Annotated in this window: 56 protein-coding genes (2 of these 56 running past the window's edge); 23 read left to right on the top strand and 33 right to left on the bottom strand. The window is 66.5% G+C overall.

Annotated features, from left to right (window positions below):
- The 7 genes from E5673_RS04690 to E5673_RS04655 form a co-directional block, all read right to left on the bottom strand.
- On the bottom strand, window positions 1-714 hold the 5' portion of the coding sequence (locus E5673_RS04690; RefSeq protein ID WP_247599579.1) for an OmpA family protein. The gene continues 90 nt to the left of window position 1, outside the view; only the first 714 of its 804 coding nucleotides appear in the window; it begins with the start codon at window positions 712-714; the stop codon falls past the left edge of the window.
- A gap of 84 nt (window positions 715-798) precedes the next feature.
- Window positions 799-1,986: a DNA replication/repair protein RecF gene (locus E5673_RS04685; RefSeq protein WP_247599578.1), complete on the bottom strand. Its 1,188-nt coding sequence runs from the start codon at window positions 1,984-1,986 to the stop codon at window positions 799-801.
- A gap of 179 nt (window positions 1,987-2,165) precedes the next feature.
- Complete coding sequence (locus tag E5673_RS04675) at window positions 2,166-2,975, bottom strand: Coq4 family protein (protein ID WP_136189123.1); 810 nt, start codon at window positions 2,973-2,975, stop codon at window positions 2,166-2,168.
- 52 nt (window positions 2,976-3,027) lie between these two features.
- Window positions 3,028-3,456: a type II toxin-antitoxin system VapC family toxin gene (locus E5673_RS04670; RefSeq protein WP_281727884.1), complete on the bottom strand. Its 429-nt coding sequence runs from the start codon at window positions 3,454-3,456 to the stop codon at window positions 3,028-3,030.
- Window positions 3,453-3,704: a type II toxin-antitoxin system prevent-host-death family antitoxin gene (locus E5673_RS04665; RefSeq protein WP_136189121.1), complete on the bottom strand. Its 252-nt coding sequence runs from the start codon at window positions 3,702-3,704 to the stop codon at window positions 3,453-3,455. The genes E5673_RS04670 and E5673_RS04665 overlap by 4 nt, the downstream gene beginning before the upstream one ends.
- A 54-nt stretch (window positions 3,705-3,758) precedes the next feature.
- A complete protein-coding gene (gene dnaN, locus E5673_RS04660; protein ID WP_056017955.1) occupies window positions 3,759-4,877 on the bottom strand; it encodes a DNA polymerase III subunit beta in 1,119 nt (372 codons plus the stop codon).
- Window positions 4,878-5,007: 130 nt separating this feature from the next.
- Window positions 5,008-5,661 (bottom strand): outer membrane beta-barrel protein, encoded by a 654-nt coding sequence (locus E5673_RS04655; protein ID WP_136189120.1) that lies wholly within the window; start codon window positions 5,659-5,661, stop codon window positions 5,008-5,010.
- A gap of 140 nt (window positions 5,662-5,801) precedes the next feature.
- Here E5673_RS04655 and E5673_RS04650 point away from each other — a divergent pair, with 140 nt between their 5' ends.
- The 4 genes from E5673_RS04650 (at window position 5,802) to E5673_RS04635 (ending at window position 9,302) form a co-directional block, all read left to right on the top strand.
- A complete protein-coding gene (locus E5673_RS04650) occupies window positions 5,802-6,485 on the top strand; it encodes a histidine phosphatase family protein (protein ID WP_136189119.1) in 684 nt (227 codons plus the stop codon).
- Window positions 6,486-6,670: 185 nt separating this feature from the next.
- Window positions 6,671-7,123: an invasion associated locus B family protein gene (locus E5673_RS04645; RefSeq protein WP_247599577.1), complete on the top strand. Its 453-nt coding sequence runs from the start codon at window positions 6,671-6,673 to the stop codon at window positions 7,121-7,123.
- Window positions 7,124-7,345: 222 nt separating this feature from the next.
- The gene (rlmN, locus tag E5673_RS04640) at window positions 7,346-8,551 is read left to right on the top strand and encodes a 23S rRNA (adenine(2503)-C(2))-methyltransferase RlmN (RefSeq protein WP_056061442.1); all 1,206 of its coding nucleotides are present in this window, start codon (window positions 7,346-7,348) and stop codon (window positions 8,549-8,551) included.
- Complete coding sequence (locus E5673_RS04635; RefSeq protein WP_136189118.1) at window positions 8,544-9,302, top strand: sulfite exporter TauE/SafE family protein; 759 nt, start codon at window positions 8,544-8,546, stop codon at window positions 9,300-9,302. Before rlmN ends, E5673_RS04635 begins: the two co-directional genes overlap by 8 nt.
- Here the strand turns inward: E5673_RS04635 and E5673_RS04630 are convergent.
- Window positions 9,293-10,837: an ABC transporter permease/substrate-binding protein gene (locus tag E5673_RS04630; protein ID WP_136189117.1), complete on the bottom strand. Its 1,545-nt coding sequence runs from the start codon at window positions 10,835-10,837 to the stop codon at window positions 9,293-9,295. The two genes, E5673_RS04635 and E5673_RS04630, sit on opposite strands and share 10 nt — an antisense overlap.
- Before the next feature lie 10 nt (window positions 10,838-10,847).
- Window positions 10,848-11,621 carry an ATP-binding cassette domain-containing protein gene (locus E5673_RS04625; RefSeq protein ID WP_136189116.1) on the bottom strand — a complete coding sequence of 258 codons (774 nt, stop codon included), beginning with the start codon at window positions 11,619-11,621 and terminating at the stop codon, window positions 10,848-10,850.
- A 48-nt stretch (window positions 11,622-11,669) separates the two neighbouring features.
- Here E5673_RS04625 and E5673_RS04620 point away from each other — a divergent pair, with 48 nt between their 5' ends.
- Entirely contained in the window at window positions 11,670-12,461 is a 792-nt protein-coding gene (locus E5673_RS04620) for an SDR family oxidoreductase (protein WP_136189115.1), read from the top strand.
- A gap of 143 nt (window positions 12,462-12,604) precedes the next feature.
- Here the strand turns inward: E5673_RS04620 and E5673_RS04615 are convergent, their stop codons facing one another.
- Window positions 12,605-12,901 carry a 4a-hydroxytetrahydrobiopterin dehydratase gene (locus E5673_RS04615; RefSeq protein WP_055881974.1) on the bottom strand — a complete coding sequence of 99 codons (297 nt, stop codon included), beginning with the start codon at window positions 12,899-12,901 and terminating at the stop codon, window positions 12,605-12,607.
- 48 nt (window positions 12,902-12,949) lie between these two features.
- Here E5673_RS04615 and E5673_RS04610 point away from each other — a divergent pair, with 48 nt between their 5' ends.
- From E5673_RS04610 to E5673_RS04585, 7 genes are all read left to right on the top strand, one after another.
- Window positions 12,950-13,372 carry a metallopeptidase family protein gene (locus E5673_RS04610; RefSeq protein ID WP_247599576.1) on the top strand — a complete coding sequence of 141 codons (423 nt, stop codon included), beginning with the start codon at window positions 12,950-12,952 and terminating at the stop codon, window positions 13,370-13,372.
- Complete coding sequence (gene ccmA / locus E5673_RS04605; protein ID WP_247599575.1) at window positions 13,369-13,941, top strand: heme ABC exporter ATP-binding protein CcmA; 573 nt, start codon at window positions 13,369-13,371, stop codon at window positions 13,939-13,941. Before E5673_RS04610 ends, ccmA begins: the two co-directional genes overlap by 4 nt.
- Window positions 13,938-14,579, top strand: a complete 642-nt coding sequence (locus E5673_RS04600; RefSeq protein WP_136189113.1) for a heme exporter protein CcmB — start codon at window positions 13,938-13,940, stop codon at window positions 14,577-14,579. Before ccmA ends, E5673_RS04600 begins: the two co-directional genes overlap by 4 nt.
- Window positions 14,580-14,589: 10 nt before the next feature.
- Window positions 14,590-15,690: an oxidoreductase gene (locus E5673_RS04595; RefSeq protein ID WP_136189112.1), complete on the top strand. Its 1,101-nt coding sequence runs from the start codon at window positions 14,590-14,592 to the stop codon at window positions 15,688-15,690.
- A gap of 96 nt (window positions 15,691-15,786) precedes the next feature.
- Window positions 15,787-16,212 (top strand): hypothetical protein, encoded by a 426-nt coding sequence (locus E5673_RS04590; RefSeq protein ID WP_120299578.1) that lies wholly within the window; start codon window positions 15,787-15,789, stop codon window positions 16,210-16,212.
- Window positions 16,202-16,498, top strand: a complete 297-nt coding sequence (locus E5673_RS19600; protein ID WP_056061473.1) for a hypothetical protein — start codon at window positions 16,202-16,204, stop codon at window positions 16,496-16,498. Before E5673_RS04590 ends, E5673_RS19600 begins: the two co-directional genes overlap by 11 nt.
- 11 nt (window positions 16,499-16,509) lie before the next feature.
- Window positions 16,510-17,649 carry an acyltransferase gene (locus E5673_RS04585; RefSeq protein ID WP_168711568.1) on the top strand — a complete coding sequence of 380 codons (1,140 nt, stop codon included), beginning with the start codon at window positions 16,510-16,512 and terminating at the stop codon, window positions 17,647-17,649.
- Window positions 17,650-17,651: 2 nt separating this feature from the next.
- Here E5673_RS04585 and E5673_RS04580 read toward each other — a convergent pair whose 3' ends face one another.
- On the bottom strand, window positions 17,652-18,755 hold the full coding sequence (locus E5673_RS04580) for a cell wall hydrolase (protein ID WP_136189110.1): 1,104 nt from the start codon (window positions 18,753-18,755) through the stop codon (window positions 17,652-17,654).
- A gap of 66 nt (window positions 18,756-18,821) precedes the next feature.
- On the opposite strand from E5673_RS04580, the gene E5673_RS04575 reads away from it, so the two are divergent.
- Window positions 18,822-19,271, top strand: a complete 450-nt coding sequence (locus E5673_RS04575) for a Rap1a/Tai family immunity protein (RefSeq protein ID WP_168711567.1) — start codon at window positions 18,822-18,824, stop codon at window positions 19,269-19,271.
- Between the two features lie 43 nt (window positions 19,272-19,314).
- On the opposite strand, the gene E5673_RS04570 is transcribed toward E5673_RS04575, so the two are convergent.
- From E5673_RS04570 to E5673_RS04550, 5 genes are all read right to left on the bottom strand, one after another.
- Window positions 19,315-21,444, bottom strand: a complete 2,130-nt coding sequence (locus E5673_RS04570; protein WP_168711566.1) for a polysaccharide biosynthesis tyrosine autokinase — start codon at window positions 21,442-21,444, stop codon at window positions 19,315-19,317.
- Between the two features lie 125 nt (window positions 21,445-21,569).
- Window positions 21,570-22,271 (bottom strand): polysaccharide biosynthesis/export family protein, encoded by a 702-nt coding sequence (locus E5673_RS04565; RefSeq protein ID WP_082441380.1) that lies wholly within the window; start codon window positions 22,269-22,271, stop codon window positions 21,570-21,572.
- Window positions 22,272-22,364: 93 nt separating this feature from the next.
- A complete protein-coding gene (locus E5673_RS04560) occupies window positions 22,365-24,920 on the bottom strand; it encodes an O-antigen ligase family protein (RefSeq protein ID WP_168711565.1) in 2,556 nt (851 codons plus the stop codon).
- Between the two features lie 539 nt (window positions 24,921-25,459).
- On the bottom strand, window positions 25,460-25,732 hold the full coding sequence (locus E5673_RS04555; RefSeq protein WP_136189106.1) for a hypothetical protein: 273 nt from the start codon (window positions 25,730-25,732) through the stop codon (window positions 25,460-25,462).
- Window positions 25,733-25,910: 178 nt separating this feature from the next.
- A complete protein-coding gene (locus E5673_RS04550) occupies window positions 25,911-26,636 on the bottom strand; it encodes a metallophosphoesterase family protein (RefSeq protein ID WP_136189105.1) in 726 nt (241 codons plus the stop codon).
- Between the two features lie 412 nt (window positions 26,637-27,048).
- On the opposite strand from E5673_RS04550, the gene E5673_RS04545 reads away from it, so the two are divergent.
- The 8 genes from E5673_RS04545 to E5673_RS04510 all read left to right on the top strand — a co-directional run bounded on the left by E5673_RS04545 (window position 27,049) and on the right by E5673_RS04510 (window position 34,353).
- Complete coding sequence (locus tag E5673_RS04545; protein WP_056061499.1) at window positions 27,049-27,495, top strand: hypothetical protein; 447 nt, start codon at window positions 27,049-27,051, stop codon at window positions 27,493-27,495.
- A gap of 38 nt (window positions 27,496-27,533) precedes the next feature.
- Window positions 27,534-28,052, top strand: coding sequence for a glycosyltransferase (locus tag E5673_RS04540; protein WP_247599574.1), 519 nt, complete (start codon window positions 27,534-27,536; stop codon window positions 28,050-28,052).
- A 68-nt stretch (window positions 28,053-28,120) separates the two neighbouring features.
- Complete coding sequence (locus E5673_RS04535) at window positions 28,121-28,708, top strand: polysaccharide biosynthesis/export family protein (RefSeq protein WP_056061505.1); 588 nt, start codon at window positions 28,121-28,123, stop codon at window positions 28,706-28,708.
- A 41-nt stretch (window positions 28,709-28,749) separates the two neighbouring features.
- Window positions 28,750-30,141, top strand: coding sequence for an outer membrane beta-barrel protein (locus E5673_RS04530; protein ID WP_136189103.1), 1,392 nt, complete (start codon window positions 28,750-28,752; stop codon window positions 30,139-30,141).
- 64 nt (window positions 30,142-30,205) lie between these two features.
- On the top strand, window positions 30,206-32,326 hold the full coding sequence (locus E5673_RS04525) for a polysaccharide biosynthesis tyrosine autokinase (RefSeq protein WP_107951807.1): 2,121 nt from the start codon (window positions 30,206-30,208) through the stop codon (window positions 32,324-32,326).
- Window positions 32,327-32,803: 477 nt separating this feature from the next.
- On the top strand, window positions 32,804-33,103 hold the full coding sequence (locus E5673_RS04520) for a hypothetical protein (RefSeq protein ID WP_056061514.1): 300 nt from the start codon (window positions 32,804-32,806) through the stop codon (window positions 33,101-33,103).
- Window positions 33,104-33,214: 111 nt separating this feature from the next.
- On the top strand, window positions 33,215-33,940 hold the full coding sequence (locus tag E5673_RS04515) for a hypothetical protein (RefSeq protein ID WP_136189102.1): 726 nt from the start codon (window positions 33,215-33,217) through the stop codon (window positions 33,938-33,940).
- 89 nt (window positions 33,941-34,029) lie between these two features.
- A complete protein-coding gene (locus E5673_RS04510) occupies window positions 34,030-34,353 on the top strand; it encodes a Rap1a/Tai family immunity protein (RefSeq protein WP_136189101.1) in 324 nt (107 codons plus the stop codon).
- 83 nt (window positions 34,354-34,436) lie between these two features.
- On the opposite strand, the gene E5673_RS04505 is transcribed toward E5673_RS04510, so the two are convergent.
- The 9 genes from E5673_RS04505 to E5673_RS04465 all read right to left on the bottom strand — a co-directional run bounded on the left by E5673_RS04505 (window position 34,437) and on the right by E5673_RS04465 (window position 46,688).
- On the bottom strand, window positions 34,437-36,854 hold the full coding sequence (locus E5673_RS04505) for a sialidase family protein (protein ID WP_136189100.1): 2,418 nt from the start codon (window positions 36,852-36,854) through the stop codon (window positions 34,437-34,439).
- Window positions 36,855-36,891: 37 nt separating this feature from the next.
- Window positions 36,892-37,647, bottom strand: a complete 756-nt coding sequence (locus E5673_RS04500) for a WecB/TagA/CpsF family glycosyltransferase (protein WP_247599573.1) — start codon at window positions 37,645-37,647, stop codon at window positions 36,892-36,894.
- A 181-nt stretch (window positions 37,648-37,828) separates the two neighbouring features.
- Entirely contained in the window at window positions 37,829-39,430 is a 1,602-nt protein-coding gene (locus E5673_RS04495) for a hypothetical protein (protein WP_136189099.1), read from the bottom strand.
- Window positions 39,430-40,800 (bottom strand): O-antigen ligase family protein, encoded by a 1,371-nt coding sequence (locus tag E5673_RS04490; protein WP_136189098.1) that lies wholly within the window; start codon window positions 40,798-40,800, stop codon window positions 39,430-39,432. Before E5673_RS04490 ends, E5673_RS04495 begins: the two co-directional genes overlap by 1 nt.
- A 9-nt stretch (window positions 40,801-40,809) precedes the next feature.
- The gene (locus E5673_RS04485) at window positions 40,810-41,904 is read right to left on the bottom strand and encodes a glycosyltransferase (protein ID WP_168711564.1); all 1,095 of its coding nucleotides are present in this window, start codon (window positions 41,902-41,904) and stop codon (window positions 40,810-40,812) included.
- A 29-nt stretch (window positions 41,905-41,933) separates the two neighbouring features.
- Window positions 41,934-43,103, bottom strand: coding sequence for a glycosyltransferase (locus E5673_RS04480; protein ID WP_136189096.1), 1,170 nt, complete (start codon window positions 43,101-43,103; stop codon window positions 41,934-41,936).
- Window positions 43,100-44,437, bottom strand: a complete 1,338-nt coding sequence (locus tag E5673_RS04475) for an oligosaccharide flippase family protein (RefSeq protein WP_168711563.1) — start codon at window positions 44,435-44,437, stop codon at window positions 43,100-43,102. Before E5673_RS04475 ends, E5673_RS04480 begins: the two co-directional genes overlap by 4 nt.
- Window positions 44,434-45,444 (bottom strand): glycosyltransferase, encoded by a 1,011-nt coding sequence (locus tag E5673_RS04470; protein ID WP_136189094.1) that lies wholly within the window; start codon window positions 45,442-45,444, stop codon window positions 44,434-44,436. Before E5673_RS04470 ends, E5673_RS04475 begins: the two co-directional genes overlap by 4 nt.
- Entirely contained in the window at window positions 45,441-46,688 is a 1,248-nt protein-coding gene (locus E5673_RS04465; RefSeq protein ID WP_136189093.1) for a glycosyltransferase family 4 protein, read from the bottom strand. The genes E5673_RS04470 and E5673_RS04465 overlap by 4 nt, the downstream gene beginning before the upstream one ends.
- A 48-nt stretch (window positions 46,689-46,736) precedes the next feature.
- Here E5673_RS04465 and E5673_RS04460 point away from each other — a divergent pair, with 48 nt between their 5' ends.
- Window positions 46,737-48,677 carry an acyltransferase family protein gene (locus E5673_RS04460; protein ID WP_168711562.1) on the top strand — a complete coding sequence of 647 codons (1,941 nt, stop codon included), beginning with the start codon at window positions 46,737-46,739 and terminating at the stop codon, window positions 48,675-48,677.
- On the opposite strand, the gene E5673_RS04455 is transcribed toward E5673_RS04460, so the two are convergent.
- Window positions 48,661-50,142, bottom strand: a complete 1,482-nt coding sequence (locus E5673_RS04455) for an O-antigen ligase family protein (protein ID WP_136189091.1) — start codon at window positions 50,140-50,142, stop codon at window positions 48,661-48,663. The genes E5673_RS04460 and E5673_RS04455 overlap by 17 nt on opposite strands.
- Window positions 50,143-50,478: 336 nt before the next feature.
- On the opposite strand from E5673_RS04455, the gene E5673_RS04450 reads away from it, so the two are divergent.
- Entirely contained in the window at window positions 50,479-50,982 is a 504-nt protein-coding gene (locus tag E5673_RS04450; protein WP_136189090.1) for a MucR family transcriptional regulator, read from the top strand.
- A gap of 86 nt (window positions 50,983-51,068) precedes the next feature.
- On the opposite strand, the gene E5673_RS04445 is transcribed toward E5673_RS04450, so the two are convergent.
- The 7 genes from E5673_RS04445 to E5673_RS04415 form a co-directional block, all read right to left on the bottom strand.
- Complete coding sequence (locus E5673_RS04445) at window positions 51,069-51,974, bottom strand: flagellar motor protein MotB (protein WP_136189089.1); 906 nt, start codon at window positions 51,972-51,974, stop codon at window positions 51,069-51,071.
- Window positions 51,975-51,978: 4 nt separating this feature from the next.
- On the bottom strand, window positions 51,979-52,842 hold the full coding sequence (gene motA, locus E5673_RS04440) for a flagellar motor stator protein MotA (RefSeq protein ID WP_056061555.1): 864 nt from the start codon (window positions 52,840-52,842) through the stop codon (window positions 51,979-51,981).
- 110 nt (window positions 52,843-52,952) lie between these two features.
- Entirely contained in the window at window positions 52,953-53,873 is a 921-nt protein-coding gene (locus E5673_RS04435) for a flagellin (RefSeq protein ID WP_136189088.1), read from the bottom strand.
- A gap of 5 nt (window positions 53,874-53,878) precedes the next feature.
- On the bottom strand, window positions 53,879-55,225 hold the full coding sequence (gene flgK / locus E5673_RS04430; protein ID WP_136189087.1) for a flagellar hook-associated protein FlgK: 1,347 nt from the start codon (window positions 55,223-55,225) through the stop codon (window positions 53,879-53,881).
- Entirely contained in the window at window positions 55,222-55,551 is a 330-nt protein-coding gene (locus tag E5673_RS04425; protein WP_136189086.1) for a rod-binding protein, read from the bottom strand. Before E5673_RS04425 ends, flgK begins: the two co-directional genes overlap by 4 nt.
- Complete coding sequence (locus E5673_RS04420; protein ID WP_133020857.1) at window positions 55,548-56,642, bottom strand: flagellar basal body P-ring protein FlgI; 1,095 nt, start codon at window positions 56,640-56,642, stop codon at window positions 55,548-55,550. The genes E5673_RS04425 and E5673_RS04420 overlap by 4 nt, the downstream gene beginning before the upstream one ends.
- 131 nt (window positions 56,643-56,773) lie before the next feature.
- On the bottom strand, window positions 56,774-57,358 hold the 3' portion of the coding sequence (locus tag E5673_RS04415; protein WP_136189085.1) for a flagellar basal body L-ring protein FlgH. Its footprint extends 105 nt past the window's final position; 585 of the gene's 690 nt are visible here — the last part of the coding sequence; its start codon lies off the right edge, out of view; the stop codon is at window positions 56,774-56,776.

Raw genomic sequence — 57,358 nt, 5'->3', positions numbered from 1 at the left:
CTGGTTCTCGCCGTGGCCGACGACGCTGAAGCGGGCGCGGACGACGTCCATGTCGTCGAACGCCTGGCGGACGCTGGCCGCGCGACGTTCGGAAAGGTCCTGGTTATGCGCATCGGTGCCGCGCGAGTCCGTGAAGCCGTCGATCGCCACGCGGACGCCGGGGTTGCCGCGCAAATAGCGAGCGAGCGGCCGCAGCTTCTCGATCGCGCCGGGGCGGAGCACGGCGCTGTCGGTGCGGAACAGCACGTCCTCCTGCAGCGTCAGCGTCGCGCCGCGCGGCGTCTGGCGGAAGCCGTAGTTGCGCATTGCGCCGCGGTCCCAGGTGGTCACGGTCTCGACCACCGTGGTGCCGCCGCGGTCGCCGCGATAGCCGCGCGGGTCACGGCCGTATGCATCCCAGTCGAAGCGGTCGCGGCGGGGGCCTGCAATGCGCCCGAATTCGCGGTTGGCGTCGTCGGCCTCCCGCGGGCTGATCCGGCCATCGCCGTTCGCGTCGAAGTTCGGCATCACGAACGCGATGCCGCGCCGCGTATTGCGCAGTTCGGGGAAGAGCACCGGCACGCCTGCACCTTCCAGGCGATAGCCGGGGCGTAACCAGGGGGCACGGCTCATGTCGTAGCGACCATTGTCGCGGGCTTGCGCGAAAACGGGGGCGGTGGTTGCTGCGACCATCAGGACGCCAAGGGCTACGCGCGTGAAATTCCGGGTCATCATCGTCTCTCCGTATCTTCGATAGACGGAGCTTTGCCCGCGCCCGCTTGAACGCGCGGTGAGCCTGCTCGACAGCGCGCGTTCAGCCTAACGCCCGACCGCGATCCGCGTTGCCTGGGGGCCGATCGCGTCGAACAGCGCGTCTTCGGTGCCGGTCATCCACACCTGGCCGCGGCCTGCGAGCCGCGCGAACAGCGCCGCGCGGCGGGATGGGTCGAGATGTGCGGCGACCTCGTCGAGAAGCAGGACGGGGGGCTGGCCGGTGCGTTCGGCGACGAGGTCAGCGTGGGCGAGCACGATGCTGAGGAGGAGCGCCTTCTGCTCGCCGGTCGAGGCGAGCGAGGCCGCTCGCGCCTTGTCGAGGTGGGTGACGATGAGGTCGACTCGGTGGGGGCCGCTGAGCGTGCGCCCGGCAGCGGCATCGCGCGCGCGGCCCTGGGCGAGGTCGGCTTGCAGGCGCGTCGGGTCGCCGGCCCAGCCTTCGAGCGTCAGGCCGGCGCGCGGGAACGGGCCGTCGTCCTGATGCGCAAGCCTCGTCCCGAGCAGGGTGACAGTCTCGCGCCGGGCCGCATCGACGGCGGCGCCATGCTCGGCCATCTGCGCTTCGAGTGCTGAGAGCCAGTCGCCGTCGGGGCGGCCTTCGTCGGCGAGCAGGCGGTTTCGCGCGCGCATCGCGGCGTCGTAGCGGGCGGCGTGGTGGGCGTGGCTCGGGGCGAGCGCTAGCGTGAGGCGGTCGAGAAAGCCGCGACGATCGCCCGCGGGGGCGACGAAGAGGCGGTCCATCGCGGGGGTGAGCCACAGAATCATGAGCCACTCGGCAAGTGCGTTGGCGGTGGTGGTCGCGCCCTGGATGCGGACGATGCGGCGTTCCGGGGCGGAGGCTAGCGTGCCGGTGGCGACGTCGACTTCGCCTGAAGTCTGTATCTGCCCCTGCACTTCTGACTCCCCTTCCACTTGCGGGAGGGGTCGGGGGAGGGGCGCGTTTTCCTCGACGCCGGACGCCAGTACGTACGTCGCGCCCTCCCCTAACCCCTCCCGCAAGCGGGAGGGGAATAAGATGGCTGCTACGCCGAAGCCACCTGCCCCGCCTTGTTGTGCCATCTCGCCTAGTGCAGCCCTCCGCAGCCCGCGGCCGGGGGCGAGCAGCGACACCGCCTCCAGGATATTCGTCTTGCCCGCGCCATTCTCGCCGGTCAGCACGACGAACCCTGGTCCCGGCGTCAGCGTCAGGTCGGCGTGATTGCGAAAATCGGTAAGGACGAGGCGCGACAGCATTGCCTCGGCCTTAGAGCAGTTTCGAAACCGATTGCATCGCCCTTTTCCGTTCGCCCTGAGCGAAGTCGAAGGCGCGGTTTAAGCGCCGGTACTTCGACTTCGCCCAGCACGAACGGGTAAGGGCCCGATCCGATCACATCTGCGCTAGCGACACACCCCATCCGCTATCGAGCAGCGCGTCAGGCGGCGATCCGTTCCGGCACGACTGCGGGTGCGGCCGCCGCGGTCGTCGCCTTCTGCGTGCTGAGATACGACGCGAGCGCCGGTCCCAATTCGCGCTGCGCCCGCAAATACGCGACAGGCGTGACGATCCCGAGCCGTTCACGCGCCGCATCGAGAGGCTCGTGGAGCAGTTCGAGATAATCCTCGCCCGATACCCACTTCGCTTTCCGCCCGTTGCGATAGCCTTCCCAGACCGCCTTCGCGAACAGCTTGCTGCCGGTAACGCGCATGCTCTTCAGCGCCGCCGCCGAGCCGATCAGCGCCCAGCCGAGCCCGCCGACCTGCGCGTAGCTGAACGCGACGAGCGCCGCTTCGCCCATGCTTTCATCCGCCTTGTAGCCGGTCAGCACGTGCCAGATATCGTGCGTGTCGCGCACCCGCCGGCCGAACCACGCATAGGGATGCGCCAGATCGTCCTCGGACGGCACGAGCCGCGAGACCTCGACCAGCCCATCGGCGGAATAGCCCGTCGTCTCGAGGAAATTGCGATACGCCGCACCGACCGTGCCGGGCGCGAAGCTCGCGACGAACGCGGGGTCGGAGAAACGCTGCGCCAGTTCGACCCGGTCATAGGCGATCCGGCCGCCCTGCTCGGAAGCGATCAGCCGCGCGTAGTTCATCGGCGCATTGCCGACGTTCAGCGCGCGCATGATCCGGAACACCTGCGTCGTGTCGTCGCCGTTCGCGAGCAATTTCTTGATCGCATCGAACGCCGTACGCCAATCGCGACGACCGGTCGTACCGGGAAACGGAGGAAGCTTCGGCATCGAGTCGACTCCTTACTGACATTGCTGTTAGTATTGAGCAGCGGGCAAGGAGTCAATCGAGGACGGTGTCTACTTCGACGCGCATCTGCGTCGCCGCTTGCGCAAGGTCGTGATCGAGCGTCGCTAAGGACCAACCGCGCGCGACGACGATCGCGAGGTGGAGGGCGTCTCCGGAGCGCAGCTTCAGATCACCGCGATCAAGCAACGTCGCCGCCAACGCAAAATCGGTTTCGGTGACTGACTCTACGTGAAGTTCCCCGGCGCAAAACCGTTGCCACGCCTTCATCACACCACTCCAGCCAACGGTATCGATGACACCCAATCGCCGTTTCATCGCAAGCGCACCGGAAAACTCGGTTGCGACCCAATGGCTGACCGCCAGAGTATCCGCGCGTCGCGATAGCCACGCGCGTACGTCCTCGCTTTGCGCCTCGGCGGTGAAGGCCGACACTATCACCGCCGTGTCGCAATAGAGGGTCAATATCGCGAGTCGTCGCGCATCTGCCGGACCAGGTCACGTGCAGATGTTGGATCGTAAGGGAGCGACCTCGCCAGCGCCTCTAACGCGTCGACGTCGATGGGCTTGCGGCGCGGGAGCGGCGGGGCCTCGGGCGTTACGCGGGCGAAGGGTTGGCCGTTGCGGGTGATTTGGACGGCTTTGCCAGCTTCGAGCCGGTCGATGAGCGCGCTCAGCTCGTCCTTAAGATCCGCGATATTGATCGAGTCCATGATCCGGCTCCTGCCTGTCGCACCGCCATACCACGACGCGACAGGCAGACCGAATCACACCCGCATCGGCATCAGCACGTAGAGCGCCGGCGACTTGTCGTTCTCGCGGATCAGCGTCGGGGCGGCGGCGTCGGCGAGGTGGACCTCGACCATGTCGCCGTCGATCTGCGCGAGGATGTCCATCAAGTAGCGGCTGTTGAAGCCGATCTCGAACGGGAGCGCGACGTAATCGCCGGGGACTTCCTCCGCGGCGGTGCCGTTTTCGGGCGAGGTCACCGACAGCGTGATCTTGTCGCGGTCGAGCGCCATCTTCACCGCGCGCGTTTTCTCCGTCGCGATCGTCGAGACGCGGTCGACGCCTTCCATGAAGCTCTTCGGGTCGATCTTGAGGATCTTGTCGTTGCCGGTCGGGATCACGCGGCTGTAATCGGGGAAGGTACCGTCGATCAGCTTCGAGGTCAGGATCGCCTGGCCGAGGTCGAAGCGGATCTTGGTCGGCGACAGCGACACGCCGACCGAACCGTCGACCTCGTCGAGCAGTTTGCGGAGCTCACCGATGCATTTGCGCGGCACGATCACGTCGGGCATCGATTCGGCACCTTCCGGACGCGGCAGCGTGACGCGCGCGAGGCGGTGGCCGTCGGTCGCGGCGGCCTTCAGCACCGGGTTCGAGCTATCGCCGTCCGCGACGTGCAGGAAGATGCCGTTGAGATAATAGCGCGTCTCTTCGGTCGAAATCGCGAAGCGCGTCTTGTCGATGATCTGCTTGAGCGTCTCGGCGGGCAGCTCGAACTGGGTCGGCAGTTCGCCCTCGGCGATCACCGGGAAATCATCGCGCGGCAACGTGCCGAGCGAGAAGCGGGCGCGGCCTGCGACGATGCTCATCCGGCCTTCCGACGCGGCGAGCTGGACTTGAGATCCCTCGGGGAGCTTGCGCGCGATGTCGAACAGCGTGTGCGCGGACACGGTGGTCGCGCCGGGCTGGTCGACCGCGGCTGCGATCGATTCGTTGATCTGCAAGTCGAGGTCGGTCGCCATCAGCTTGAGCGTGCCCTCGGCGGTCGCCTCGATCAGCACGTTCGACAGGATGGGGATGGTGTTGCGCCGCTCCACCACGGACTGGACATGGCTCAGCCCCTTGAGGAGCGTTGCGCGTTCGATCGTCGCCTTCATCGTAATTCCCCCCGCCACCGCAGCCGGACTCGGGGCTGGGGGCAATCCGCAGATGGCTTACCCAACAACAAAGGGTCGGAGCAAGCGCCCCGACCCTTCTTTGATCACGGTAAACGTCGCGTTAAAGCGATCAGAAGCGGAAGCCGTAGCTCGCCACGACCTGATGGCGGTCGGTATCGACGTCGAAGCGGCTGCTGGTGGCGCCGGTCGCATAGTCGATGTTGCCGCGCTCATAGTTCGAATAGCGGTATTCGAGCTTGGCGTAGCTGTTCGGGCCCATCGCGTGCTCGGCGCCCGCACCGACGCGCCAGCCGTCGAGCTTGAAATTGTTGTCGGTGGTCTGGCTGGTGCTGCCCGCGAGCACCTTGAGCTTCGAGTTGGTGTAGCCGCCCTTGACGTACAGCATCGTCGTCGGTGCGACGACATAGCCCGCGCGCGCGCCGACATAGATGTCGCGGCCCTGCTTGACGCGGCCATAGCCAAAGTCGCTGGTGTAATCGTTGCGGTCGCTCTTCGCGGTCGAACCCGTCAGTTCGGCTTCGGCGCCGAGCACGATGTTGTCCGAGGTCGCGATGTCGTAGCCGATGCCGCCGCCGTACAGCAGGCCGTCGATCTTCTGGTCGTCGCGCCCGTTATTGTTGGACACGCTGCTGCCGGCGCCGGTGTGGTCGTAGCCGAGCGTGGCCTCGACGCGGGGGCCGGTGAAGGTCGGGTTGGTCTGCGCGAGGGCGGGTGCGGCCACTGCGGTGGTGGCGAGCAGCGAGACGGCGATGAGCGTACGCATTGAGGTTACTCCTTACTGATCTGGCACCCCATTACGCGGGGCGGACCGCTCCAATGGACCAACCGCGCGGGCGTTGCATGAACCCCAGATAAACGCGGAAATCCGTTGCTTTTGCGCCACAGGGGGTTGAAACGCGGGCCATGATTCCAAGCCAACGGCAGGGTGAACGCGACGCCCGATCAACCGATATTCCGGCCCTACGGAAAGGTCGAGATTTCGTCGCGCGGCACGGCGAAACCGTGTTCAACGCGGCGCACCGGTTGCAGGGGGATGCGGCGCATACGCCGTTGACGCGCGCTGGGTTCGCGCAGGCGGACGAGCTTGGGCGGGCGTTGCGTGAGGTGCTGGGGGCGAAGCCGGCGCTGACGCTCTGGTCCTCCCCGACCGGGCGAGCTTTGCAGACGTTGGCGGTGATCTGCGAGCACCTGGAACTGGACTGGCATGACGCGCGGACCGATCCGCGGCTCATCGAGATCGACATGGGGTCGTGGGGCGGGCGCTATTATGCGGACGTTATCGACGAGGTCGGGCCGGTGATGCTGCCGGGGGGCACGTTGAAACCTTCGCCGGACGGCGAGACCTATGCGGAGATCGCGGCACGCGTTGGCGGCTGGCTGGCGGATACGGCGGAGGATCCGGGCGACCGGCTGGTGATCATGCACGGGATTTCGAGTCGGGTGATGCTCGGCGTGATGACCGGTGCGGCGATCGATCCTGTGCTCGGCGCGCCGGTTGCGAAGGGGTTGCCGCAGGGGTCGGTTACGCTGGTCGAGAATGGACGCGCGACGGTGCCGCATCTGGGTACGGGATTTGCTCCGGCGTGAAATTCGCGTGGGTCGAAGGTCTCAAACCCGAGTTGTCTACTTCTGCCCCCCTCCCTGGAAGGGAGGCGTTGGGGGTGGGTCGGTTTCCCCGTGTTCGAACCGCTGGGGCTCGATCGGGCCTACCCACCCCCTGCCCCTCCCTTCCAGGGAGGGGGGTTCTGTGGCGTTTGGTTTTGGCGGTGGGGGTGTTTGCGATTGCTGCTCCGGTAGCGGCGCGTGACACCATCGGCGTCTACCAAGGGTGGGGTGCGTTCCGGGACGCTACGCCAGCGCGGTGTTACGCGATTGCGCGGCCGGTGATGGCGGGGGGGCGTGCTTCGGGGTTTGCCAGCGTTGCGACGTGGCCGAAGCGGGGTTTGCGCGCGTCCTTGCATGTGCGGCTCAGTCGCGAGCGGGATCGGTCGGCGGGGGTGACGCTGACGGTCGGCGAGCGGCGATTCGCGTTGGTGGCGAATGGGCTGGATGCTTGGGCTGGGGATGCGCCTAGCGATCGCGCGATCGTGGCGGCGATGCGGTCGGGGCGGAGTATGAGTGTCGAGGCGGTCGGTGTTGGGGGGCGACCGTTTGTCGATGTCTATGCGCTGTCGGGGGCGGCGACGGCGGTCGATGCGGCTGTGTTGGCGTGCAGCGGGGGGTAACGTTGCGGAGTGTACCCCAATCCGATGGCACCACCCCGGCGGAGGCCGGGGCCCAGTTGGAAAGGTGGTCGTAATTACGGGCTGAGCGTCACCATCTTCGTCCCCCAACTGGGCCCCGGCCTTCGCCGGGGTGGCGCCTGTCTCTTGGGTGACAGCAGAGCGATTCCCCCCCCATCCCGCAGCCAGTAGAAAAATCACGAAAATTCCGCTACGGGCTCGCGCATGCAGACCGCCGCGAACCTCATGCCCATTCCGGGGCACATCGATCCCGTGCCCGTTCCCCGCAGCTTCGTGCCGCGCAGCGATGGACGGATCGACCTGCTCGGGCTGTCGCTCGCCGATCTGCGGATGGCGCTGGAGACCTCGCAGCTCGAGGAGAAGCAGGCCAAGCTGCGCGCCAAGCAGCTATGGCACTGGATCTACAATCGCGGCGCGACCGAGTTCTCGGCGATGACCGATATCTCTAAGACGATGCACCCGTGGCTGGAGCAGCGCTTCGTCATCAGCCGGCCCAACGTGGTCGAGGCGCAGGTGTCGACCGACGGGACGCGGAAATGGCTGCTGCGGTCGGACGATGCGCAGGATTACGAGATGGTGTTCATTCCGGACGCGGATCGCGGCACGCTGTGCGTGTCGAGCCAGGTCGGCTGCACGCTCAACTGCACGTTCTGCCACACCGGTACGATGCGGTTGGTGCGCAACCTGACGCCAGCCGAGATCGTCGGGCAGGTGATGCTCGCGCGCGACTCGTTGGGCGAATGGCCGAGCCAGCCCGAGGGCCGCATGCTCACCAACATCGTGATGATGGGCATGGGCGAGCCGCTGTATAATTTCGAGAACGTCCGCGACGCGTTGAAGCTGGTGATGGACGGCGCGGGGCTCGCGCTCAGCCGACGGCGGATCACTCTGTCGACGTCTGGCGTGGTGCCGATGATGGCGCGCGCGGGGGCCGAGATCGGCGTGAACCTCGCCGTGTCGCTGCACGCGGTGACGAAGGAAGTGCGCGACGAGATCGTGCCGCTCAACCGCAAATACGGGATCGAAGAGCTGCTCCAGGCATGCGCGGACTATCCGGGCACCAACAACGCGCGACGGATCACGTTCGAATATGTGATGCTGAAGGACAAGAACGACTCCGACGACGACGCGCGCGAGCTGGTGCGGTTGCTGCGGAAGTACGAGCTGCCGGCGAAGGTGAACCTCATTCCGTTCAATCCGTGGCCGGGCGCGCAATACGAGTGCTCGACGCCCGAGCGGATCAAGTCGTTCTCCAGCATCGTATTCGGCGCTGGAATCTCTGCACCGGTGCGGACGCCGCGCGGGCGCGATATCGATGCAGCGTGCGGACAGCTGAAGACCGCGTCGGAGAAGAAGAGCCGCGCGCAGATCGATCGCGAGGCCGCCGCCGAGTCCGACGCTTTTGCTTGAGTGGACTGCGGTCGCGCTGGCGGCAGGGGCTGGGGTTCTCGGCGGGGCGATGAACGCGCTCGCGGGTGGCGGCAGCTTCGCGACGATGCCGACGCTGATCGGGCTCGGCGTGCCGTCGACCTTCGCCAATGCCACGAGCAACGTCTCGCTTCAGCCGGGCGCGATGGCGAGTGCGTGGGCGTATCGTCACGGGCTCCAGCCGATCTCCGGCGTCAGCATGAAGACGATGGCGGGGATCACCTTCGTCGGCGGGCTGGTCGGCAGCCTGTTGCTGGTGGCGACGTCGGCGCGCGCGTTCGACCTGATCGTGCCCTGGTTGCTGCTGTTCGCGACGCTGGCGATCGCGTTCGGGACACGCGCGTCGCTGTGGCTCCGGTCGCGGGTCGAGATCGGGCCGAAGTCGCTGGTCGCGGTGCAGGCGCTGCTGGGGGTCTATGGTGGCTATTTCGGCGGCGGCGTCGGGCTGATGCTGACCGCCGCCTGGGGGCTGCTGTCGGGCGCGACGCCCGCGACGCTCGCGCCGCCGCGGACGCTGATGCTGGCGGTCGCGAACCTCGCCGCGACGATCATCTTCATCGCGACCGGGATGGTGGTGTGGGCACTCTGCGTGCCGATGCTGATCGGTGGGATCGTCGGCGGGCATTTCGGCGCGAAACTCGGGCTGTTGCTTTCGCCGCAGGTGATCCGCGTGTGGACGCTGCTGGTGACGATCGCGACGACGATCGTGTTCTTCTGGCGCGCCTATTCCTGAAGGCCGACTTTCGCGGCGAGCCATTTCGCCGCGGCCTCGGGCGTCTCCTTGTCGGTATCGCGGTCGACCCGGTAGTTCGCGGCGCGCATCGCCTCGACCGGTATGCGGCCGACCATCGGCTTCAGCGCGGCGAGGAACTTGGCGTCCCCTGCCCGCTTCGGCGCGACCATCAGGATCGCGTCGTAGCCGGGAATCGCACGCCGCGGGTCGGTCAGCACGGTCAGACCGTCCGCCGCGATCCGGCCATCCGACGAGAAGGCGGAGATGACGTCGACATTGCCACTCTCCAGCGCGCGGTACATGAAGGTCGGGCTGTACGGCGTCGTCTTGGCGAAGCGGAGCGGATAGGCGCGCTTCACCGCGGCCCATTCGGGGCGCTCGAGAAATTCGAGATCGCTGCCGAGCGTCATGCCCGGTGCGGCCTTCACCAGATCGTCGAGGCTGGCGATGCGCTTGGACTTCGTCGCGTCGCCCTTCATCGCGAAGGCGTAGGCGTTCTCGAACCCGAGCGACCCGACCAGGCCGACATGATGCTCGCGCCTCGCCCAATCGGCGATCGCGGCGACCATCGCCGGGCGTTCGGGGACGTCGTTGCGCCTCATCTCGTTCGCCCAGATCGTCCCGGCATAATCGACATAGACATCGATATCCCCGCCGGAGAGCGCCCCGAAGACCACCGCCGAGCCGAGGCCATCGCGATATTCGACGGTGTAGCCGGCCTGTTCGAGCCGGTCGCCGATCAGCCGCGCGAGGATGTACTGCTCGGAAAAATTCTTGGCACCGACCACGACGGTGCGGTCTGCGCCGCCCTTCGGCCAGAGCGGGGCGGTCGCTGCCGCAGTGCCCAAGACCAACACCACCGCGCTCGCGATCCAGAGCCAGCGGCGGCGCGCACGGATGCCGTATTCGATCGCCCCGATCAGCGCGTCCACCGCCAGCGCGAGCGCGGCCGCCGACACGCAACCGGCGAGCACCAGCGCCCAGTTCTGCGTCTGGAGTCCGGCAAAGATCATGTCGCCGAGGCTCGGCTGGCCGACCGTCGTCGACAGCGTCGCGGCACCGATCGTCCAGACCGCCGCGGTGCGGATGCCGGCGATCAGCACGGGCGCGACCAGAGGTGCCTCGACCAGCCGCAGTTTCTGCGCAGGCGTCATGCCGACCGCGTCCGCCGCCTGGATCATTGCGGGATCGATGCCGTGCAGCCCTGCCACCGCATTCCGCAGGATCGGCAGCAGCGCGTACAGAGTCAGCGCGATCAGCGACGGGAGGAAGCCCAATGCGGGGATGCCGCCGCCGACCAGCGCGGAGAGGCTAAGCAGCAGCGGATAGAACAAGGCGAGCAGCGCGAGGCTCGGGATCGTCTGGACGAGGCTCGCGAAACCGAGCGATACGCGTGCCACCGTCGCGTTGCGCGCGGACCAGATGCCAAGCGGCAAGCTGATCGCGATGCCGAGCAGCAGTGCCGCCGCGGAGAGCAGGACGTGGTTGGCGAGCAGTGGCGGCACGCGGCCGAGCGCGTCGAGGAACGCGCTCATGCGACCCCCCTCATGCGACTAGCGCCTGGAGGCGTTCGGCCTGCGCGCGCGGCACCTGCACCAGTGCCTGCGCGTCCTCGCCACCCTTACCAGCAACGAGGTCGGCGGGCGTGGCGTCGGCGACGATCCGCCCCGCCTTCATCACCAGCACGCGGTCGGCGAGCAACAGCGCCTCCGCCATGTCGTGCGTGACGAGGATCGTGGTCAGCCCGAGCCGGTCGTGGAGTTCGCGGATCCGCGTGCCGAGCGCATCGCGCGTGACCGGGTCGAGCGCGCCGAACGCCTCGTCGAGCAACAGCAGTTTCGCGCCGGGTGCGAGCGCACGGGCGATGCCGACGCGCTGGCGCTGGCCGCCCGAGAGCGCGTCGGGCATGCGGCTCGCGATGTCGCGGGGCAGGTCGACGAGGTCGAGCAGCTCGCCGACCTTCGCCTCGTCCGTGCGACCGGCGATGCGCAGGCCGATCGCGATGTTCTCGGCGATCGTCATGTGCGGGAACAAGCCGATATTCTGGAACACGTAGCCGATCCGGCGGCGCAGTTCGGGCGCGGGCTCGGCAGCGACGTCGGCACCGTCGATCGTCACGCGGCCTTCGCTCGGCTCGACCAGGCGGTTGAGCGTCTTCAGCAGCGTCGACTTGCCCGAACCGGACGTGCCGACGAGCGCGACGAAACTGCCGCGCGCGATCTCCAGCGAGACCGCGTCGACGGCGATCGTCGTGCCCCCAGAACCAGGGTACCGCTTGGTGACGCGTTCGAAAGCGAGCGCTGGGGAATTGTCTGGCATCTGCCCGCAGGATGCGGGAAACATACCGGAAAATCAAATGGAGAGGGTATGAGCCAGCAGGGCATTTTCATCACCGGCGGCGGATCGGGGATCGGCCGCGCGACCGCGATATTGTTCGCGCAGAAAGGCTGGCGGGTCGGGCTCGCCGACGTCAATTTCGCAGGGCTTGCCGAGACTGCCGCGCTGCTGCCCGCGGGGATGGTCAGCACCTATCAGATGGACGTGCGCGACCGCGATGCGTGGGTGGCGTCGCTCGATGCGTTCGTCGCGACCACCGGCGGGCGGCTCGACGTGCTGTTCAACAATGCCGGGATCGGATCGGGCGGACCGCTCGCGGAGACCGACTTCGCCGAGATCGACCGGGTGATCGCGATCAACCTCGTCGGCGCGCTGAACGGGGCGCGGATCGGCCATGCGTATCTGAAGCGGACGCCGGGATCGTGCCTGCTCAACACCGCGTCGGCGTCGGCGGTCTATGGCTCGGCGGGGCTCGCGCCCTATTCCGCGACCAAGTTCGGGGTGCGCGCGATCACCGAGGCGCTCGATGGCGAATGGGCGGCGGACGGCATCAAGGTGCGCTCGATCGTGCCGAGCTTCATCGACACGCCGCTGCTCGATTCCGCGGCGGGGAACACGAACCACTCGATCCGCGAGACGGTGACGGGTGCCGGGCTGGAGCTGACCGGCGTGGACAAGGTCGCGGAGGCCGCCTGGGCCGCGGTTCACGGCGACAAGGTGCACACGTTCGTGGGGAAGACCGCGCACCGCATGGCGTTCGCCGCGCGGTGGATGCCGGGTGCGCTACGCAAGCGGATGCGGCGGGATATGCGGAAGGGCTGAACCCGCTTTAATCCTCCCCCGCCAGGGGGAGGTGGCTGGCACTTGTCAGACGGAGGGGGAGGAAAGGGTCACGTCTGTTTCGTGTCCTCCCCCTCCGTCACCTTCGGTGCCACCTCCCCCTGGTGGGGGAGGATCGTTTTAGCTCAGGCGTCGCCGACGATCGCGTCGATCGCTTCGGCCATCTCGATATCGCGCGGTGACAGGCCGCCGGCGTCATGCGTGGTCAGCAGGATTTCGACGCGGTTCCAGACGTTCTTCCACTCCGGATGGTGGTTCGCGCGTTCGGCGATCAGCGCGACCTGCGTCATGAAGCCGAACGCCTCGACGAAATCGGCGAACACGATCGTCCGCGTGATCGCGTCGCGCGCATCGTCGTAGTCCCACTCGTCGAGCCCATCGAGCGCCTCGGCCCGCTCGGTATCGTTCAGCGCTTCGATCATCGGGCTCTCCCTTGCCGCAACAGTTCGCCGACGCGTATGGCTGGCGGCATGAGCGGGCAAGCGACAATATCCGGGGAGGCCCCCGACGCCGATGCGATCGAGGCCATCGCGCGAGCGACGATCGCCAGGCTGCCGCAGCAGTTCGCGGAGCATCTCGGCGACATCGTCTTCGCGGTCGAGGAGTTTGCCGACGACGAGACGCTGGCGGCGCTGGGCATCGAACATCCGCTCGACCTGTCGGGTCTGTATCACGGCCGCCCGCTCGGCGAAAAATCGTCGATGGACGTCGCGCCGATGCCTGATCGCATCGTCCTGTACCGCCGCGCGATCCTGGAGGAATGGATCGAGACCGGGCCGCGCCTAGACGACCTCGTCGCGCATGTGACGATCCACGAGATCGGCCACCATTTCGGCCTGAGCGACGACGACATGCATGCGCTGGAAGACTCCGCCGAAGATCGGGCCACGTGAGTCTCACGTTTCGCGACGTGGCGTGCGTGCGGGGCGGAAGATTGCTGTTCTCGGGCGTGTCGTTCGACCTCGGGCCGGGCGATGCGGCGATCGTCATCGGTCCCAATGGCGTCGGCAAATCGAGCCTGATCCGTATCGCCGCCGGCCTGCTCGCGCCGTTCGAGGGCAATGTGGCGTGCGATACGCCGCAGGCGTTGCTGACCGAAGCGAGCGCGCTCGACGCGGATCGCAAGCTGGCCGCGGCACTCTGTTTCTGGGCCGCGCTGGACAATGCACCCGCCCCCGATACCCGGATCGCGCACGCGCTGTCCGCCCTCGATCTGGATGCGCTCGCGGACATTCCGGTCCGCTTGCTGTCGACCGGGCAACGCCGCCGCGCGGCGATCGCGCGCGTTGCCGCCAGCGGGGCGCCTGTGTGGCTGCTCGACGAACCCGCCAACGGGCTCGACACGGTGTCGGTCGCTCGACTGGAAACGCTGATCGCCGAGCACCGCGCCACCGGCGGCATTGCGTTGGTTGCCACGCACCTGTCGCTAGCGATCCCTGCCGCGCGGGAGATCGCGTTGTGATCGCGCTGATTCGCCGCGATCTGCATCGCAGCGTGTCAAGCGGCGGCGCGACGCTGGTGGTCGCGTTCTTCCTGCTGGTCGCGACGCTGTTCCCGTTCGCGATCGGCCCCGACGCGGCGTTGCTCGCGCGGATCGGCGGCGGGGTGATCTGGACGGCAGCGCTGCTTGCCGCCTTGCTGCCGGTCGAGCGCCTCGTCGGTCCCGATCTGGAGGCGGGGGTGTTCGACCAGTTCGTCGTCCGCGGGATGTCGCTCGCGCTGGTCGCCTTCGCGAAGACGATCGCGCACTGGCTGAGCTTCGGCCCCCCCCTGATGCTCGCTGCGATGATCGCCGCCGGCCTGCTCAACCTGTCGGCCGACACGCTGCTCCGCGTCGAGATCGGCTTGCTGATCGGCACGCCCGGCCTCGCCGCACTCGCGGTCGCGACGAGTACGCTGGTCGCGGGCGTGCGTGGCGGCGGGGCGGTGACGGGCCTCGTGATGCTGCCGCTCGCGGTACCATTGCTGATCTTCGGCGCGGGGTCGCTTGATCCGGCCGGCGGTGCGGGCGCGGTGAAGCTGCTCGCCGCGGTCAGCCTCGTGCTCGTCGCGGGTGCGCCGTTCCTTGCGGCGGCGGCGATCCGCGCGGGCATGGACTGAGGCGATGAGCATGACGGACGAGCGAGCCTGCCCCGTGCGCGTCGGGCTGATCGGATACGGGTTCTCGGGCAAGACCTTCCATGCCCCGTTGATAGCATCGGTCGCGGGGCTCGAACTTCGCGCGGTGTCGTCCAGCGATGCCGGGAAAGTGCAGGCGGACTTTCCGGGGATGGCGGTCCACGCCGATCCGCACGCGCTGATCGCGGCCGAGGACATCGACCTCGTCGTGATCGCCACGCCGAACGAAACGCATGCACCGCTCGCGCAGGCAGCGATCGCGACGGGGAAGCACGTCGTGATCGACAAGCCGTTCACGCTCGACCTCGACGAAGCGCGCGGGCTTGTCGCGCTGGCGGAAGATCGGGGCGTGCTGTTGTCCGTCTTCCACAACCGGCGCTGGGACAGCGATTTCCTCACCGTTCGCGCCGCGATCGACGCAGGCATCGTCGGCGACGTCACGCATTTCGAATCGCATTTCGACCGGTTCCGGCCGGACGTCCGCGACCGCTGGCGCGAGCGGTCGGGCCCGGGCAGCGGCGTCTGGTACGATCTCGGTCCGCATCTGGTCCATCAGGCATTGCTCCTGTTCGGCCTGCCGGACACGGTCCAGGCATCGATCGCGACGCAGCGGCCGGGCGCGATGACGGACGATTGGGCGCACGTCGTCCTGTCCTATGGCCATCGCCGCGTGATCCTCCAGGCGAGCATGCTTGTCGCGGGCGGCGTCGACCGGTTCACCGTGCACGGCACCGCCGGCAGCATGACGAAGCACTGCGCCGACCGCCAGGAGGCGCAACTTCTAAGCGGAATGCGGCCGGGCGACGCGAACTGGGGCGAGGATCCCGATCCGCTCGTGATCCACGTCGCCAACGGGCAACGCGAACAGCGCGCGATACCCGGCGACCAGCGCCATTATTATCGGGGCATCGCGGCGGCGGTTCGGGGAGCCGCGAGAAATCCGGTCGCGCCGATCGAAGCGTTGGCGGTGATGGCCGTCGTCGAGGCGGCGTTCCTGTCCGCAAAGACCGGCGCGACGACGGCATTGGCGCTGACCGATCGCGAGCGGGACGCCGCAGCCCGCGCGTTATCGTCCGCGACTGTACAAATCTGAACGATCCGTCCCGGCGCCGCGCGGGTATCGAATGCGTCGCTTGCGAAGCACCTCCGATCGGTTGCCGATCCGGATCTTCTCTGACAGGATTGCGGCGTGCCCGACCCTCTTCACCATGGCCTCAACCAATCGCGGTGGCCCAAGCGGATCGGTCGGCTCATCGATGCGATCTGCCTGGTGGCGCTGATCGTGGTGATCGTCACGGTCATCTATGGCTTCTGGCTGCGTGCGATCTGGGCACATGGCTATTACCTGGCGGTCGCGGTCGCGGTGCTGGGCGCGTTCGTCATCCTGATCGGACTCGCGCAACAGGCGATCGCCGCGCGCGACGTGGCGACTTGGCGCGACATGGCCGAATGGCAGATCCGCGCGGCGCGGGCGGCGGCTGGACAGGCCGGCGCGACGCAGGCGGACGCCGACGACGAGATCGAGGCGAATGCCGCCGCCTATTACGAGATCCTGATCGGGACGCTGGTCGCGCATGCCGAACAGGACGAACGGAGCATCGTCGATGAGCGGTGATCCGCATCTCGAACTCGGCGAAAGCCTGCCGCGGTTCCTGTCGCACTGGCTGGCGGCGTGCTTCGGGCATTTCCTGATGGTGCTGCTGCCGCTGATCACCGACTGGGCGCATGTGAAGAACGCGACCTGGCCGAGCTGGTGGTCGCTGCTGCTGTTCGCCGCGTCGACCTCGCTGGTCGCGGCGATCATCAACGCCAATTTGCCGGTGACGCCGCGCGAGATGATCAAGAGCGTCGCGCTGGGGTTCGCGCTGAACGCGACCATCGTCATGCTGCGGCTGGCGTGATTGGCGCGCGCGTGCCGCTGGCTTCGCGGCTGTTCTCGCGCGATGCGGCGCTGGACCGAGACCAGATCGCGCCGCTCCAGCTGCTGCGCGGACTGGCGGCATCGGGCGTCGTCGTCGAGCATTTGCTCGAGCGCTATGTCCGGCGCGGTGCGATTACCCACGACCTCCCCGATTTCACGACCCGCCTCGGCCAGACCGGAGTCGCCACCTTCTTCGCGATCAGCGGCTTCATCATGGTCTATATCGCGCTGCGGGAGGAGCGGCCGACGCCATCGGGCTGGTCGTTCCTGCGCAACCGGTTCCTGCGGGTCGCACCACTTTATTATCTGACGACGCTGATGATCGTCGCGTTCGGCTGGCTGGCGCAGGCGATGGGCGCACGGACCATTGTCGCGGCGCGCCTGCCGAACGTGACCGAATTCCTTTTGTCGTTCGCGTTCATCCCCCACCGCGGCGCCAACGGTTTGATCCAGCCGATCTACGAGCTGGGGTGGACGCTGCATTACGAGATGTTCTTCTACCTGCTGTTCGCGGCGGGCCTCGCAGTGCTGGCGCGGCGCGGCGCGTTCCTCGTGGTGGCGGTGCTGGGGCTGCTGGTTGCGGCCGGAACCGGGATCGATGCGCCACCTGACCGGGTCGGCGTGTCGATCGCCGCCTATGTCTTCACGCGGCCGATCATGGGCTATTTCGCGATTGGGATCATGATCGCGCTTGTCCGCCACCGGATCGGCGACCGCCTGCCGGTGCTGCCGATGTCGGTGATCGCGGTCGTCGCCGTAGCCGCGCTGGGAGTCGCCACTATCTACCCGAGCCAGCTCGTCGCAATGGCTGCAATCGCAGGAGCGGTGGCCGTAACCGTGCTCACGACGCCCGCGACGACGCGGCGGTCGGACGGGTTCGCGGTCTTCTCGCGTGCGTTCGGCAATGCGTCCTACAGCATCTATCTCACGCACAGCTTCGTGCTGGGCGCATTCGCGTCGGCGACGGTGTCGATCGTTGCATCCGGCCTGCCGGCGCTGGTCGCGATGGCGGCACTCGCCTGCATCGTGTGCTTCGGCGTGGGGTGGCTGTCCTGGCGGTTGATCGAGCTGCCGATCGCGGAGGTGCTGCGTGGACGGCGGCCGTCCAGGGCCGAACTCGTCGCGCCTTGAGGTCAGTTGGCGGTAGGCGATACCGGCAGGACGCGGCGCTCTGGAGTCGGCGCCGAAGCGCTGGTGTCGCCGACTTCGGGACCACGCGGCAGCACCCGCCGTTCGCCAAGGCTGACGGTCGGCACCGGGGAGTCGTCGGGTAGACTGGCGCGATAGCCGCTGAGGACGGGTCGCTCGCTCGGGGCGACCGCGCCGGATGCGGTGGCCACCGTCGCAGTCGCGTCCGTCGCCGTCGGGGTAACGACCGCTGCGGGCAGCGTCATCGCAGGTTCGTTACCCGCATAGACGCCGCGAAACGCGCCGCCGCGTCCGGCCGGACCGTTCCAGCGGTAGAAGATGTGCGCGCCGATTGCCGCGACCTTTTCCAGGCTCGATGCCCAATACGGCACGACGTAGTTGGCGTGATAATGCGTCGCCCAGCCCACCGGCGCGAACACCGCGCCGCCCAATGCCGACGTCGCGACCCGCGAGGCGCGCAGCCAGCCCTTCTGCGACGGTAACCGGCCAAGCGCGCCGTCGCAGACGAAGGTGAACTGGCAGCCGGTTCTGCGTTGTGATCCGTCGAGGACGACGCCGCAGACCGTCTTGGGATAGGCGGGATGGCGCACCCGGTTGAGGATGACCTGCGCCACCGCGCGCTCGCCATCGTCCGATTCGCTGCCAGCCTCGTAATAGACCGCCATCGTCAGGCATTGCAGCGAACGGCTGTAATCCTCCGCCTTGCCGGTCCGCAGCGCGAAGGTGGACGCGGATTCGACGCGCTTCGCCACGGTCGGCGCGGCGGCGTTCCAGGCGACCGCCTGTTCGGGCGTTAATGGACGCATCGTCCTGGGCGCGAACGGTGCCTCGATCCGCGCAGTGCTCGCCCAGCGCGTGCCGCCGGTCGCGTCGAACGTCTTGTCCGGCGGCGTCCCGAGGCTGACGACCGCGACGATGATCGATCCCCCAATCATGATCAGCGCCAGCACTGCAGGCACGATCACGCCCAGGTGAAACCGACGCACCGGCGGCAGCGACGAAACGGTGTTAGGATCGAGGATCAGCGTCGAGGGCGCCGGCTCGTGCGACGCGGGCGCCTGTCGCCGAATAAGGTCGAGAAGAGCCATTGCTTCGTCGGGTGGTAGTGAATTGAAGCGCAGCGCGCCAGCGCGTAACGACGGGCGATCATGGTCATGCCCCTCGTCCTGCTGCTCGCCGCGCCGCTGTTGGTCCAGTCCCAGAAACCGAATGGGCCGGTGCCGCAGGCTTCCGCCCCGCAAGCTTCAACCTCGCAAGTATCCGCCGGGCCGCTTGCCGGGGGGTTGTTCAGCGCTGGGCAGTTGCGGCAGCGCTGTTTGTCCAACGTGCCGGCCGACGCGTCCTATTGCTTCGCCTATATCACCGGCGTGCATGACACGGTCCGCGCGTACGAGGCGTGGCTGAACCAGCGCGAATTCTGCGTGCCCCGGCATGTCCCGCAAGGCGATTTGCGCCAGGCGTTCATCGACTATCTGCGCGACAAACCCTCCGACCTGTCGGGCGAAGCGGCCTCGGTCGTCGTCGTCGCGCTGAAGATCCGCTACGCCTGCGGTAGCGGCGCGCGCGGGATGCCGCCTGCCCCGTCTCGGAGCGGCAAACCCTGACGCGCGCTAGCTGCTCCGGTCCAAACCGGAGCATCGGTTCGGCTTATTTCGACGCGTCGTCGTAGCGATAGCGGTAATAATCGTAGGACTGGCCGAAGCCCGCCTTCTTGGCGTTGTACTTGGTCATGACGCAGCCGATCACGGTGCCACCGGCGCGAAGCAGGCGGGACACGGCGTTGCGTGCCTGCCCGAAATGCGCGCTCGAGGCTTCGGCAACGAACACGGTGGCCTGTGCGGCGGCCGTCAACTGCGCCGCATCGGCGAGTGCCAGGACCGGCGGGCCGTCGACGATCACGACGTCGTAATCCGCCTCCAATGCGGCGAGCAGATCCTGCATCGCCGTCCCCGCGAACAGCGTCGCGGGATCGGGCGGCAGACGTCCGCTCGGCAGGAAGCTGAGCCCGGGGAACGCAGTCGGCAGGATCGACGCGCCGCGTTCGGTCATCCGCGCGAGGACCGACGAAAGGCCGATTTCGGGCAAGGTGATCCCCAGCGTGCGGTGCAGCGACGGACGCCGCAAATCCGCATCGACCAGCAGGACGCGGCGGCCGAGCCCGGCGAAGTCGCGCGCGAGCGCGAACGAGGTGGTCGACTTGCCCTCCGACTTACTGCTGCCGGTGACGAGGATCGACCGCGGCGGACCCTGGTTCGACGACAGCTCGATCGACGTCCGGATCGCGTGATACGCCTCGGCGATCTCCGACTTCGGATTGTTGAGCGCGTCGAGCGGCGAATCGCCCCGCGTGTCGGGCACGACGCCGAGCAGCGGGATGTGCAGCTTCTGCTCGACATCCTGCGGATCGCGGATCGAATCGTCGAGATAGTCGCGACCGAACGCATACAGCATCGCCAGTGCGAGCCCGGCGATCAGCGCGAGCGCGACGTTGAGCAGCGGCCGCGGCGACGTCGGGCGGCGGGGCTGTTCGGCGGTATCGACGCTGGAGACGTTATTGGTCGTGATCCCCGCCTCGGCGCTGACTTCCTTGTAGCGCTGGAGCAGGCCCTCATAGAGCTGGCGGTTGGTATCCACCTCGCGGCGCAGGATATTGTAGCGAACGCTGCGACCCTGTTCGGCGAGCGTGGCGCCTTGGAGCGCGGTAACCTGCTGGATGAGCGCGCGGTTCTGACGCTCGGCGGTAAGATACTGGTTCTCGATCGACTTGCGCGTCACCTCCGCAAGCTGGCGGATCTGCTGGTCGAGCGTGGCGATCTCGGCAAGCGCCTGGATCACGACCGGGTGATCGGGCTTCAGGCGACGGCGGACTTCGCTGAGGCTGGCGATGTCCTCGGCGCGCTTCTGCGACAGGCGCTGGACCGCCTCGTTCGCCTGCACTTCGGGCAGCGACATCAGCGGCGCCCGACGCGCCTGCTCCCACCGCGCACGTGTCCGCAGGCGGTTGGCCTCCGACGTCGCCGAATCGGCGTTGAGCTGGATGAGGTTGGCGGTGACGAGCGAGCGCGGCGCGTTGTCCGCTTCCTGCTGGCGCGCACCGGCGCTGGCGTCGATCAGCCGCGCGGACCGGGCATAGGCGATCAGGTCGCGCTCCGATCCTTCGAGGCGCGTCTTGGCGAGGCCGAGCTGGTTCTGGAGGAACCGGCGGGAATAGGACGATGCGGAGAATTTCCGCTGGATATTCCCCTCGATGAAGTTGGTCGCGTAGCTGTTGGCGATCTCAGCGGCAAGCGCAGGATCCCGGCTGGTGAAGATGATGTGGACGACGCGCGAGTTGCGGCGAAGGTCGATCGTCAGGTTCCTCTGCAGGACGTCGACGACCTGGTCGGCAAGGCTGGCATCGCCCGGCTTGATCTCGATCTGGCGCGCGCCGGTCATCCGCTTGAGGAAGTCGTCGTTCGCACTCAGCGCGAGGCTGTCCGAAACGCGGCGCGCGATCGCCCGGCTGTTGAGCACGTCCGCCTGAGTCTGGAGGAAGCGATCGGCGTCGCTGCCCGCGACCTGCGGCTCCGAATCCTCGGTGCCGAGAACCTTCGCGACCTGCTGGTCGATCTGGATGCTCGACTGCGCCGTATACTTGCGCGGCATCAGCAACGCGGAGGCGATGCCGAGCATCAGCGCGACGCCGACGATCGCGATCATCATGTAGCGATTGCGGAAGATCGTCGCCCATACTGCGCGAAGATCGATCGCCGGTTCGTCCCCCTCGCCCTCAGGCATGGAAAAGTCTTCGCGCTCGGCGAAATTCGACCCGGGAGCCGAACCGAAGTTCCGCCGGTCGTTCGGCGTGAGAGCGCCCTGAGAGACGTCGACACTCCCCATGAGTCAGTTCTCTTCCTGTGGTCTTAGAATTGCGCGAAGACGCCGAAGCCCGCGAGCAACGGTGCCGCGCGCAGAATGTCATGCCAGGCCGACTTGCCCGTCGAATGGCCGACGATGATCGTATCGCGAGCCGCGATCGCGGGATCGGCATCGTCACCGCGGCGGATCCGCTTCAGATCAAACACCGCGCCCATCCGCTTGCCGTCGATGTAGCGGATCACGATCACCTCGCGCAACGACGCGTCCTCGCTCTCGCCCTTGGCGAGCGCGATCGTGTCGAGCAGCGTGGTCGGCCCGGAAATCGGATAGATGCCCGGCTCCTTGACGTCGCCCTGCACGGTGACGCGCTGCGCGACCGAACTGGCGACGGTGACCGTGACTTGCGGATTGACGTAGAACCGCTCGGCCAGCTTTGCGGCGAGCAGGTCGGCGAGCTGCGTGCTGGTGTTGCCGGCGGCCTGGATCCGTCCGATCAACGGCATCGATATGACGCCGGCGGCATCGACGACGACCCCGCGCGTCGAGATGTCGGCTTCCTGGAACACGACGATGTCGAGCGTATCGAGCGCGCCGATACGATAATCCTGCACCCGTGGCGCCCCCACAGGCGCCGGGATCGTCTCATACGCGGCTTCGCCGGTTCGGAGGTTAGGGCCGACATTATCGTCGGCGCACGCGCCGAGCATGGCGCTCAGCGCGACCACCCCTATCAAGGTCGCTCGCATCCGTTGATCTTGCCCCTTTGGAATAACGAACCCTCGCACTACCCAGTGCACTCGGTCAAGCGTCTAACCTGTGTTACCGGCACCTGCACGACGTCACTGCCCCGCCGCGGCGGCAATGCGGACCGAATCAATCCAGAACACGCCGGGCTGGCCACCACGCTCGCGCAGGTTGAGCCCGAGGATCTGCACCGGACAGCCGGTTTCGACCGCGACGACACCAGCCATCTGCCGCCAGCCCGCCCCTCGCCCGTCGAGCGCGATGCCGTCGGTCGTGATCGTCGCCGGTCGACCGGCGCATGTCAGCGAAAGCGTGGCCGGAACGTCGGCACCGCGAACCATGGCGCTCACCCGCCAGCGGCCCGGCGGCAAGGTGAGCGCCTGCGCCAGCGCGGTGCCGCTCGACAGCCCGTCCGAGACGATCTGCAGTGCGTGGCCGCTGCCGTCCGCGCCGCGATCCGCCGGGATCACGCGTACGCCCGGCAAGCTCGGCGCGCCCCAGGCATAGGGGATGACCCCACCCGGCAGTGGTGACGGCAACGCCTCGAACCCGCCATCCGCGACCAGCCCGCGGCCACCGCTCGCGAGCCAGACCTGACGCGCGCCGGCCACGTCGCCCCTGTCACAGAGCTGCCAGCGAATCAGCGTGGTTTCCAGCGGCGTTGCGGCGACGCCCGCCTTCTGCAGCTTGCCAAGAAACTCAAGCGTGCGCGGCACCGATTCGGCAGCGTCCTTGGCGACCAGGTTGAAGAACCCCTGCCGCCATTTGGGCGCATCGCCGAGGCGCGCGACGACCGCATCGATCCCGCCGGGCGACAGATAGGTGCGGCGCATCTGGGGCATCAGCGCGTCGGGCAGTTGCGCACGGCGCAACAGTGCGTCGATGCGCTCCGCGGCGACACCCGTGCTGCCGACTTCCAGCGCGCGCTCCGCCAGCCACAATTGCATCAACGTATCGCGCCAGCCCAGCGCGGCGCCCGCCTGCAGCAACGCGCTGCCGCGCACTGGCTGGTCGAGCGCGAGATCGGCATAGCCGTGCGCGCGGACTGCCCCCGCGTCGATCGGGTCGATCGCCAGCGCACGGGCCGCAGCAGCGCGTGCCGCGGCTGGCTGGCTGGCGAGTTGCTCGGCATTGGCAAGCGCCGACCAGGCGCTGGCCGACCACGGCGAGACCGCCGTCGCGGCCGCGGGCTGGCCGCGCAACGTCAGGAAGCGACCCGCCGCATCGCCACTCGCCGCCAACCCGATAATGGCCGCGACGATCGTCATCGCTATGGTCGAGGGCGTCCAGGCGAAGGACGCGATCGTGCGGGACTGCGGACGACCGACCGCGGCGATCAAGCCAAGCGCGGCGCCGAACAGGCCTGCGATCCCCGCCATGCGCAGCGGATAATCGACCAGTGAGAATAGCAGGATCAGCGCGATCGCCGCCCCGCCCGCGACCAGTGTCGCGCGCTCCTGACGCGTGCCGGCGTGGCGATCGCCGCCCTGCCGGTCGCTCGCGCCGCGATCGCCTGCGCGGCGCCAACCCGATACGAGCGCGACGATCAGCACGATCAGGCCCGCCGCGATCAGGATCGCCGCGGGTAGCCCCCCTTCGAGGATGAGTTCGAGGAAATCATTGTGCGCGTGATTGACGCTCAGCGGCGAGACCTGCCCGAGCGGCTCGACGCTGCGATAGACTCGCTCGAAGCTGCCGAAGCCGGTGCCAAACGGGAATGTCTCGCGGACGATGTAGAGCGAGTTCTCCCAATATTGATAGCGCAGCTCTTCGGCGACGGTGGTGAAGCGGGCGAACAGGCGCTGCACCAGATCGGTGCGCAACAGCAGGAGCCCGCCGACGACATAGAGCGCGGCGGCCGCAGCGACCGACTTGCCGGTGCGCCGGACGTCGCCGACCAGGGCGAATGCGACGATCAGCGAAATCGGCAGCAACAGCAACGCGGTGCGCGAACTGGTCGCGAGAATGCCGAGCGACAGGAAGCCGATGACGCCAAGCATCCCGAGCCGACGCGCCGCCCCCGTGCCCATCACGCCCGGCACCGCGGCGAAGACGATCGACACCAGCAGGAACGTCGCCTGATGATTGCGGTTGACGAAGAAGCCGACGCCGAATCCGCGATGCGCGGTGTCGTAGAGGACCGGCGCGCTGCCGCCGGCCGCGACCTGCAATGCGGCGAGCACCGTCGAGATCACCGCGGCGATGACGATCAGCCTCAGCATCGTCACGCGCGACTGGAGCGGAAGCGCCGCCACCGTCAGCATCGCGGCCAGCGGCACGAGCAACGTGAGCAAAGCGGTAAACGTCGTGTCGGGCGTCATGCTGAACGCGTGCCACCGCGTCGTCCAGCCGAGCAGCGTGTAGATCTGCACCGCCGTCTCGCGCACCGGCAGGCCGTGCCACCATTCCGCGGGCAACGGCACCAGTTGCGCCACCAGCAGGAGCGCCGCAGCGGCGAACACCAGCAGGAAGCGGCTCAGTGCGACCGATCTCGTAGCGGTCGTCGCGGACGCAAGCGTGTTGATTTCGGAGGATGCCGGACGCGCGGCGCGGACGATCAGGACAAGCGCCAGAATTTGCGCGGTGAGTTCGATCAGCGGATAGCCAGCGCCCGCGCCCCCGCCGAACAGCAGGACGATCAGGAACGCCACCAACGGCGCATGGCTCCGCCATGGCGCCGACAAACCGAACCTATGAGTGCGAGACCGTCCGCTCCACCGCCCGCCGGACCGGCCACTCTCTCTTCGAGAGCCGCGACGCTCGTTCATGCCGCTCATGCGGAACGCCCCCACGGACTGTAGCGATGATGTTCGCTGCGGCACGGCATGACGATGGCGTCCACCGGGTCATGCGATCCCGCGCCTGCCGTCAGCGATCGTACGTTACGTAAAGCCATCGATGGACCGCTTCGATAAGGACTGGGACAGGCAGGTGAGCCAGCCAGGCGATCGATCGTCGCGTTCGGCCGGACGATCGTGCCGATTCGTCGATCAACAGCAATTGGCGAAGATCACGCCCCACAGTCGGTAAGTCATCCCTGACTACACCCGGACGCACTTGACGTTACCGAACGCGACCGTGGATCAAAAACCGCTGAAAGGCACAAAAAAGACAAAGGCGAAGCACTCGTTCGAATGCTTCGCCTCAATAACTCTCGCGATCGCGTGCCTAGAGAGGCAGCGTCAGCCGATCAGTTCGGGCTGGAGTCGTCGTCACCACCGCTGGCAACAACCGCAACCACTGCAACCAGGGCAACGACACCGAGCAGCGGCAGCAGGAATGGCGCGCCAGCAAGATCATTCTTGCGCTTGGCCGACGTTCCGATGCGCATCGGCGAACCGGCAGCGTCGACCATCTTTACGCTGTCGAAGCTAACTGCTTGCGGACGCGCCGGTGCTGCATACGCGGTACCGATGAAAGCCTGGCTAGCGAGCGCCGCTCCAAGAATGATCTTTTTGAACATGATTTCCGACCCCTGAATACGGCGTTTCCGCGCCTATACTTCAGTTACTCACGTGCTGGCCGAAGAGTCAAGTACAGGGATCGCACCACTAACCTGGATCAATTGCCCAAACTGCACCTTCCTTACAATAGGCCCGTTTGTTTTTTACAATTTGCTGCAGCTGCTCACTCTCACGAGTTCACATTGGCAACGAGACAGCAAGTATGTCCCTTTTTTCACCTTCCAAGTAGACCGCACTGAGAACGCCTGTTCGATACGCACCGGTATCGATACCAATCCGGTTCTGGCGGACATCGACATCGGGGGTGATGCTGTGTCCGTGGACGACGACCGCGCCGAAGTCGCGTTCGGACCGAAGGAACTCGCCACGGATCCACAGCATGTCGTCGCGTACCTGCCGGGCGAGCGCGACACCGGGACGAACCCCCGCGTGGACGAAGTAATAGTCTCCGGACTGGACGCTGAGTGGCAATTGCCGAAGCCAGGCGAGCAACCGTCGCGGGATCGCCCGACGCGCGCCGTTCATATAGTCACGTGGGTCGTCGTCGGTGCGCAGCGGTGCGATGCCGAAGCTGGCGAGCGTCGCATCGCCGCCCACCGCAAGCCATCGCCGCAATGCGTCCGGATCGCCATCGAGCGCCTGAAGCATCGCCTCTTCATGATTGCCGAGCAGGACGATGACGCGGCTGTTCTGGCGCTGAAGACCATAAAGCATCGCCAGCACCTCGGCGCTTTGCGGCCCGCGATCGACGACGTCTCCGATCAAAACCACATACAACGAGCGGGCCGCCGGCAAGCTTGCAGAATGCTCGCCGATCCGCGCGATCAACATCTGGAGAAGGTCGTATCGGCCGTGGATGTCACCGATGGCATATATTCGGTCACCAGAATCGGTGCTTGGCAACGCAACATCTCCGGTATAGCGTTTCCCGCAAGGTCGTGGGGGAAGCGCGGCGATCTAACTTGAATATGCCATTGCGATCAATTGGTTCGATTGCTGGAATATCAAAGTCTGCGATAGTGGAGCACTGCACATCCCATGGGCTGGCCGATAATTGAAGAGGGCCAGTCACGGACGGTATGCACCAAGTCGAGCATGATCCCGATGGACTGGTGGCGCAAGATGGGGACGCGACAAAGTGGCTGAGGTCGGATCAACGTCAGCCCGTTCCCTGCCCGAGCGGTTCTTCGTGAACCCGGGCAATGACAGCGATACTGCCACATCCGCGGCGGATTCTACGCCGCGGCGAACGAATACACCCGTTGCATCGATCGATCATTTGCGCTTCCCGGTAAATCCGGATAGCGGCACCCCAATGCGCGTCCTGCTTGTCGCCTCGGCCGGTGGGCATTGGATCGAACTTCACCGCCTTCGCGCGGCGTTCGTCGGCGCGGACTGTCAATTCGTCAGCACGTCAAAAGGCATGACGCCCCCGCTTGGCGACCGCGAGGTTCTGGAGATCGCCGACACCGCGCGGGATTCGGCGTGGGCGATGGCACCTACCCTGCTTGGCTTGCTGCGGGTGTTCCGCGCGTTCGACCCAGACCTAGTCGTGTCGACCGGTGCCGCACCGGGCGCGCTGGCGCTGATGATCGCCAAGATGTTCGGCGCACGAACGATCTGGATCGACAGCATCGCCAACAGCGAAACATTGTCGCTGTCGGGGCGCCTCGTGAAGCCGTTCGCCGATCTGCGAATCGCGCAGTGGCAACATCTCGCCGACGAGAACCCGTCGCTGCGTTACCTAGGGCAAATCCTGTGATCCTGGTGTCCGTCGGTACGCAGTTACCTTTCGATCGGTTGATCCGCGCGGTCGACGGGTGGGCGGTCGACCATGGTCGGTCCGATGTAATCGCGCAGGTCGGGCCGACCCGCTATCGCCCGGTCGCCCTGAAGAGCTTTGCGCACGTCGCGTACGACGTCTTCCGCGATCTGCAGAAGGAGTGTCGCGTGATGGTGTGCCATGCGGGCATGGGATCGATCATCACCGCGATGGAATTCGGCAAGCCGATCATCGTGATGCCGCGAAACCACAAGCTGGGCGAACATCGCAACGGCCACCAGTTCGCGACCCTGCGGCAATTTGGCGATCGCCCCGGCATCTACCCCGCGGACACGGAAGTCGAACTGCGCGCGCTACTCGAGCGGGTCGATGACCTGACTGCGTATCCGACGCTCAATACCATCGCCTCGGATGCGTTTGTCGAGCAATTGGCCGAGATCGTTCATCGGCCCGCCAAGACCTCCAAGATCCGACAACTACGGCATTTTCTCTCCGGCAAACGAGCCGGTGAGCCCGACAGCGCCGGTCTCCGATAGATACCGCGATGCAACAAATTACCTTGATGCTTTATTATCGGCATGTTAGCCAAGAACTGACAGTGTAAATGGGGGTTTGCGTGAAAAATAGAGCGGCTTTTGTCTTGCTAGCCGCCTTTGCGCTTGCCGGATGTTCGAAATCCGGCCCGCCCCCTATTTCGAGCGGTGAACGCTATGCCGAGGGCGCAGCTAGCGACGACATCTACAAACTAGGCGCTGGCGACAAGATTCGCGTCATTGTTTACAATGAACCGCAATTGAGCGGTGATTTCTCGGTCAGCAGCGATGGTGAAATCTCGCTGCCGCTGATCGGCAACGTGCAGGTCGCGGGCAAGCCGATCGAGCGTGTCACGCAGGAGGTGCAGGCGCGTCTGTCCGACGGCTATCTGCGCGACCCCCGCGTGAACATGGAAGTGGCGACCTACCGCCCGTTCTTCATCCTCGGCGAAGTCCGCTCGCCCGGCCAATATCCCTATCTGAGCGGGCTGACCGCTTTGAATGCGATCGCCACGGCACAGGGCTATACGCCCCGCGCACGCAAGGCGACCGTCCGCATCCGCCGGTTCGGCGATCAATATGAGCAGGAATATGTCCTGACGCCCAACCTGCGGATCTATCCGGGCGACACGATCCGCCTGACGGAGCGGTTTTTCTGATACCGAGCACGATCCGGTCAGGCCGGTCGATACGCTATCGCTTGTTTTCGACGAGCCGGACCTGGGACGCGAACGATATGACGGGGGTACGCAGCATCACGCAGACGCGCGCCGCGTCGAGGCACCGGACAGCGGCGCTGTGGCTTCGCGGTACATTGATCGCAGCGTCCGCGCTTACCCCCGCCGTTGCCGCCGCGCAGACCAGCAGCCTGTTGCTGCCGCCGGCGACAACCAGCGGTGACGACTATGATCGTGGTCACAATGTCGGTGTCGTCGAGCGTGGGCGGCCCGAATATGACGCGCTGGGCGTCCGGCTCGGCAGTTTCATCGTAAACCCGCAGCTGAACACGTCGATCGGTTACAGCGACAACATCTTCAACGACAACACGAACAAGAAATCCGACGTCTACACGTCGTTCGAACCGTATGTGAACGTCGCGTCCGACTGGTCGGTGCATCAGTTGCGGCTTACCGGCGCCGCGGACATCCGGCGTTTCGCCAAGCAGACCATCCGCAACCAGGATGCGTGGAACGTCCAGGGCAGCGGTCGCATCGACGTGACGCGCGACCTGACGGTGCGGCTCGACGCACAGGCAGACCGGACGTACGAGTCGCCGTTCTCCGCCGACGTCGTCGCGAATCTGATCGAGCCGTCGCGGTATCTGCGAACGTTCCTGGGGACCCGGACGTCGTACGATTCCGGCCGGTCGCGCGTGATCGGGACGATCGATCGCACCTCGTACGAATTTAGCTCGGTGCGCTTTGCCGACGGGTTGATCCGTGACCAGCGGTATCGCGATCGCGTCACCTATGCCGGCACCGGCACCTATGAACTCGGTTTCAGCCCCAGCCTGTCGCTCTACGCGCGGCTCGAGGCCGACCGGAACAACTATGGTCTGGCGCAGGCGTTCGGCGCGCCCAACCGCGATTCGAACGGCTATCGCGGCGTGTTCGGATCGAATTTCGATATCGCCGGCGTCGCGCGCGGCACCGTCGGCATCGGCTATAGTTATCGCAAGTTCGACGCGAGCCAAACCTATCGCACGACGAGCGGCCTGTCGGTCGAGGCACGCGCGGACTGGTTTCCGAGCGAACTCACGACGGTCGGTATTCTCCTGCAACGCCGATTGATCGACGTCGACTTGTCCAACGCGGGCAGTTCCTGGGATAACCGGATTCGAGTCACGGTCGATCACGAACTTCTGTACAATCTGATCGTCACGGTCGGCGGCGAAGTCAGCAAGCGCGAGTATCCGGAGCGGTCGAGTTCCACGCAAGTCTATCGCGCGGAAGTCGGCAGCCGCTACCAGATCACCCGATGGCTCGGTCTCGACGCGAACATCGGCTACGGATCCAACAAACCGAGCGGCGTCGGCCTCGGCAATCCTTTTGACGAGTTGCGTGCACGTTTCTCGATCCGTATCAGACGATAGGACGCAACCATGTCTCAACTGAAGAACAACGGCCTGTCCGCCAGATACTTAGGAAAATCCTGACATGAAGGTCGTGAACGCGGCAGAGCCCGAGACCCGGTTGAGCGATGTGATCCGCACGGTGCGCGACGTCATCCGCCGGCGCATCCTGATCCTCCTGGGCATCACCGCGGTGGTCGCCGCAATCGGCATCATCCTGACGCTGCGGATCACGCCGGTCTATCAGGGCGTGACCCGCATCCAGATCGATCCGAGCCGCAACCCGCTGGCGCGCACCGCCAACGATGCGCAGGCGCAGCTCGCCAGTGAGGCGATCGAGACCGAAGTGTCGGTGATCCGCTCGCTCGACCTGGCGCGCGTCGTCGTCAAGCGACTCAACCTGCTCAACGATCCGGAATTCAGTGGTGGCCCGCCCCCCGAAGGCAAGCCTGCATTGTCGCCGGCGGCCAAGCTCGATGTCGTCGCGCGGTCGGTCAACAGCCACCTCGACGTCGCGCGCGATCGCCTGACCTATATCATGGCGATCCGCTTCAATTCGGAATCCGCCGACAAGGCCGCACGCATCGCCAATGCGTTCGCGACCGGCTATCTCGATACCAAGGTCGGCAACAAGATCGGTACCGCCGAGCGCCAGACGGCGTGGTACCAGAAGCGCATGGACGAACTCGCCGCCGACATCCGCGTCGCCGACGAGCGTGTCGCGCAGTATCAGGCGCAGGCCGGCATCGTCCGCGGTGCCTCGAACCAGACCGGAACGATCGTCGATCAACAGGTCGCACCGCTTTCATTGCAGCTAGCGTCGGCCGAATCCTTTGCCGCCGAAGCGCGTTCGAAGGAGCAGTCGGCTAAACAGCAGGTCCGCCGCGGCGCGCTCGACTCGATTTCCGATGTTCGCCAGTCGGCGACCATCCAGGATCTGCGGAGCAAGCGTGCATCCTTGTCGCAGACGCTTGAAGACGTCCGTGGCCGCTACGGCGAACGTCACCCCGATTTCATCAAGGTTCGCGATCAGGTTGCGGGGATCGACGCCGAACTGAGCAAGGAAATGGGTCGGGTCGTGCGCTCGCTCGATGCCGATGCAGGCGCCGCCGACGCACGGGCGGCCAGCCTGCGCCAATCGATGACCCAGCTCGAACAGAAGCAGGCCGGCAACGCTCGCGCCTCGGTCATCGCGGCCAGTCTCCAGCGTGATGCCGACGGCAAGCACGACGCGTACGAGAAGATCTCGCAGATGGCGCTCGAATCGCGTCAGGCTGCACAGAACTCGATCGCGCAGGCACAGATCATCGACAATGCCGAGCCGCCACAGTCGCCCAGCTGGCCGAACCGCCCGCTGCTGTTCCTGTTGTCGCTCATCGCCGGGTTCGGCGTCGGCATCGCGGTCATCGTGACGCAGGAAATGCTGGTCACCGGCATGCGCAGCATCGACGAAGTCGAAAGCGAGCTGGGCGTACCGTTGATCGCGGCGATCCCGAATATCCGGCAGGATCACCCTGCCGATATCGTGGTGGACAAGCCGACGTCGCAATATTCCGAGGCGTTGCGCAATGCCCGCGCCTCGCTGCTCGGCGTCCGCGGCCAGCCCCGGCCGAAGATCATCGCGCTTACCTCGGCCCTGCCGGGCGAGGGCAAGACCACCACCGCGCTGGCACTGGCGCGCGTGATGGCGATGAACGGCGACAGGACGATCATCGTCGATGCGGACGTCCGACGCGCGCAGTTGCGGATGATCACGCAGACCAAGGCCGATGGCGTCGGCCTGGTCGAACTGCTTCACGGCGACGTGACGCTCGACGAGGCGATCGAGCCGAGCGGGTTGCAGAATCTCGACCAGATCATCATCCACAAGCCATTCTTCTCGTCCGAGAATCTGTTCGGCAACGACCTGATGCCGAAGATCCTCGAGCAGCTGTCCGAGCGCTACGACACGATCATCCTCGATCTGCCACCGCTCGTCGGTCTGGCGGACGGTCGCTTCCTCGCGGCCCTGGCCGATGCGGTCGCTCTCGTGATCCGCTGGAACAACACGCCGAAGCACGCCGTCACCTCGGCCGCCGCATGGCTGAAGTCGGATGGCGCCAACCTGGTCGGCTCGATGTTCACGATGGTCGACACGAGCTCGCAGGCAGTCGGGTCGTATTATTATTATTCGAAGCAATATTCGGAATATTACCAGGAAGCATGATGGCGTCGCGCCGTTGGTGAAGGCGATTGCCGGGCTTCACCAACGGCGTTCTAGCACGGAGCTATTACCGCTACAGGCGGCTCATCGGTGCGCTGCCGATAGGTTTGGCGAGACAGATGCTGACGCAGCGTTCACGACCGCGACATGCAGGTCCGATCGCATTCCAGCGAACAGTCTAAATTCGCCCCTCACGAACACTCTTGCAATCACGCGCTGCGTAGTGAGGAAAACCGTGGGCCGGGCGGCTTACCGATCTCAGTCGTGATGGGCCGCTAGTCTACCATCGCCTTGAAAACGCTTGACTTATCGCAAATTGGCAAACCTGCGAACGTCGCAAAACTGGTCGAACAACGCGCATATCGGCGAAGCCCGGCGCCTGGTTCCCGACGTATTAGCCGCACGTCTCGACTAAAATCGATTGTCGCGCACCGCTGGCGTGGGATGGAAGATGCGATCCACGTTCGGAGAGGTGAGTATATGCGTTCCAATCTTCCTAAATTTACCACGGTCGCACTGATTCTGGTCGGCGCCACGGGCCTTGGCGGTTGCGCCACGAAGGGCTTCGTCCGGGAGCAGATCGCTACCGTGAACACCCGTATCGACGGCATGGACGGGCGCCTGCGCACCGTCGAGGGCACGTCCGGCCAGGCGTTGGCACAGGCTCAGGCTGCTGCCGGTCAGGCGCAGCAGAACGGTCAGCGGATCGACCAGATCAACGGTCGCGTCGATGGCATGGAGCAGCAGATGCAACAGCGGCAGCGCAAGCCACGCGGCTAAGCGCAGCATCGCGCACTCCGGTTGCCTGAAGGGACAAATCTGCTGAACAGGACCGCCGCCGTAGACGGGCCGTGCCGTATCGCCTCGCGTACGGGCATAGCCGCGGCGCTCATGATCGCAGTGCTTGCAGCGCAACCGGGTTTCGCCACGGCCCCCCCGTCGCACGCGACCGACCGCAAGGTCGCGTCGCACACGCGCGACCGCAAAGTCGTGGCGAAACCACATCCGAAAGCCATTCCGGCTGAGGACGTGACCCAAGACCCGGAACCCATGCGATCGGAAGCGGCCAGCCGCATGATCGCATGGGTGACGGCCGCCCACGACAATGGGACCCTGCCCTATGTCGTCATCGACAAGCCGACGGCGACGTTGTTCCTGTTCAATGCCAAGGGCGACTATCAGGGGCAGACGCCTGTCCTGCTCGGCGTCGGCATAGGCGATGATTCGACGCCCGGCGTGGGCGCGAAGAACCTCGCGGAGATCGGTCCGGCCGAACGGACGACGCCCGCGGGCAGGTTCGTCGCGAAATTCGGCAAGGCGCTGGGGCGCCAGCGAGTCCTCTGGGTGGACTATACGAATTCGGTGGCACTGCATGCGGTGATCACCACGCACAAGTCGGAGCATCGCGTCGAACGGCTGCTGTCTCCGACGCCGGACGACAACCGGATCAGCTTCGGCTGCATCAATGTCGGCACCAGTTTCTACACGAAGAAGCTTCGCCCGCTGCTGCAGCGCAAAGGCGGCGTGGTCTATATCCTGCCCGATACCAAGTCGCTCGACGAGGTGTTTCCACGCGTGCGCCTGCTGCCGTATCTGAATAGCGTGGCGAGCGAGTAGGTGCATCCCGGCATGGCCATCGTGGCTTTGCCGATACGCAGGAACAGTGGCGGATCCCGGTCCGGGCGACGTCGAAAGGGACGAAGACGATGATATTGGCGCTTGCCCTGCTTGCTGCCGCGGCAGACCGACCGGTCGTCGTGAGCGCGCTCACCACCGATCAGCTCGTCGAACAGTGTCGCGGCAAGGACAACGATCCCGCGCCGACATTCTGCACCGGCTACATCCTGGCGGCGTTCGACACGCTGTCGCTGGCCCGCCAGATTTGCCCGTCGCCGACGCGCTCTTCCAACATCCAGGTCATGGCGACCGCACGTAAATATCTGCGGACCCGGGGCAAGAAGGCGACCGGCGCACCGTCGTTCGTGGTGCGCGACGCATTGCAGCGCGCGTTCCCGTGCAAGCGGAAGTAGCGCCGGCTCCGATCTCGGACTGACGCTGGCGGGCGGGGAGCGTCAGTCCGCCTGAACCGCTCCCGCACCTGCCGAGCTATCGCTTAGCGAACCAGCGAGCATTGCCGGTCTGCCAACGGACGATAGGCGGCGGGTTTGCACGGAGCAGGCTCGCCCCATATCCAGCTCGAGCCGACATAACCGAGATACACCCGGCCGAAGACGTCGGGATCGGCGCCGACCACGCTGACCTGATCGAGCGTACCAACCGGGAAGTCGGTGAGTTGCTGCCAGCTCGTGGCGTCGTCGACAGAGCGCCAGATGCCGTATTCGCCGGCGACCCGCCCCGACAGGAACAGCGTCGGATAGGTTCTGCCCTTGGCCGCCTTGCCGAACGCGATGTCGTCGACGCGGGTAACACCGGTGACGGTTTGCCAGGTCTTGCCGCCATCGATGCTGCGACGCAGGCCGGTGTCGCTGGTGTGCTCGAAGGCGGAGGTGAAGAACAGGTTGCCGGGGTGGCCGGGCACCGAACGGAGCTTTGCCGCAAGTTCGCTCGACGGTGCGAGTTCGCCGTCGAAGACCTTGTCCCAGCCGACGCCGCCATCAGTCGTCCGCCACAGGCCCTGGAGACCGGCGTTTGCGCCACCGCCGCTATGGTAGAGGTAGAAGGTGCCGGGGACGGCCTTGTCCGCGGTCAGCGTCTTGCGTTGCATCCACTGCGCCTGAAACGATCCGGGCGTGTCGCCACTCGCGCCGGGCAGGCGGACCGGTGTCCAGCTGCGGCCGCCGTCCTTGGTGTAATAGGGTTGGCGGTTGAACGCGGGTGCCCAGATGATGTTCTGCGGATCACCGGACGAGACCGCGATCGTCCCGAACGACATCCGCCAGGGATCGTCGTCCTTGGTGCCCGGGGGGGTCGGCAGCGTCGGGAACTTCGCCCATTTACGGCCGCCGTCGGTGCTGGTGCCTGCCATCACTGCGTTGCCGTCCTCCGAACAGCAGCCCATCCGCGCATCGGACGCGTTGCTGACGACGAAGCCGGGCTTGGCCGGCGTCCAGTCGAGCTGCGGGACGGTCATCAAGGCACGCTCGCCGGGGCCGAACGTGGTCGAATAGGCGTTGAGATCGTCCTTCACGTGGATACCGAAATCCCAGCCGGCAAAGATCGGCGAGCCACCGGTCGGCTGGATCACGTCGTTGGCGACGAGTTCCTCGATCCCGCGAGTCTGGCTGACCCAGTCGAGTGCCCCCGTGCCGGGCGGCACGTCGGCGTAGAACACGCCCATGCCCGCCGCGACCCAGACCCGGTTCGGCACCGCGGGATCGAACATCATGTCCGCTGTCGTGAAGAAGGGTGCGTTGGCGACGCGGAGCCAGGGGGGATCGCCCTCCCCGGCCTTCGCGCTGTGTGATACGCTGTTCCAGGTCGCGCCGCCGTCGGTGCTGGCATAGCCCTGCCCGCCACGATCGACGACGATCACCTGGTCGGCCCGCGGATTGGCGACGACCGCGGCGTATTCGCGTACGGTCAGGCCGAGGTCCGCGGTGAGATCGCGCCAGCGACCGTCGCGGTACGACCAGATCGACTTGGTCAGATCATCGACGCCGAAGAACGTGCCGCGACGATCGAAAGTGCCGCGCTGGAGCGTCATTGGCTGTACCCCGACCGCCGGCAGCGGCCGGAACGTTGCGCCGGCATCGCTCGACACGAACATGCCCGCACCCGATGCGAGCGCGAACAACCGCCCGGTCGGCTTGCCGCCGGCGGGTCGTTCGAACCACAGCATCGTGCCGGGTGTCTGCGCGCCCGCATCGGGCTTGCGATCCTTGCTGACCGGGACCGAGCCGACATGGGCCCACTGCGCGCCGCCATCGGTCGAGCGCCACAGCCCGGTCGCGGGGGTGCCGAGCAGGACGATGTCGGGATTGGTCGGATCGACCGCCATGAACGGGCCGTGCAGGCGGAACTCGCTGTTCGCGTCCCACACCATCGGGAACGGATTGCCGGCGTTGGGCTGGACCCAGTGCCTGCCGGTATCGTCGGAGCGATAGACCCGGCCCTGCAACGCCATGTAGAGGCGTTGCGCGCGCGAGGGGGCGACGACGATCTCGTACGCACCCGCGGCGGCGCCGTTCTGCGTGCGGATGCTGTCGGGCATCGACGCCGCGGTGACGAGCTGGCTCCAGCGGTTCGCCGACGCGTCCCAGATATACGCGCCATAGACGTCGGTGCGCGCGACGAAGGTCTTGCCCGACGCATCGCTCGACAGGCCGGAGATCATGCCGCCGCCGCCGATCGCGACGTGCTTCCACTGATAGGCTTCGGATGCGACCGGGCCACCCGCCTGCGACAAAGCGCGCGGCGCGGCGTGCGCCTGGTGATCGCCCCCGAACCAGAAGGCGGCGATCCCGGCGGCGAGCGCGAGCAGCATCACGACGCCCAGGATCCACGGCCAGCGACGGCGGCGGGGCTGGACGAAATCCTCGTAGCGGACGGTGCGGCGTACATGTGGTTCCATCGAACTCCCTGCCGATCCCGGCCCCGCGCGAGGGCTGTCAATCATGCGTTCTGGTTGCCAGATAGTAGATCGCGACCGGACTTGTCACGAGATAGCGCCAGCCAAGCCGCACCGGTTCGCGTGCGGCACGGTAGAGCCACTCCAGCCCGGTCGCCTGCATCCAGCTCGGCGCGCGCGATACGCCGCCGCCGTAATGATCGAAAAGCCCGCCACAGGTCCGGATCCACGCGACCCCGCCGAGCAGATGCCGGTTGTCGAGCGCGAACCGCTCCTGCGCGGGGCTGCCCATGCCGATCCACAACACGTCGGCGCCGGACGCGCGGACCTTCGCGCAAATATCCGGGATCGCGTCGGGCGAGAAGAACCCGTGGCGCGTGCCGACAACCTTGAGGCCGGGGAAGCGGCTGCGGAGATGTTGCGCGGCACGGGCCGCGACGCCGGGTCGCGAGCCGAGGAAGAAGAAGCGGATGTCATCGCGCGCGGCGATGGTGGCCGCGTCGAGCAGGAAATCGGTGGTGGCGATGCGCTCCTCTAGCGGTTCGCGGCACAAGAGCCGGCTGGCGAATACCAGCGGCATGCCGTCCGCATCGACGATGTCCGCGCCATCGATCAGCCGCCGATACTCTTCGTCGCGATTATACGCGGCGATCACGCTGCCATTGGCCGAGGTGACGATGCGCGGTTCCGCCAGCGTCCCGGCCCGCGCGCGCGCCGTGTCGGCAAGCATCAACGCCGCGAGTTCGTCGCGCCGCAGCCGGGCGATCTTCATGCCGCCGATCGTCGCGGTCCGCACGCGGCCTTTGTCGACAGCGGACGCATCGACGGCATTCGGCGCAGTACTGTGATGATCGCGTTCGAACAGCGGCTCGTCTCCCCGTCCAGATCTTACAAGACCGCAAACGTCTGACCTGTATTGAGGATGCTATGCGCGAGCCCAGCAAGGCATGGCAAGCCCGCGTCCGTAATTGCCGTCGTTACGGTGCCAGTCGATAGACGTCGTATACTTCATCGCCGGACGCGGTCCGCAGCGTCGCGAGCTTGGTGGTTGCCGCGCGAAACTTGGCGATGTCGTCCGGATCGAGGATCAGCGGCCCGAACGTGCCGCGATCGATGACCGTGCGCTGCCCGATATCGTCGAGCGACGCGGAGAGAAGGATCACGATCGGCCTGTGCGTGGCCGCGGCGAGGCGCTTTGCGGTCGCGAGCAGGCGACCCGGGCTCATCGGCGCGGTCTCGGCCAGCGTCATCGGCACGAGCGACGTGAACCGATCGCGGCGCACGGACCAGGTCGGGTTGGCGCCGTAATAGGCGATGCTCTCGATCAGGAAGTCCGGATCTGCGATCACGACCGACCGGGACAGGCCTTTGGTCGCGAGCAGGTCGACCAGCGCTTTTGCCTCGCCTTGCGGTTGAGACTTCGCCCCCTGGACGACGGTGCGCGCGGTCGCGGGAAGCTGGGCGGCTAGCAGCGCGAGGAAGGCGATGCGGCCGATCCGCTCTGCGCGACGGGCGAATACCGTGTCGTACCAGCCGCCGAACCCCTTCGCCGTCAGCCAGTGCAACACGACGAGGAACACGATCAGCAACGCATCGTGGCGATAGTGGCCCGGATAGACGAACACGAACAGCAGTTGCAGCCCAGCCAGCGCCGCGATCGCCGCGATCAGGGCCGCGGGGCGGCGCGCAAAGGCGGCGACGCTGCCGGTAACGAGCACCGCCGCCAGGATCGTGACCGGCAGGCTCGCGTTGAAGTTGCCGAAGATCCGCTGGAACTCGACCCCGGGTATGAGGTGGAGCAGCGTCTGACCGAAACTTCGGTGCACGGCGGCAGGGGCGTCCTCGACGGACGGATAGACCGATACGAACGCGAGCGAGGCCCCAGCGGCGGCGACGATCATTGCTATGAGCCATTGCCGCTTCGCCCGGCTCCAGCCCCAACCCTCCTGCGCGATCAGGTCGCCAAGCCAGAAAATACCGAAGGCGCCGGCCAACACGACCGCATGGACGTTGGCGTTGCAGAGCAGGAACAACAGGCCGCCGAGGATCAGCGGATGATACCGGCCGCGTTCCCGAACTCCCGGATAGGCCCAGGCGACGAGCAACAGCAGCAGCAGCGCGAGCCCGTAGTTCCGAGCCATCACGACATAATCGAACGTCGCGAACCCGCCGAACAGCGTCAGGATCATCAGCGGCAAGGACAGGCGGGCGACGAATACCAGAATCCCCGCCGCAACGATGCCGATCGCCAGCGCGATGCCCGGCAGGACGAGTTTCGTCCCCAGCAGGTCGGCGCCGAACCGCAGCAGCACATGCCAGAGCAGCGGATGACCGTAACCGCGCGCCGCCGCCGGCATGTCGAGGATCGACGCCCCTTGCGTCGCGAGGCTGAGCGCGCGGACCTCGTCGCGCCACATCACGTGATGCGCGACCAGAAACACCACGAGCGCGAGCCATATGACGAAGATCAGGAGGCGTAGCGGCCAATGGCGTGCCGGCGGTCGCGCGGCGCCATCTGCAGCGGGAAACAGCCCGTCCACCAGCCCCCACAATCGCGCCGAACCGATCGCCCCGGTCATCAGCGGCGCGACAGCCGGGCCGGCCTCCGCAACAACCGCGTCATTCGCCCACGCAGCGCATGATGTGCGCCAGGGCTAGCATCGGACTCGCGATAAGTGATCGCGATCGCGATCAACAGGAAGACTTCGACGAGCGACGCGGTGTTCAGCAACGTCGATTCAGCCAGATTATGCCCGGCGCAGAAGATGATGATCGCCACCAGCAGCGATCGCCGCGGCTTGCCGATCGACTGGCTGAGCAACAGCCGCAGCAACGGCCAGACGATCATCACGACGATCGCCAACAGCAGGCCGGGCAGGCCGATCGTGACGAGCAGGTCGAGGAAGCCGTTATGCCCATGCGCGGCATACACCGCGACCCAACCGCTGGTCAGCGTCCAGATCGGACTGTCCGGGCCGATTTGCCAGAACGAACTGAAGCCGGCGCCGGTCCAGAGGTGCTCGCGCGCATATTCGAACAACAGCGGCCAGATCGCGCCCCGGCCGGTCAAGGCACCGGGATCGTTGACGAAATCGCTCAACGCCGTGAGGTTTACGAAGAGGATCTGCAACGCCAGCCCGACGACCATCGCGAGGCAGATCCCGACGGCGAAGCGGTGGCTGGCATCATAGGGCCGGATCGCAAAACCCATCGCCAGCGCAAGGACGAGCGACAATTCCGACGTGCTCGAATGCGTATAATACAGGAAGATCGTCGCCGCCGCGATCACCAGCGCGGAAACGATCCGCGGAAACTGCCGGTTGTCGAACGTGAAGAAGAGCACGGTGAACGCGCACGCTGCCCCAGCGACGTTCTTGTGCGGGATGATCCCGCGCCAGTCGCCGACCACCGACGATTCCTCGCCGAACACTTCCGAATGGATGCCGTACGGCGTCAGGAACACCATCAAATAATTGACGATCAGCACCGCGATCAACACGTAGCGAATGAGCTTCAGTGCACGTTCGGTACCGAGATCGTTGATCTGCCGGAACGTCACCCAGACCACGAGCGCGGTCAGCGAAATACGCCGGAACGAGATGAATGGCGCGATCGCCCAGGTTACCGAAAAGAAGCAATAGGCGAGCAACAGCGCAAGTCCGAGGGGGATGCAGAACAGTTGACGCTTGCTCGGCATACCGCTGCCCGCGAGCAGCATCACGAAGATGACGACGTGCAGCACCTGGTTGGCCGCGTCGCCTTGGCCGATCGCCCCGGAAAACGCCCATTCCTGGAACGCCGACGTGCCGACCAGCACCAGCGCGAGGAACACCACGAAACACGCATTGGCGATGGCGTAGCGCCGACGCGTACGCAGGCGCGTCGCGCGTTGCTGGGGCGTGATCGACCCCGATGCGGGTCGTCGCGCTACGTTGATCGCCGTCGCCATGCCCTGTTCCTATCGTGCCGATGCCGCGGGAGCCAGCACCGCCTCGTACCGATCCAGCATTCGCGCGTTCGACGCCTCGCCGCCGAGCCGCGCGGCAAGATCCGCCCAGTGCGACCGGCGTGCGGGATCATCCTGCAACTCTCGGAGTGCGGTTGCCAGCGCGGCCGGATCCTCGAGCGGCACGACGATCCCGCACCGTGTTCCGTCGCGTGCGGTGATGCCCTCGACCTGCACCGGCACGTTCGACACGACCAGCGGCAGGCCTAGCCGCGCGGCCTCGATCAGCGCGAGGCTGTGCCCCTCGTAGCGGCTGACCTGGACGAAGACGTCGGCGGAGGCGGCTCTGGCGAGCGCGGCGTCGCGCGGGACCAGGCCGGCGAAGGTCACGCGGTCGCCAAGGCCAAGGTCCGCGACGAGCGTGCGTAACGCCGCCTCGTCCTCGCCGCCGCCGACGATCTCCAAATCCGCGCCCGGCACTTGGGCCATCGCGCAAATCAGCATCGGATAGTTCTTCTGGTAGGACAGCCGGCCCAGGGCGACGATGCGCAACCGGTCGCCCCCCGCCTTTGCCCGCGGCAAGGCATCGAGGACCCGTTCGACCCGCTCCGACAGCGCGTTGTGGATCGTGAGCGTCCGCGCGCGATAGGTGGCAGGCTTGTGCGCCAGCGTCGCGCCGACTGCGTCCGACACGCTGATGATCCCGGCGACGCACGGCAAACTGCCGGTCCAGCCGTCGATCCGATCGAGCAGGCGGTTATGCGTATCGGTCGGCGAGTGATGCGACAGGAACACGCAGGTGCGCACGCGCGCGATCGTCACCGCGAGCGGCAGGAGTACGTTGGCGGCAGGCATCGCCGACACGACCGCGGCAGGTCGCTCGCGGCGCAGATAGCGGACCAGCGCCGCGAACGTGCGGACCGCGCCTAGCACCGATCGCGGGCGGGCGTCGGCAATGTGGTGCCAGACCGCCATGTCGACGCCTTCGCCCTCCGCGTCGGCCGGCGGATAGAGGACGAAGCGCTTCACCGGATGGCCGCGCGCGATCAGTCCCTCGGCGATGTCGTCCCAGAGTTCGCGCAAGCCGCCGGCCGTCGAATGCGTCATCGTAAAATGGATCGCGCCGGTTCGAGCCGTCATGCCGGCCCGTCCAGTGCCGCGACGGTGTGCGCCGACAGCCAGGCGCGATCCTCGGCATCGTCACGCACCCAGCGATCGATCATCTCGCCCCATTTGACCGGGTTCTGCATCCGGTGCCACGCCGCCGCCGACCCTTGCGACACCCGCGCATACAGCGCCGGATCGGTCATCAGCCGCGCGATCGCATCCGCCAACGCGCGTGGCTTGCCCGCGGCGAACACCAGCGCGCTCTCGCCGTCCTCCAGATGACCGTCGAACATCGGATGATCCGACGCGATCACCGGCGTGCGCGAGGCGAGCCCCTCGAACAGCGTCAATGGCAGGCCTTCGGGGAAATTGTGGCGGCTGGGGACGATCACCGCATCGGCCGCCTGCATCATCGTCGGGATCGCACCGTTCGGGACGAGGCCGAGGAACCGGACGCGGTCGGCGACCCCGAGGCGTGTCGCGAGCGCCGCGAACTTGTCCGTTGCACCCAGGCCCGCGACGTCGAGTCGGACGTCGAGCCGGTCCTTCAGCAGCGCCACCGCGCGAACCATGTCGCCGACGCCCTTCTTCGCGCTGATCGAGCCGACGAACAGCAGCGTGAAGGGCGGTCCCGACGCATGCGCCTTGCAGGCCTGGGCCTCGGGCGTGCGATCGTGCGGGAAATCCCATGCGAGCACTTTGTCCGCGCGCAAACCGATCCCGACCAGTGCACGCGCCGCATTGGCACCATGATTGGCGACCAGCGTCACGCGGGGACCGTTCAGCAGCTTGGGCAGCCGCCGGAACCGAACCCAGCGATAATAGGGATTGGCGAACGAATCGGCCATGATCACGCCCAGCCGGACATCGTGCTCGATCCCCCAGCGGATCAGCGGCAGCATCGGCCCGAACACGATCAGGTGGGTCGGCGCGAACCGCTCGATCAACGCCAGCACCGGTGCGGGATCCTGGTCCGGGTTGGTGTCCGCGCCGATCACCGTCACGCCGCTGTCGAGCGTCTCCCAATAGGAGGGCGCGAGCGAGCAGAGGAACCCGACCGCCTCGTGCTGCGCCTGCCACGCGGCGAGCTGGTCGAGGACATAGCCGTGACCGTAATATGTCTCCCCGCCGGTGGCACGGCGCAGGCGGTCGGCCTCGCGATAGTCGCCGGCATAATGGACGATCAGCAGCCGGGTCATCCGATCCTCCCGAGGCCCGCGAGCGGCGAGCCGAACCCGAGCTGCCAGCGGGCCGCGAGCATCACCGCGAACACCGCGCAGGCCGCCCCGATCGCCAGCGCGTCCTGCCGCCAGAAGCTCATCCGCACGCGGTGCAGGCCGACCGCGATATAGCCATATTGCAGCAGCTCGGTGACCGCGACCGCGACGACCGCGCCGGGAAAGCCCGCGAGCCGGTGACCGGTCGGCAACAACACCGCGAGCGTCGCCAGCCGCATCATGTTGGCGACGCTCGCATAAAAAGGCCGCCCGGCGCTGAGCAGCAACGCCTCGTTGAGGTTGGACAATACCGCGAATACCGCACCGCCGAGCAACACCGACAGCATCCAGCTCGCCGCCTGGTAGCGTGGGTCGTAGATCACCAGGATCAGGCCATCCGCTACCGACGCCGCCAACGCCAGCGCCGCGCAGACGCCGAACGTGAACACCGCGCGCGAGCCCGCGATCGCCGCCATCTGCCCCGCCCGGTCGCCTTCGGAGACGCTGGCGAGTGCGGGGAAGATGATCTGATAGCTCATCCGCCGCGCGAGCGTGGTCGGCAGCTCGGCGATCGCGCGCGCGATGCCGTAGATGCCGAGCAGCGCGAGCGGCGCGACCCGGCCGAGATACAGCCGATCGAGATTGGTGGCGGCGTACATCACCAGTGATGTGATCGCGATCCACTTGCCGAAATGAATGATGCGCCGGACGATTTCGCGGTCGAAGCGGAGGCGCTGGCCGGGGTCGGGCAGCAGATAGCTCAGCGCCGAGCGGATCGCGACCGCGAGGACGAGGCCGATGACCGGCGCCCAGACCGAGCGTAGCCATGCCGCCAGCGCGACCTGCACCGCGAACGCCAGCGCCTCGCACGACAGTTCGAACAGGTTGCGGCGGCGGACCTCCATCTGCTTGACCAGCACGAAGATCGCGGTCGAGTGCGCGCCACCGATCATCGGCGACAGCGCGGCGACCAGGAAGATGCGGACATCGATGCCGTAGGCGTGCGCGAGGAACGGCGCGGCGATCAGGAAGACCAGGCTCAACAGCACGCCGCGCAGCAGTTGCAGCGTCCAGGCGGTGTCGCGGAACTGGCGGTCGAGCCCGTCGCGGTGGTGGATGATGTTCTGCTCGATCCCGACATCGGTGAGCAATTCGACGCCGAGCCGGATCGCGTTGACGACCACCATCACGCCAAGGATCTCCGGCGCGAGGAGATAAGCGAGGACGATGTTGAGCCCGAACTTCAGCCCGGCGGACACGACGAAGGTGCCCGCGGTCCAGACGAACTTGCCGAGATAGCCGGACGCGGTGCTCATCGCCCCGGCGCGGACAGGTCGCGCGCGGCAACGGGCGCACCGGCGGGGCGGCGCACGCGGACGAGGCCCTGAAGCATGCCGATCGCGATCACGTTCCATGTCACCAGCGAGTAGATCCCGACTCGCAAGCTCCGGCGGCGCATCGTCAGGAACGCCAAGGGCAGCAGCAGGATCGCGAGCAAGGCGATCCTCTGGCCCATCGCGAGTGCGACGAGCATCGCCAACCACCAGCCATAGACGATCACGCTGTAGCGCAACTGGGCGAACCCGCGCAGGACCTGCGACCAGTGCGGGCGGCCCCAGGCGGCGCGGATCACTTCGCCCGGCCCTCCGGCATAGCCGGTGCGCAACCGTCGCCACATCAGCTGGTAGCCGCCGGTCGCATGGCCGTGATGCTCGACCGCGGGCACGTCGATCCGCGCCAGTCGCCAGCCGTCAGCGCGCAACCGGGCGCCGAGCTCGTATTCCTCGAACGCGTGGAGGTTGCGGTCGGCGAAATGCCCGACGCGCTGCACCGCGGCGACGCGGTACAGACCGCCGCAATCGAGGCGGTCGACATCGCCCGCCACCGCGCTTCCCTTAACGCGATCGTTGCGCGCACGGAGTTCGAACTCGATGCTGTCGGTGTTGACCTCGCGCACGCGGCCTCCGACCGCGGCGTGGCGGGGGTTCGCCTCGAGGAACGCGATGCCTGCTTCGAGGAAGTGCGGGTCGAGGACCATGTCGCCGTCGAGCAGGTAGAAATACTGGACGCCGGGTGTCTCGGACGCGGCCTGGAATGCGAGCTGTGCCCCCGTGCCGCAGGACCGCTCGGCAGGATCGGCAAGCTGCGCGATCCGCGTGCCGGGATACGCCTGCGCCAGCTCTATCGTCGCGTCGGACGATCCGCTGTCCGCGAGCACGACTAGCCCGCCACCGACGCGGTCGAGCGCCGCGCGCGCGCTGCCGATCGCGGCGTCGATATACGCCTCCTCGTTCAGCGCCTTGATCCCGACTGCGACCGTCACTCTGCCCCCGTATCCCCACGCGAGCGATAGCGTGCCAGATACGCGGACGCCATCGCCTCCGGGCTGAAGCTGTGGGCGAGGTCTGCGCCGTAGCGTGCCGCGGTGACGCGTGCGGTCGCCGGATCGTCGATCACCGCCGCCAGTTGCGCGCCGATTCCCGCGACGTCGTCGACCGCGGCCTTGAACGGATAGTCAGCCGGGATCGCTTCATCGAGGCCTGGAGCGTCGGTCGTCACGAGCGCGACGCCTGCCATCAGCACCTCGAGCGGGAGCAGCGCAAACCCCTCGAACCGTGACGGCAGCAGGACCGCATCATACTCCTGCAGGCGTTCGGAGAGCCGCTCGATCGGCGCGGTCATCCCGACGTCCCAGTCCTCCAGGCCCTCCGCTAATCCTTGCGCCACCGAGTCTCGCATCGCGCCAGAGCCGGCGATCGTCACCACGACGTCACGGCGCGGCGTGCGGGTATGAGCCTCTCGGAGGATAGCAGGCAACAGGTCGGCGCCCTTCTGATGAACGAGCCGCCCCGCGAACAACAGGCGTACCGGGCCCTCTTCCCGCCCGATCGGAGAAGTCGCCGGTGGCGACACGCCGTTATAGATGACGTCGGCGAGCGGTCGGCGCCCGCGCGTGACGATCGCCGCGTCAGCGTTGGCGGCGTTACGCGACACCGCCACCGCGTCGCCCTTGGCCAGCCGTTGCGTCACCCATCGGCCGATGCCGCCCCAGGCGATCCACAACTCGCTATTGTGGACGGTACGCAGCAACGGCTTGCGGCGGACGCGGCGCGAGATCAACCCCGCCACCGCCAGCGTTAGTTCCGGAATCTCGGTATGGACATGGATCAGGTCGGGTCGCTGCTCGGCAACCGCGCGCGCGAGCGACCGCGCCGCGAAGACCACGCCGCCCGACTTGAACCCGCGCTCGGTGCCGAACCGGAACGGCACGTGCCAGCGCGCCAGCCGATCGGCCATGTCCTGCCCGACCTTGCTCAGCGGCGACTGGCGCAGCACCGCGAACAACGAGAACTCGACCCGGTCGCGCAAGGCATCGATCAACCCCAGCGCGACATTCTCGGCGCCGCCCATGTCGAGATGCGTGATGACGTGCATCACCCGAAGGCGCGGCGCACCCGCCGCTTGCGAAGGCTCGTCGTTCGTACCCGTCACCAGATGATCCGCCCCCCGCCGCCGTCTGCGCGTAGCAACGCCCGGCAGGCGCGTCCATGCCGGCCCTAGCAGCATGCCGCCACCCGCTATAGACCGACGGCGCAAGTGGGGGCGTCGGTACAAGTGAGCGAGAGCATAGCGACAGGATCGGCCGCGCACGCAGGCACGCGAACGTCGGCGCCGCAGGACGGACGCGCGCTCCGCTATCGGCCGGATATCGACGGGCTGCGGGCGCTTGCGATCCTGCCCATCCTGCTCCTGCACTGCGGTGTAACCAAGTTGCGGGGCGGGTTCGTCGGGGTCGACATCTTCTTCGTGATCTCCGGCTTCCTCATCACCGCGATCATGGTGCGCGATATCGCCGAGGAACGCTTCTCGATCGCGCGCTTCTATCGCCACCGGATCGTCCGCATCCTGCCTGCGCTGCTCGTGATGATGACCGTCACGCTCGCGATCGGCTGCATGCTCCTGCTGCCCAACCAGTTGCGCGATCTCGGACGCAGCGCGGCGGCGACCAGCGTGTTCGGGTCGAATTTCTATTTCTACCTGACCTCGGACTATTTCGCGGCGGCGTCCGACGCCAAGCCGCTTGTCCATACCTGGTCGCTCGCGGTGGAGGAGCAATTCTACCTGCTCTACCCGGTGTTGTTGTGGTCGCTCCGGAGGCTATCGCGCCAACGTCTCGCGCAAGTGATTGCCGGCCTGGCGCTTGTCTCGTTTGCGGTCGGCGGGTGGGTGGCGACGACCTACCCTTCCGCCGCGTTCTTCCTGCTGCCCGCGCGAATCTGGGAATTGTCGCTTGGCGCGCTGGTCGCGCTTGGCGCCGTACCGACGATCGCGAACCGCTCGATCCGGGCAACCCTGTGCATCCTCGCCATCGCAGTGATCGCCGCGAGCTGCATCGCGATCAGCAGCGGCTGGCCGTTTCCCGTTCCCTTCGCGCTGCCCCCCGCGATCGCGGCCGCGGTGCTGCTGGCGTACGGCGGCGAGGGCCCGACGGCACGACTGCTCGGGGCGTGGCCGCTGCGGACGGTCGGACTGATCTCCTATTCGGTGTATCTCTGGCATCGCCCGATCATCGCCTTCTACCAGATCCGCCACGGCTCGACGCTCGCGCCGGTCGAGACTGTCGGGCTGCTTTGTGCCTCGCTCACTGCGGCATGGCTGAGCTTTGCGCTGATCGAACGTCCGGCAAGCCGGCGCTGGCGCAGCGGATCGGGACTCGTCCCGCACGCCGTCGCGGTCGTGCTGCTCGCGGCAATGGCGATTGCCGGGCTGACGATCGCCGCCAGGGCCGACGACATTCGGCCACTCTCGCCGCGTCAGGCGCTGGCCGCCAGCTATCTCGGCTGGGACTCGACGGAGGCGGGCAAACGGCAATTCAGCACGGATCGCTGCTTCGTCCTGCCGACGGGCCGCGGCTTCTCGCCCGACTGCCTCCGATTGTCGGCGACCAAGCCCAACATCGCGCTGTTCGGCGACAGCCACGGCGCGCATTTCTCGCAAGCGCTGCACACGCTGCTGCCAGGGGCGAACATCATCCAGGTGACTGCGGCGGGCTGTCGGCCGCTGCTGCACGGGAAAGGCCTGCCGACCTGTCGCACGACGATGGACGCCGCGTTCGGCACGCTGGATTTCGCGAGGATCGATACGATCGTGCTCTCCGCACGGTGGCTAGACTTCGAACAGCCGGCGTTGCTCGACACGATCCGCTGGCTGCGGGCGCGTGGCGCGCGGGTCTTGGTGATCGGGCCCTCCGTCGAATACGACGCGGACCTGCCGACCTTGATCGTGCGATCGGACGCGGACGGCGAACCGACGCTCGCGGATCGTTTTCGCCTGCCCGACCGTATCGCGCTAGATCGCGCGATGGCCGGGCCGGTCCGCGCAGCGGGCGCCGACTACGCCTCTGCCATCGACACGGAGTGCAGCGGCACGACCTGCCGCCTGACCACCGCCGATGGCACGCCGCTACACTTCGATCATTCGCACTTCACGCCGGCCGGCGCACAGGCTGCGCTGGCGACGATCCTCGCACGTCACCCGGTCATTCGCCCGCGGTAAGCACCGGGCGATGCTTGCGCTTGCGGCGGCGCAGTTCGCGCATCACGTCGTCGCCCGCCTGCTTCACCGGTGCGGTCCGCTTGTCGTCCATCGTGCAATAATGCGCGAGCGCGACCGCGAAGAAGAAGATCGTGCTGACGATGCCGTCGCGCTCGAACAGGCCGCTCTCGGTGATGTTGTGGCCGATGCAGAACATCAGCATCGCCGAGATCAGCGCGCCCCGCCCCTTCGCGACGTCCGCGCTCGCGAGCAGCCTTCCTAACGGCCATACCGCCATCGCGAAGACCATCAGCAGCACGCCGGGAATACCGACCGTCACGAGCTGGTCGATATACCCCGAATGGCCGACGGTGATCTTGGTGACATAGCCATGGCCGTATTCGAACACCGGGCTGCTGCCCTCGATGTTCCAGAACGACCCGAAGCCTGCGCCGAGCAGGGGATGATCGCCGGCATAGTTCAGCAGCGCCCCCCAGATCTGGCCACGGCCGGTAAATGCCTTTGGCTGGAGGAAGTTGGACTGGACCATGTCGGCATAGGCGCTGGTCAGGAACCAGAAAACCGATCCGACGATCATCAGGATCGGGATGATGTAGCGGCGCAGGCGGATACTGACCGTCTCGAAGACGATGCCGCCGACCGAGGCGAGCACCACCATGCCACCCGACGTCTTCGACTGCGACCGGAACAGGAAATACCCCGCCACCAGGATCGCGAAGATGCGGATCGTCGGCCGGATCCGCTTCGCATCGAACAGGAACATGATGATGCACAACGCACACACCGCGCCGGCGAAGTTCTTGTGCCCGAGAAAGCCGCGCCAATTGCCGATCAGCGCCATCGCCTGCTCTTCGCCCGCAAGATGAATGCCTACCATCGGATCCAGCACGACCACGAAATACGAGATCAGGATCGCGGCGAGCAGCGAATAGCGAAGCAGGTCGACGTTCAGTTGATAGCCGCCGTGCCGGACGAGACTGAACACCATCCACGCGACCAGCGTCGTCAGGAATACACGGCGGAATGCGGTACCCGGGTCGAGCGCCCAGGATACGCTGATCCAGCACCATGCGAGCGCCAGCAGCATCGGCCAGGTGAACGCGACCAGCGACTTCGGACTCGCCGAGGGGCGGATCGCGAAGATCGTGCCGGCCAGGATCGCGAGATAGCCGATCTGTCGTATGGCGCTCCCGTCGCCGCCATTGCCGCCCTCGACATTGGTCATGATCGGACCGAGCATCACCAGGGAAATCAGCGCGATGATAGCGATCCGCAGCGGCATCAGCCGATCGCCGACGCTGCTCAGCATCGGCGCGTCGTCGTCCGCACTGCCCTTGCCGAGCTTGGCGAGCCAGTCGCTGCCCGAATAGGCGTCCGCCTTCGACAGCGCCTTCGCGGTCCCGCCCATGCCGGAGGATCGGTTCGCGCGTTCGGATCGGTTCGCGCCGTCGGGACCTGAAAGCATGCGGAAACTCTCTCGATAGGATGCATCGCAGCTACGACGCGTGCCGAACAGGTTGCGCGATAGCTATCGACGCGGCCGACGATACGCACGCGACCGTCACCCGAGTTCTATCCGCCGCGACGACAGGCGTCCAGCCGTCAGCGCCCGATGATCTCTTCACTGTGCTTGCTTTGTTCATGCTCGGAAACTTGAACTGCGAGCAGTCAAAATGAACCGATCTTCACCCGTTCGCGCTTCCAATGTCGATTTTTACAATTTAATGTGCTGAAAACGTATCTGGATGGTTGAACCCAATGTCGCACGCCGTTACGGCGTCCGCAGACAATGGAGTATACTATGGCCGAAGATACCACCGACCTGAATGCCGTCGAGCTGGCAACAGAATTGACGATCGCATGGCTCGGCAACCCGAATACCCGGAGTTCGGCTGATGACGTTCCCGCGTTTCTCGGCAAGATGCATGAGACCGTCGCGACGTTGCTCGGCACCACGATCGAAGCTGCTCCGGTCGAAGCTGCCGCGGAATACACGCCTGCCGTAACGGCACGCAAATCGCTCGCGTCGAAGGATCACATCATCTCGATGATCGACGGCAAGTCGTACAAGACCTTGCGCCGTCACCTCGCGACGCACGGCATGACGCCGGCCGAGTACCGCGAACGTTATGGCCTGAAGCCCGATTACCCGATGGTCGCCGAGAACTACTCGGAGAGCCGTCGTGCGATGGCGAAGAAGATCGGCCTCGGACGCAAGCCTGGCCCACGCAAGACCGAATCGGCGCCTGCCCAGCAGACGACGACGCGCAAGCGCAAGACGGACACTGCCGCCGCCGCTGAGTAAGCGACACAGCCAGTGACGACAAAAAGGACCGGCGCCTCGCGGCACCGGTCCTTTTTTGTTGCGCGTGCCCTGGGAACACGATGCGGTTACTTGGCGAACAGTCCGCGGCGGTAGAGCAGCGTGATCGCAACGCGACGATTGCGCGGGTCCGCGGGGTCTTTCACGATCAGCGGTTCGCGGTCGGCGACGCCTTCGATCCGCTCGAACCGTTCCTCCGGCGTGCCACCCGACAACAGCCGCCGCCGCGTCGCCTCGGCACGGCCCGAGGACAACATCCAGTTGTTCATCGCGCGCGGGTCGCCATACGGCACGCTGTCGGTGTGACCGCGGATCATGATCGGGTTCTGCATGCCCTGCACCGAGCCTGCGATCATCCCGATCAACGCCGACGCTTCCGGATCGAGCGCGGTCGTGCCGAGCGCGAACATCGAATAGTCCGCGTCGTCGACCAGATCGATCCGCATGCCGTCTTGGGTCGGCACGAAGCGGACATGGTTTTGCAGCCGCGACAGTTTCGCATTGCCCGACATCTCGCCGAGCACGCGCCGACGCAGAGCCTGGAAATTCTTCTGGTCTTCCTTGGTCAGCGCATCGCGGCTCTTCAGCGAACCCTTGGGCCCCGTCCCCGCCGACGGCCCACCAAGCCCGGCATCGGGAATAGCCAGTTGCGCCATGCTGGTCTGACCAGGCTTCGGCCCGATGCGATTCTTGTCGAGGATCGATTCGCCGCCGAACAGCCCCCCGCCGCCAATGCCGAGCGAACGCGTGTTGAGGATGGTCGGCGCAAAGTAATCGGCGATGCCCTTGCGCTGTTTCTCGGTGGTCGCGCCGACGATCCACAGCAACAGGAAGAACGCCATCATCGCGGTCACGAAATCGGCGTACGCGACTTTCCACGCACCGCCGTGATGGCCGCCATGCCCCTCGATATAGATCTTCTTGACGATAACCTTTGGCGGCTGGTTCGTCCCATGAGGCGCGCGCGCGGCCACGACGTTACTTGCCCCTCAGCCCGTCGAAGACTTCGGCGAAGCCTGGCTGGTTCTTGTGCGCGATGCCCGAGCGTGCGGCCTCGATCACCAGCGGCTGCGGGTGGCCGTGCAGGGAAGCGATGATGATCTGCTTCACCACGTCGTAGATCGACGCATCGGCATCAAGCACCTGCTTTAACCGGTTCGCGAGCGGCGCGACGATACCGTAGGCGAGCAGCACGCCCATGAACGTGCCGACCAGCGCCGAGCCGATCATCGCACCCAGGATCGACGGCGGCTTGTCGATCGAGCCCATCGTCTTCACCACGCCGAGCACCGCGGCGACGATGCCGAGCGCCGGCAGCGCGTCGGCGAGGCTCGCGAGCGTCCCGTGCGCGGCCTCCTCCTCGTGATGATGCGTCTTGATCGAGTGGTCCATCACCTCCTCGACCGCATGCACGTCGAGCGTACCGGACGACACCACGACCAGGCGCAGCGTATCGGCGATCAGGTTGACGAGCGCCTTGTCCTTGAGGAGCTTCGGGTATTCCGCGAACACCGCGGAGGACTGCGGATCCTCGACATGCGGTTCGAGCGCGATCGGGCCGTCCATCCGCAGCATCTTCATCAGCTTGCTGACGAGGAAGATGACGTCGAGATAGTCCTGCTTCTTGTACTTCGGACCCTTGAAGACCTTCCCGAGCCCGGCGCCAAGCCCCTTCAGCTCCTTGCCCGAATTGCCGATGATCAGCGCGCCGGCGGCGGCACCGCCGATGATCAGCATCTCGTGCGGGATCGCCTCCATGACGGGGCCGAGCGCGCCGCCGGTGAACGCGAATCCGCCAAACACCATGACGAGCAGGACGACGATGCCGATGACCGGAAACATGGTGTTCGAATTCCCCCAGGGCCGACAGCGGCACTTGCGTCGCCACAGAATTAACCGCCTTTGGTAGCCAACCGGTTACCAAGACGACGTCGCGCGCGATTAAATTCGGATCAGCGCAGATAATCGAACAGCGACAGCGCCGAGAGCTTCGAGAAGCTCGCCTGCGTCGCCGACAAGATCGTCATCGTCTTCTGCAACTCGACCACCGTCGTGGTGATGTCGGTATCTTCCAGCCCCGACCGGGTCGCCTCGCGGTCGGCCGCGACATCGGTCAGACGCGAAGCCTGCAGATCGACACGCGCGGCGCGAGCCCCGAGCGAGGCCTGCACCGTCGACACCTGATCCGACGCCGCGCTGATGTCGGCGAGCGACGTATCGAGCGAACTCGCCTTGAAATCGTCCGACTGCAGCGCACTCGCGATCGCCGAGAGCATCGCCAGCGTATTGGTACCGCCCTCAATGCTGCCATCCGGCTTGGCCTTGCCGCCGACGGTGAAGATACGCGCGGCCGTCTCGTTTGCCTGGACGGTCTGGCCGTCGCCGATCGGGATGCCCGACACCGGCTTCGACGCGAGCGCGTAGGTCCCGCCCGCAGCGACCGCAGGCGCACCGTCGGCGCCGCCGAACAGCGCTTGCCCGCGCGCGTCCTTCGCATTGGCGAGATTGGTCAGCGTCGCGACGAGGCCGGCGATCTGTTCGCCGATCGCCTTGCGGTTCGCCGCGTTCAGCGTGCCGGTCTTCGCCTGCGTCACCAGCTCGGTCGCGCTCTGCAACTGGTCGCTGATCGCGGAGAGGCTGGTGTCGCCCTGCTTCAACACCGATTCGGCGGTGCCGAGATTGGCGGCATACGCCTTGTCGTCGACGGCATCGCGCTTGATCCCGGCGAGCCGCTGATACGCGGCGCTGTCCGACGAGGGCGCCGACAGCTTGGTCCCGGTCGATATCTGGTTCTGCAACGACTCCGCCTTGGCACCGAGCGATGTCATCGACGCCGAAGCGCGGTCGTAGAAGAGGCGAGTCGCGATCTGCATGGACGTTACCGTAGATCGAGGATGGTCTGGAGCGTGTCGCGCGCGGTCTGGATCACGCGGCTCGACGCCTGATAGGCCTGCTGGAAGCGCAGTAGGTCGACCGCTTCGCTATCGAGATCGACACCCGACGCGGACGCAAGCGAGCTCACCGCGCCGTCGCGGATTGCAGCCTGCGCATCGGCGACGACCTTGCGCTGTTCGAGCGCGGCGGCGTTGCCGGCGATCAGCGTCGTGGTGCGCGTCTCGAAGCCACCGCTGCTGCGGACTCCCTGCAACGCGGAGAGATTGGATGCGTCACGCTTGCCGCCGGTCGCGCTCGCCGCAGCGATCCCGCGTCCGTCGGCGAGTGCGACAGAGATGTCGGTCGGCGTGCCACCGGTGGCGAACATCGCCGCTCCCGCATTGCCGTCGAGATCGCGACCCTGCGCCTGCACCGCGTTGATCTTGCTCGTGAAGTCGGTGGCGATCGCATTGAGCGACCCGCGCGCCGCGGCGATCCGCTGCGCCCCTTCCGCGAACCCGGCGAGCGCGCCACCGGTTGGCGACAGCGCAGACGTGACGTTGCCGCGCGTCACCGCGAACTGGACCGCGCCCTCGTCGTTCCGCGCATAGGACGCCTGCGCGCTCTCGCCGCCCGCGACGAAGACCGAGCCCGCCGCGCCACCGAGCCGGACGGTCGTCCGCCCGAGATCGTCGAACGACGTGGTAATATCGGTGATCGTGCTCATCTGCTCGAGCATCTGGTCGCGCTGGTCGGCGAGTTGCGCCGCGGTCGACGATCCCGGCGCGGTGCGCGCGATGCCGTCGTTGATCTTGGCAAGCGCAGTGCCGAGCGCATTGAGCGACTGCACCGCCTGCGATGCGGTCGAATCGAGATCGGCCGCCGCGGTATCGAGCGCTGCGCCGGTCGCGGTGAACGCCGCGGCCGCCGTACCGGCCGATTCGAGCATTACCGCACGCGCCGGTTCCGAGGTCGGATCGGCCGCGAGTTTTTGCGCCGAGGTAAAGAAGCTGGTGAGCCGGTCGCCAAGCTGGTTGTTGCCCAGCGCCGTCTCGATCCGGGTCATCCAGGTGACGCCGGCTTCGGTCTTGGCGAGATCGGTGCCCGCCGAGCGGACCGCCTGCGACCGGTATGCGTCGGCGCTGCGGCCGATCCCCGTGACCGTGACGCCGTTGCTGCTGACCGACTTTTGCGCGTTCAGCCCGCCATTGACCGAAGACACTTCGGAAAGCGTCGTCGTCCGCCGGGTATAGCCCGCATTGCCGGTGTTCGCGATGTTCTCCGACACCGTGGACAGCGCGGTCTGGTACGCGCGCACGCCCGAGGCGCCGATCGAAAGGAGATCGCTCATGGCGGCGAGTCTGCCGCGCCCTGGTTAAGATCGGATTGAGACTTGGCGAGAAAATCGGTCATCGCCTTGCCGATGCCGAGCGGCGTGTGCTCGGCCATCGACTTCGCGATCAGCCCGTCCTGCATGTCGGTGAAGGTGTCGATCGCCTTCGAATCGAACAGCGGGTCAGCGAGTTTCGCCTGGCGCATGCTCTTCAGCATCATGCCGGTGAAGACCGCCTCGAACTTCTCGCCCGCCTTGTCGAGATTGTCCTTCGACTTGAGGCGGCTCGTATCGGTCGAGATCCCGGTCGTGGGCGTGGTTGCGGGTGCGTTGAGCGGGCTCACAGGACGATCAACTCGGCCTTGAGCGCGCCGGCTTCCTTCAGCGCCTCGAGGATCGCGACCAGATCGGCCGGCGAAGCGCCGATCGCGTTGACCGCCTTGACGATGTCGGCGAGCTTGGGGCCGGGGTTCAGCAGGAACATCGGGCGACGCTCCTCCTCGACCGCGACGCGGCTGTTCGGGGTGATCGCGGTCTGGCCCTGGCTGAACGGCGCTGGCTGACTGACCTGCGGCTTCTCGTCGATCCGCACCGTCATCTTGCCGTGCGTGATCGCCGCAGGCCCCACGCGGACCGCCGAATTGATGACGACGGTGCCGGTGCGCGCGTTGACGATCACCTTGGCGGATGGTTCGGCAGAGACGACGTCGAGATTCTCGATCGTCGACATCAGCGTGGCGCGGATATCGGCGCCGATCGGTGCGCGAACCGCGACCGAGACCGCGTCGATCGCCTGCGCGCTGCCGAAGCCAAGCTTCGAGTTAATGGCGCCGGCAACGTTCTGCGCGGTCGTGAAATCCGCACGCGCAAGGTTGAAGGTGAGCGTCGGCGCGCTGTCGAACCCGGTCGCCACCGCGCGTTCAACGGTGGCCCCTTCGGGAATGCGTCCGGTCGAGGGCACGTTGACGACGATCTTCGACCCGTCCGCGCCTTCTGCACCCAGCCCGCCGACCGCGAGGTTGCCCTGCGCCATCGCATAGATCTGGTTATCGGCCCCGAGCAGCGGCGTCATGATCAGGCTGCCGCCGCGGAGCGACTTGGCCTTGCCCATCGATGCGACGGTGATGTCGAGACGCTGCCCGGGCTTGGCGAACGGCGGCAGTTCGGCGGTGATCATCACGACCGCCGCGTTCTTCATGCCGGGGTTCGCGGACGGCGGCAGCTGCAGGCCGAAGCGCGAGGCAACGGCCTTCAGCGACTGCACGGTGTATTCGAGGTTGTCGTCGCCCGTGCCTGGCAGGCCGACGACGATGCCGTAGCCGGTCAGCTGGTTCGAACGGATACCCTGGAACCCGCCCAGGTCCTTGATGCGGTCGGCCGAGGCTGGCGCGGCGATCAGGCAACCGGCGAGGATAGTCAGGAGAAAGCGGATCATGGGAAACCTCAAGCCGGAGCGCGTGCCCTCACCCTTCGCCGCCTTCGGCGTCTCTCCCTCTCCCCTGAGGGGAGAGGGAAGGGGCCCGGCCGGCGCTTGCCGGGTGGGAAGGGTGAGGGCACGCCGGACCATCAAAACGGGCTGACGACGGAGAAGAAGCGGCTGAGCCACCCCTGGCGGCCGGCGCGGGCGACGTCGCCCTTGCCGGTGTACGAGATCTGCGCGTCGGCGACGCGGGTGGACAGGACGCGGTTGTTCGCGTCGACGTCAGCGGTGCGGACGAGGCCCTTGATCTTCAGGAACTCGTCGCCGCGGTTGAGCGTGACGCGCTTCTGGCCCTGCACCAGCATCGTCCCGTTGGGATAGACTTGCGCCACCGTGACGCTGACTTCGCCCGACAGCGAATTGGTCTGGTCGGCCGCGCCTGTACCGTTGAAACTACGCCCGCCGCTCAGCGTCGCGTCGCTCTTGTTGAACAGGTTGAGGAAGCCGGTGGTCGGCGGCGTGATGCTACCCGAGCCGTTGCTGTCGAGCTTCGACCCCGACGACTTCGACGCCGCAGTGCGCTCGACGAGCACGATCGTCAGCGGATCGCCGACTTTGCGCGCGCGCCAGCCTTCGTACAGCGCGGCGTAACCGTCCTGCGCCTGGAAGATCGAGCCCGTGGCGACGACCGGTACCGGCTGCACCGGCAAGGGCCGCGCGACCGAGAAGTC

This window comes from Sphingomonas sp. PAMC26645 (genome assembly GCF_004795835.1).
In the GTDB taxonomy this organism is placed as follows: domain Bacteria; phylum Pseudomonadota; class Alphaproteobacteria; order Sphingomonadales; family Sphingomonadaceae; genus Sphingomonas.
The sequence above is the reverse complement of the archived record's forward strand: the minus strand, read 5'-3'. Positions and strand labels throughout refer to the sequence as shown.

Coding starts and splice junctions, on each gene's coding strand:
- E5673_RS04685 (WP_247599578.1), bottom strand. CDS start 1,986: ATGCTGTCGCGCCTCGTCCTTACCGATTTTCGCAATCACGCCGACCTG.
- E5673_RS04675 (WP_136189123.1), bottom strand. CDS start 2,975: ATGCCGAAGCTTCCTCCGTTTCCCGGTACGACCGGTCGTCGCGATTGG.
- E5673_RS04665 (WP_136189121.1), bottom strand. CDS start 3,704: ATGGACTCGATCAATATCGCGGATCTTAAGGACGAGCTGAGCGCGCTC.
- dnaN (WP_056017955.1), bottom strand. CDS start 4,877: ATGAAGGCGACGATCGAACGCGCAACGCTCCTCAAGGGGCTGAGCCAT.
- E5673_RS04655 (WP_136189120.1), bottom strand. CDS start 5,661: ATGCGTACGCTCATCGCCGTCTCGCTGCTCGCCACCACCGCAGTGGCC.
- E5673_RS04650 (WP_136189119.1), top strand. CDS start 5,802: ATGATTCCAAGCCAACGGCAGGGTGAACGCGACGCCCGATCAACCGAT.
- rlmN (WP_056061442.1), top strand. CDS start 7,346: ATGCAGACCGCCGCGAACCTCATGCCCATTCCGGGGCACATCGATCCC.
- E5673_RS04630 (WP_136189117.1), bottom strand. CDS start 10,837: ATGAGCGCGTTCCTCGACGCGCTCGGCCGCGTGCCGCCACTGCTCGCC.
- E5673_RS04625 (WP_136189116.1), bottom strand. CDS start 11,621: ATGCCAGACAATTCCCCAGCGCTCGCTTTCGAACGCGTCACCAAGCGG.
- E5673_RS04620 (WP_136189115.1), top strand. CDS start 11,670: ATGAGCCAGCAGGGCATTTTCATCACCGGCGGCGGATCGGGGATCGGC.
- E5673_RS04615 (WP_055881974.1), bottom strand. CDS start 12,901: ATGATCGAAGCGCTGAACGATACCGAGCGGGCCGAGGCGCTCGATGGG.
- E5673_RS04610 (WP_247599576.1), top strand. CDS start 12,950: ATGAGCGGGCAAGCGACAATATCCGGGGAGGCCCCCGACGCCGATGCG.
- E5673_RS04595 (WP_136189112.1), top strand. CDS start 14,590: ATGACGGACGAGCGAGCCTGCCCCGTGCGCGTCGGGCTGATCGGATAC.
- E5673_RS19600 (WP_056061473.1), top strand. CDS start 16,202: ATGAGCGGTGATCCGCATCTCGAACTCGGCGAAAGCCTGCCGCGGTTC.
- E5673_RS04580 (WP_136189110.1), bottom strand. CDS start 18,755: ATGGCTCTTCTCGACCTTATTCGGCGACAGGCGCCCGCGTCGCACGAG.
- E5673_RS04575 (WP_168711567.1), top strand. CDS start 18,822: ATGCCCCTCGTCCTGCTGCTCGCCGCGCCGCTGTTGGTCCAGTCCCAG.
- E5673_RS04570 (WP_168711566.1), bottom strand. CDS start 21,444: ATGCCTGAGGGCGAGGGGGACGAACCGGCGATCGATCTTCGCGCAGTA.
- E5673_RS04565 (WP_082441380.1), bottom strand. CDS start 22,271: ATGCGAGCGACCTTGATAGGGGTGGTCGCGCTGAGCGCCATGCTCGGC.
- E5673_RS04555 (WP_136189106.1), bottom strand. CDS start 25,732: ATGTTCAAAAAGATCATTCTTGGAGCGGCGCTCGCTAGCCAGGCTTTC.
- E5673_RS04545 (WP_056061499.1), top strand. CDS start 27,049: ATGCGCGTCCTGCTTGTCGCCTCGGCCGGTGGGCATTGGATCGAACTT.
- E5673_RS04535 (WP_056061505.1), top strand. CDS start 28,121: ATGGGGGTTTGCGTGAAAAATAGAGCGGCTTTTGTCTTGCTAGCCGCC.
- E5673_RS04525 (WP_107951807.1), top strand. CDS start 30,206: ATGAAGGTCGTGAACGCGGCAGAGCCCGAGACCCGGTTGAGCGATGTG.
- E5673_RS04520 (WP_056061514.1), top strand. CDS start 32,804: ATGCGTTCCAATCTTCCTAAATTTACCACGGTCGCACTGATTCTGGTC.
- E5673_RS04515 (WP_136189102.1), top strand. CDS start 33,215: ATGATCGCAGTGCTTGCAGCGCAACCGGGTTTCGCCACGGCCCCCCCG.
- E5673_RS04510 (WP_136189101.1), top strand. CDS start 34,030: ATGATATTGGCGCTTGCCCTGCTTGCTGCCGCGGCAGACCGACCGGTC.
- E5673_RS04505 (WP_136189100.1), bottom strand. CDS start 36,854: ATGGAACCACATGTACGCCGCACCGTCCGCTACGAGGATTTCGTCCAG.
- E5673_RS04495 (WP_136189099.1), bottom strand. CDS start 39,430: ATGACCGGGGCGATCGGTTCGGCGCGATTGTGGGGGCTGGTGGACGGG.
- E5673_RS04490 (WP_136189098.1), bottom strand. CDS start 40,800: ATGGCGACGGCGATCAACGTAGCGCGACGACCCGCATCGGGGTCGATC.
- E5673_RS04485 (WP_168711564.1), bottom strand. CDS start 41,904: ATGACGCATTCGACGGCCGGCGGCTTGCGCGAACTCTGGGACGACATC.
- E5673_RS04480 (WP_136189096.1), bottom strand. CDS start 43,103: ATGACCCGGCTGCTGATCGTCCATTATGCCGGCGACTATCGCGAGGCC.
- E5673_RS04475 (WP_168711563.1), bottom strand. CDS start 44,437: ATGAGCACCGCGTCCGGCTATCTCGGCAAGTTCGTCTGGACCGCGGGC.
- E5673_RS04465 (WP_136189093.1), bottom strand. CDS start 46,688: ATGCTGCTAGGGCCGGCATGGACGCGCCTGCCGGGCGTTGCTACGCGC.
- E5673_RS04455 (WP_136189091.1), bottom strand. CDS start 50,142: ATGCTTTCAGGTCCCGACGGCGCGAACCGATCCGAACGCGCGAACCGA.
- E5673_RS04450 (WP_136189090.1), top strand. CDS start 50,479: ATGGCCGAAGATACCACCGACCTGAATGCCGTCGAGCTGGCAACAGAA.
- motA (WP_056061555.1), bottom strand. CDS start 52,842: ATGTTTCCGGTCATCGGCATCGTCGTCCTGCTCGTCATGGTGTTTGGC.
- E5673_RS04435 (WP_136189088.1), bottom strand. CDS start 53,873: ATGCAGATCGCGACTCGCCTCTTCTACGACCGCGCTTCGGCGTCGATG.
- flgK (WP_136189087.1), bottom strand. CDS start 55,225: ATGAGCGATCTCCTTTCGATCGGCGCCTCGGGCGTGCGCGCGTACCAG.
- E5673_RS04420 (WP_133020857.1), bottom strand. CDS start 56,642: ATGATCCGCTTTCTCCTGACTATCCTCGCCGGTTGCCTGATCGCCGCG.